Raw genomic sequence first — 42673 nt, forward strand, 5'->3', positions numbered from 1 at the left:
ATGTGCCAAACTGAGTGCATGACAGATACATCCATCCAACCCACGCTGGAGTTCAAGACCGTCGACTACGAGCCTGACGCTGTGTCATGGACGTCGGCGGTCTTGCGCATGCTTGCGGCCGGTGCCAGCGCGGCGGTGGTGACGTTGGCGGTGTGGTACGTGCTGCACTCCACGTCGCTGCCTGCGTTTAATACCTCGATGGTGACGCGCGCTCTATCCACGGGCGGCTCTTTCGTTGTGATTGTGTGCGCGGCGTTGGCGTGCTGGGCGTGGGTGCGGAAGCGCCTGTCGCGCCCGGTGCGCGTGCTGTGCCAGGCTGTCTGCGGGCTGGCCCCGGCTGGTCTGGTGATTACGGCGTTGGGGATCCCGCTGGCGTCGACACGCCTGTGGCTGGACGGCATCCAGGTGGATCAGGGGTTCCGTACCCAGTTCTTGAGCCGGATGACCGAGGTGGCCACCAACCAGGACATGAACTACCTGGACCTGCCTACCTTCTACCCGATTGGGTGGTTCTGGCTTGGCGGGCGCCTCGCGCACCTGCTGGGCATGGAAGGCTGGGAGGTATACCAGCCGTGGGCGCTGGTATCGCTGGCTGCCGCGGCGTGCGCGCTGGTGCCGATTTGGCGGAAGCTGTGCGGCTCCCTGCCGGTGTCGACGCTGATCGCGCTCGTATCGACGGGCATCGTGCTCACCGAGACTCCTGACGAGCCCTACGCGGCGATCGTCGCCCTCTTCGCCCCCGCGGCCGCTGTCACCGCGTACAAGGCGCTGACGGGCTCCTGGCAGGCCACGGTGGTGCTGGCGCTCTACCTGGGCGTTTCCGCCATGTTCTACACCCTGTTTACTGCGATCGCCGCGCTGACCGTTGTGGTGATCGCGGTGCTGTTGTGGTTCCGCCGCAAGTTCGCGCGCGGCCCCGTCGTGCACCTTTTGGCTTCCGGGGTGGGTGCGCTGTGCATCGCGGCGATTGGTTGGGCGCCGTACCTGTACGAGTCGGCCTTCGGCGGTTTCGACGTGCGCCACACCGCGAACCACTTCCTGCCCGCCCAGGGCACGGTGATCCCGCTGCCGTTCTTCTCCCTGTCCATCATCGGCGTGCTGTCGGTGTTGGGCCTGATCTTCATGGTTGGTCGCCTGCATGTGCCTGAGGTGGCGTCGTTAACTGTGATGGTGGTGGTCTGCTACACCTGGGTGATCGTCTCGATGTTTGCGTCGCTGCTGGGCACGTCCCTGCTGGGCTTCCGCATCGAGGTGCTGCTGATGCTGCTGTTTTCCACCGTGGGTATCTTCGCGGTGGCGGACTTGCGCACTGCTGGCGTCGATTATTACTACCCTGGCCACTTCAAGGAGCGCACGCAGCGCGTGATCACCGCGGTGCTCATCATCGTGGTGGCTGCGGGCACGCTCTCGTTCGTGCAGCGCATCCCGGCGGTCAACGAGGCGCACATTGACCAGGCGTACTCGGATACGGACGGCTTCGGCGAGCGCGCCGACCGCTTCCCGCCGGACCCGGGCCGCTACTACGGCGAGATCGACGAGTTCATCCAGTCGCACGGCTACACCCCTGGGGAGACCGTGGTGTACACGGATGAAATCAACTTCATGGCGTTCAAGCCCTACCACGGCTTCAACGCGTTCACCAGCCATTACGCTAACCCGCTTGGGGAGTTCCACCTGCGCAACGAGGCACTTTCGCAGTGGGCGAAGCTCTCCTTCGACGCCCCCGAGAAGCTCGACGCAGCGATGCAGGAGGCGAAGTGGACGGCGCCGCAGGCGTTCATTTTCCGCGGAACCATGAGCGATGACCCGCGCGAGGACGCCACCGAGAACCGGGATGCGGCGTGGAAGACGCACATCGGCCACGACATCTTCCCGAGCGAGCCGAACGTGCGCTACGAAGGCCTGTTCTTTAACCCGAAGGCGTTCCCCCGCGAGACGTGGGACGCGAAGCAGATTGGTCCGTTTGTCGTGGTGGTTCGCAATGCCGCCACGCCTGAGAAGTAGAGTATGCCCCTGTGACAACTGAGACATCCGTGAATCCCGTGAACCCTGCGAACCCACAGAGCGCGGCGAGCACGCCCGGCGCGCAACAACCTCGGCGCGCCCCGCGCCAGCTGGTGACTGCGACCGTCGTGTCCGGCTTCATCGCCTTCGTGTTGCTGCTGCTGACGCCACTGCTGCCTGTGACGCAGGTGCAGTCGTCAGTGCAGTGGCCGCAAGGCGGCTCGGTGGGGTCGGTGAATGCCCCGCTGATTTCGCTGGCGCCGCAGGAGATTGACATGACGGTGCCGCTGGAGGCGACGCGTCACCTACGTGAGGGCCAGAGCATCATTGTGTCGACGCTGCCTGCGTCCTCGGAGGAGGCGACCGACCGTGGCATGTTTGTGTCCGCGCCGGATGGCGGGTTGGTGGTCAGCTCGATTAATAAGGTGCTCTTCGAGCTGAGCCCCGGCGAGCTGGCGGGCCTTGGCCCGGATAAGCAGCTGCGGGTGCACATCACGGATGAGCAGGCGGAAATTTCGGTGCCGGGCACCAGCTTCGAGGAGGTCCTCGAGGATGACTACCGTCCGCAGCTCAGTGGGTTGTACTCGGAGTTGAAGGAGGAGTCGTCGGCGCAGCTTATCGACGCCGGGCTCGCCGCCAACATCGAGATCAACTCTCGCTTTACGTCCAGCCCGACCCTGGTGAAGTCGCTGGCGATGTGGCTGGGGCTGGCCGCGATGGCGGTGAGCCTGTGGGGGCTGTGGCGCCTGGATCAGCTGGATGGGCGTCGTATCCCGCTGTTCAACCGGCGCTGGCGCACGTTCAAGCCGCTGGACGCGGTGGTGCTGGCGGTGCTGGGGTTCTGGCACGTGTTCGGCGCGAACACCTCGGATGACGGCTTCTTGCTGACGATGGCGCGGGTCTCGAACGACTCGGACTACATGGCGAACTATTACCGCTGGTACGGCGTGCCCGAGGCGCCGTTCGGTTCCCCGTTCTATGACGTGTTGGCGTTGTTGGCGAAGGTGACCACGGCGTCGATGTGGATGCGCCTGCCGACGCTGCTGGCCGCCATTTTGGTGTGGTGGCTGATTTCCCGCGAGCTGCTGCCGCGCTTCGGCGCGGTGATTGCTGACCGCCGGATGGCGTACTGGACTGCGGCGTTTGTGTTCCTGGCGTTCTGGCTGCCGTACAACAACGGCACCCGCCCGGAGCCGATTATCGCGATGGGGTTGACGCTGACGTGGGCGCTGTTTGAGCGCACAATCGCGACGAAGCGGCTGGCCCCGGCGGCGCTGGGCACGGTGGTGGCGGCGTTCACGCTGGCCTGCGGCCCGACGGGTCTGGCGGCGGTGGGCGTGTTCCTGATCTGCCTGCCTGAGGTGTTCCGCATCATGAACAAGCGACGCGCGATTGCCCCGGGCATCGCGTACATAGCGGCGTTTCTGGCGGCGGGCTTCGCCGTGATGGTGCCGGTGTTCAAGGACCAGACCCTGGCGACCGTATTGGAGGCCACCAAGGTGCGCGGCGAGGTCGGCCCGGCGCTGTCCTGGTACTCGGAGTGGGTGCGCTACGGCACGCTGTTCCAGGAAGCTGTCGACGGCTCGCTGTCGCGCCGCTTCCCGATGCTGGTCTTCGCCTTCTGCGTAGTCCTCATCCTGTTTTCGATGGCACGCCACGGCGCGATCCCAGGCACGCCTGCGAAGCCGACGCAGCGCCTGATGCTGATCATCGGGCTGTCCACGTTCTTCCTGATGTTCACCCCGACGAAGTGGACGCACCACTTCGGTATCTATGCGGGTATCGGCGGTGTGGTCGCAGCACTCGGCGCGGTGGTGCTGTCTCACTTTGCGCTGCAGTCGGCGCGCAACCGTTCGTTCGCGATCGCAGCGGTGCTCTTCCTTGTCTCCCTGAGCCTGGCGGGCTGGAACGCGTGGTGGTACGTGTCCTCCTTCGGCGTGCCGTGGTGGGACAAGAACCCGCAGGTCAAGGGCATTGAGGCGAACACTGTTTTGCTCGGAATTACGCTGGTGATTGCCCTGGTGGGCGTCGTCCAGTGGCTGCGGCCGCGCCCTGATTCTGTGCGGGAGCGCGCGGCGGCGTCGCGCTGGGCGGGCGTGATGGCCGCGCCGATCGCCGTCGCCGCGGTACTCATGGTGGCGTTTTCCTGCCTCACCTTCGTGAAGGCGTTTGCGGAGCAGACCCCGAACTACTCGGTGGGCATGGGCAACGTGAAGACGTTCAAGGGTGACATCTGCGCCCTCGGCAGCGAGATCTTGCTGGAGACCGACACGAACGACTCCTTCCTCACCCCCGTCGACGGGGTGCCGCTGGGCCGCTCGCTGGACTCCGGCGTGAACCGCGCGTTCCACCCGGACGGCGTGCCTGCCACGATCGCGGACGACAACGCCGACACCACGGATACGAAATCGGGCGACGACACCGCCATCGAGACCGTCCAGTCCGATGCAAACGAGGAGCCTGAGCTCTCCTCGGATGCACGCAGCGTCGAGGGCAACCGCCCGTTCACGCTGCGCGGTGTCAACGGGTCGACGGTGCGCCTGCCGTTCAACCTGGACTTCAACCGCATCCCGCTGCTGGGCACATACGACGAGCGCGCGACGCGCACGGCCTACCTGGAAACCACCTGGTTCGAACTGCCACAGAAGCGTGACGACGCCCCCCTGCTGGTCACGTCCGTGGCTGGCAAGATCGCGCACCACGACATTAATGGCGTCGAAAAGGAAGGTGCCGAGCTGGTGCTGGAGTACGGCGTGCGCAGCGACGACGGCTCAATAAAGACCCTGGGCGAGGCAGAAATGCTGGACCAGGGGCCGACGCCGAAGTGGCGCAACCTGCGCTACCCCATCGCGGACCTGCCCGAGGAGGCAAACGTGGTGCGCCTCGTCGCCGAGGACGCCTCCCTTGCGGAAGACGACTGGATGGCCGTCACCCCGCTGCGCAACCCGACGCTGCAGCCGCTGAACAAGATGTTCGACTCGGACACCCCGGGCCTGCTCGACTGGTCGGTGGCCTTCCAGTACCCGTGCCAGCGCACGTTCAACCACTTCGCTGGCGTGACCGAGATCCCGGAGTTCCGCATCATGCCTGACGCACCGGGTAAGCAGCAGCTGTCCGGCTTCATGGACTTCCTGGGCGGCGGTGCGCTGTCCACCGCGGAGGCCGTGAACTACTCCTACCAGGTGCCGGGGTACATGAAGGGCGACTGGCAGCGCGACTGGGGTTCCCTGTCCCGCTACCAGCTGCGCACGAACTCCATCGGTGAGGTACCAGCGCTTGCTGAGATCCAGCTCGAAGAGTTCACCCGTTCAGGGTGGTGGACCCCAGGCCCGATGAAGATTCGGGAGGTCTAACAGCTAAGATGAGGCGCCATGCGCGCTTTCTCATCCCTCCGCTCCGTTTTTGTTGCCGCCGCTACCGCCGCCCTTGTCGCGGTCGGTGCGGCGGCACCTGCATCTGCGCAACAGCTGCAGCTGCCGGCGCCGATCTCGCCGTCGTTCCGTCTGCCGAGCCTGCTGAAGTCACAGGGCTGCAAGTCGGAGTACCTGATTGCGGTGCCGGGTGGCGTCAATACGATGCCGGGGCTGCCGCGCAACCTGCCGCACGGCGGGAACGTGTGGCTCACGGGCGTGCTTACCCAGCTGTATACGGGTGGACAGATTCAGCCGTTGTGGATCGCGTACGACGCCGCGCCGTTCGCCACCACGCAGTACCGGACGGCGTCGAATCGTGGCTACGCGGAGACGAAGAAGGCCGTCGCGGGCATCGCGAACGCCTGCCCGAACGCGCGCTTCAGTTTCACCGGCTACTCCCTCGGCGCGGATATTGTGTCACGGATGCTGAATAACATTGCGCATGACCGTGGCCCTATCGCGAAGGAGCGCGTCACCTCGGCTGCCCTGTTTTCCAGCCCCTACCAGGGCGGGAACGGTGCGGTGATGTCTGCGGGAACGTCGCCACACGTGCGGGGATCACTCGGCGAGCTTGAGGGTGGCTACGGCGAGTTGGGCGAGCGCGTGCTGGAGATCTGCAACACCGGCGACATCGTGTGTTCCCCGTCGGAGGAGCAGCGCGAGATCGTCGACCCTGCGATGGACGTCAACCTGAGCAGCGGCGGGATGCCCCGCTGGGTGCTTGACATCGCGCGCGCGAACGACGGCCGCACGAGCAGTATCATCCACTCGATTGGCACACACGGGTCCTACACGCTGGCGCAGCAGCATGAGGCTGCGAACTGGATCGCCAACCACCGCTAGTCCCGCCGACGCGCATGTCCGGTGCACACGTTAGAGTTGTGGGCATGCATGATCTTTTTCATCACGTAAACGGCGAGTGGGTTGACTCCCACGAGATCCCGGCGGATCGCGGCATCGATGGCTCCTTCTACGCCCTGCGCGACAAGGCGGAGGAGGACGTCCACGCGATCGTCTCAGAGACCAGCGACCTGTTCGCCTCCTTCATGGACACCGACGCCATTAACGCTGCGGGCACCGCGCCCCTGCAGCCGGACTTGGACCTCATCGCGGTGAAAGACATCGAGGAGTTCGCCCATAACCTGGGCGTGCTCGACCGCACGGGCGTCGGCTCCCCACTCGCGTTCTGGGTTGAGAAAGACTCCCAGGGCGAGGACAGCGTGCCCTACCTGGTGCAGTCCGGCCTTGGCCTGCCGGATGAGGCTTACTACCGGGAGGACGCCCACGCGGAGACCCGCGCCACCTACCAGAAGCACGTGGCCCGCATGCTGGCGTTTTTGGACCCGGCGTACCTGCTGGGGCTTACGCCTGAGGTGGCGGCGCAGCGCATCATGAACCTGGAGACCCAGGTGGCGGCCAGCCACTGGGATGTGGTGCGCAGCCGGGACGCGATGGCTACCTACAACCCGGTGGAGTTGGCGGAGTTGCCGTCGATAATTGTGACGATGCTGCGCGGCGCCGGGCTTCGCGACGGCCGCGTGATCAACATGATGCCCTCCTTCACCGAGGACTTAGCGACGATGCTTCGCCCCGAAACCCTCGCCGACTGGCAACTGTGGGCGGCGTGGACCGTGCTGCGTTCCCGCGCGAGCGTGCTCACCGAGGAGATCGGGCGCGCAAACTTCGAGTTTTACGGCACGGTGCTCTCCGGCGCGACGCAGCAGCGTGACCGCTGGAAGCGCGGCGTGGGGCTGGTGGAGTCGCTGGTTGGCGAGGAGATCGGCAAGGAGTATGTGGCGCGCCACTTCCCTACCGAGTCGAAGGAGCAGATGCTCGCGCTGGTGGACTACCTGGTGCGGGCCTACGAGCAGCGCATCAGCGACCTGCCGTGGATGACGCCGGCGACGCGTGAGCGCGCCCTGGAGAAGCTGCGCCTGTTCCAGGCGAAGATCGGCTACCCGGAAACCTGGCGCAGCTACGAGGGCCTGACCTTTGACCCTTCCGGCGAGCAGCTAGTGGCCAACGTGCGCCGCGGCGCCGCCTTCGAGCACGACTACCAGCTGGGCAAGATCGGCAAGCCCTCGGACCGTTCCGAGTGGGTGACCACCCCGCAGACCGTCAACGCGTTCTACAACCCAGTGGTCAACGACATCACCTTCCCTGCCGCGATCCTGCAGCCGCCGTTCTTCGACCCGGAGGCGGACCCGGCGCGCAACTTCGGCGCGATCGGCGCGGTGATTGGCCACGAGATCGGCCACGGTTTCGACGACCAAGGCTCGCGTTACGACGGCCACGGCAACCTCAACTCCTGGTGGACCGATGAGGACCGCACCCACTTCGAGGAACGCACCGCGAAGCTGGTGGAGCAGTTCCAGGGTCTGGTGCCTTCTGTGCTGGAGGGCCAGGACGTCGCAGGTGTCAACGGCGAGTTCACGCTCGGCGAGAACATCGGCGACCTGGGTGGCCTTGGTATCGCGGTGGTGGCGTACCAGCTGTACTGCGCCGACAACAACGTCGAGCCGAACCTGAAGGAGCTCTTCCTGGCGTGGGCCCGCGTGTGGCGCTCGAAGGCGCGACCGGAGATGGCGGCGCAGCTGCTGGCGATCGACCCGCACTCGCCCAACGAGTTCCGCTGCAACGTCATCGCCTCCAACGTTGACGAGTTTTACGAGGCCTTCGACGTGGAGCCCGGCTCCCCGATGTGGATCGCCCCGGAGGAAAGGGTCAAAATATGGTAGAGGAATCGTCGCTACAGCCCGGCGCGGAGGGCGCGCACTACCCGCTCAACGAGCAAGGTTCCGAGGAGTTCCAGGTCGGTGGCGTGGAGCGCACCCTGCCGGAGTCCGAGCAGCTCGCGCAGCTGGTGTCCTACATCGAGGCGTCCTACGAGGACTCCTCGCAGTACCTGGCGCTGCTTCCGGACCGGATTACGCACGCCGCGATGCTAATGCTGGGCTCCGCGGTGGACCACCAGATGCCGGGCGTGGCGTTGACCGGGGACGTCTCCGTCGAGGACGCTCCGCTGGGCCAGGTGTTCACCTCATCGAAGGCGCCCGCCAAAGGTGGCGTGTGGGTGGTGTCCTGCTACGACGGGCCAGCGGATGCCCGCGAGTTCTCCTGGCGCCCCGAGGTTGCCGCCTGCGCTGAGCAGGCCGGTGCCCGCGCCTACGACGTGGACGACCCGGCCGGCGTCGCCTCCGCCGTGCATGCCGCGCGCCAGGAAGGCGCGGACGTGGTCGCGGTGTGGGGCACCGGCTCCTCCTGCGGGTTGCTGCCTGCGGGCGCGGACGCCTACGTGCTCACCTTCCCCGCCGAATCCGCCGAAGCCGCTGGGGCCCTCACAACGGCTGACGCGAAGGTGCTGCTGCAACGCGCCTCCGACGCCGCGTGGGAGCAGCCCTCAGTCGAGGGGGCGGAAGTGAAAGAGTACGTCTCCACCGGGGTGATCGCTACCCCGGCCCAGCACCGGCGCAAGGTCCTGGATGCCGCGGAGTTTCTTGCCGGACTTGCTGTGGCCGAAGGCTGACGCGGGCGTGGCGTCGTGGCGCTGGACAATGCCACGGCGTACGTCGACGGTGTTGTGGTAGGCGCTGCCGTTCGTCAGCGCCGCCACCGCCCACGTCTCATCCAGCGTGGTGCCCCAGGAGACAGAGGCGGTCGCTGTGGTGGCCTCGTTGGCCCAGCCCATCTTGGAGCCCTGCACGCCACGCAGACGCGCGGTGCCGAACTGCTGACCAAACCCGTCAGAGGCCACCAGCGACTGCCGGCGCATCCCGTCCAACAGCGGCTCAGCAACCGGGTCCCGCAGGATGGCCGCGATGAAGGTGGCTACGTCTCTCGCCGAAGTCAACGTGGTACCCCACGCCCCGACGCGCTGCGTGCGCTCCAGCTCGAAGTCGGCGGCAATCTCGTCGATGGCCTGCGGGTAGCGGGCGTCGAGCGCCTCGGCGATCGCGTCGTTGGAGACGCGCACCATCTCCTCAACCTGCGCCTTCTCCTCCTTCGTGCCGTTATAGAGCACCCAGTAGCCCAGGTAGAGCTTGGCCAGGGACAGCGCGGCGCGTGGCTCCTCGCCCGCCGGGGAGATCGACACCCGGCCGTCCGGGTGCACCACCGCCAGCGCAGTGCGCTCCCGCGTGTAGCCGGGGTTCACGTGAAACCCCTGCAGCGCGGGCATCAGCGCGCACACCAGCAGCGCAGCAATCCACTTCTTCAACACAGTGCTTCCGCTTCGTTTCGCGCCCTAGAGGTCCAGGATGGAGTCTGCTTCGCTGACGTCCTCGCTGACCGGCTCCGGCACCTCGCACAGGTACACGTTGGCGCCGGTGGCGTCCTTCGCCCCAAGCATCGGGCCGAACGGGCTGAGCGTCGGACCAGCCAACACCTGGCCGCCACCCATGCGCACCGCATGGGACGCCGCATCAACGTCCTTGACGCCGAAGTAGGAGTGCCAGACCGCCGCAAGGCCGTGCTGCTGCAGTCGCGGGTCCAGACGCAGGCCCAAGAACGCCGCGCCCTCCTGCAGCGCAATGTAGTAGCCGCTTTCCTTGCGCAGCTCCCAATCGAACAGCTCCCCGTAGAAGTCCACGGTGGCCTCATCCGGCGCCACGCACTCGTACCACACCGGAACACCCGGCTCACCAGCGGCAACGAAGGCATCCTCCCCCGCCGGGCGCATCAAGCCGAACAAGCCACCGGACGGGTCCGCGCACACCGTCATCACGCCGAAGTCCACCTCCTGGGAGCTCAGCACCTTGCCGCCCAGCGACTCCACGCGTGACTCAATCGAGCCGTCCGCGTCCATGAAGTACGTCACCCACAGGTCCCGCTCCTGCTTCGACGGCACAAACCCCGCCACCGGCAGCCCGTCCTTCCGGGCAACCCGGTACGTCTCGCCCGTCACTTCCCAGCCGAGCACCTTCGAGTAGAAGTACGCTGACTTCTGCACGTCCTTGGTCAAGCAGTCCTGCCAGTACGGCATCCCTGGTGTTCCCTGAAACGCAGGCATTTACATGTTCCTCCACTTTTCCGGATCGAAATCGTCGTTCGCGGTGCGCTCATCGAAGTAGTCGCCGTCATCCCCGCCGGTGCTCACGGTTGCCGTTTGGGTGCCGACGGTGACGGAGTCGGCATCGAAAAGCAGGTGCCCGCGCGCACGCACCACCTCCCCATTGACGCTGACCTCGCCGGCGTTGATGAGCTCCTTGGCGTGCCCGCCGGACTCCACAAGGTTGGCCACCTTCAAAAACTGACCGAGCTTAATGCTCTCCCCCGAAATCACCACATCAAACGCCATGATTACACCACCGGCGGAGCAAGCTTGACCGCAGTGCCCACCGCGGACACCAACATCATGCCGCCGTCAGCGCCCATGGACTCATAGTCCACCTTCACGCCAACCACCGCGTCAGCCCCCATCTCCGCGGCGCGATGCCACAGCTCGTTCAGGGCCTCCTCGCGGGCGCGCACGACCTCGGCCTCCCACGCGGCGGCGCGGCCACCCACAATGTTGCGGATCCCGGCCGCGAAATCCTTGAACACATTCATGCCGACGATCGCCTCGCCGCCCACAATGCGCATGTACTCAGCGATGGTGCCCCCATCGACGGAATTAGTAGTGCTTAGAATCATGCAGCCAGTCTAAGCCACGCTCCCGACACTTAGCGTTCAGCCTGGTCAGTCGGCATAATCGACAAGGTATCGATGTTCACGTGCGGCGGCAAACTCGCCACCCAACGCACCGCCTCCGCAATGTCCTCCGCGGTCAAGTTCAGCTTGCCCTCGTACACCGCGTCCGCACGCTCGGCGTCGCCCGCGAAACGGTTCAGGGAGAAGTCCGTCTTCACCCGGCCAGGGTCAATCTCCGTGACGCGGATGTTGTTCTCCGCCTCCTCCCGACGCAGCGCCCGCGTGATCCCACGCAGCCCGTACTTCGCCGCGTTATAGCCGCTACCGCCCTTGTACGCGTCAGTCGCCGCCACGGACCCAATGTTCACCACCAGACCGGACGCCTCCAGCAGGTGCGGGTACAGGGCCTTCGTCACCCGCATCGTGCCGAGCACGTTCGTCTCGTACATCCACTGCCAGTCGTCGGGGTTGGCGTCGCGAAGCAGGTCGAGGCCCTTGGCACCGCCCGCATTATTCACCAGCAGCCCCACCGGCCCCTCAATTATCGACGCCAACTCTGCCACACTCGCCTCATCCGTCACATCAAGGCGCACCGCCACGCCCCCGATCTCCTCCGCGATGGCCTGGCAGCGCTCCACCCGGCGCGCCGCCACGTACACCTTCCAACCGTCCGCGGCGAGCGCCCGCGCACACGCCTCCCCGATCCCGGCGGAGCCACCCGTCACGACGGCCACTTTCGTTGTCTCTGTCATGGTTGGCAGTGTAGTGCTCGTGCGGGCTCGGCGTGCCTGGGCGTTTGGGTGATCGTCCTGCTTTTTCAAATCTCAGGGTTATACTCTCACCCGCAGTGCGTACCCATTCATGTGAGTACTTCACTGTCCGCAGGAGTTTATTCACCTGCGCCTCTCCGTGGGATTTCGTCCCTCACCTGCGGAAGGACCCTATGGGGCGGCGCCTGATAAGGAGGAATCCTATGGGTTGCTTCATGCTCCAAATTGAGAGACACAGAAAAACTAAAGAGAAAGGGATGCGAAGATGGAAATTCAATCTTCGCATCCCGTGGGTGTGGTTACTTGCGCTAACCGTTGGATTCACCCGCGCTTCTGAAGCAGTTTGGCCGCTCCTTCAGAATGCTCTCATGTAGTGTGTCCCTCGCCACCCTCCAGGTCCTCAAACACCCTGGAGGATGGTTCTATTTTGCAACACAACAACACATCACAACACCATGTTTTGTGTTGTACTCATTGTCCCCCTGACATGTCCCCCTGTCAACCGAAACCCCTCAATGCTCTGTCCCTTCTCGGCTCGCACCGATACTCTTTGAAAAAGTTCCCGCGCTCGGGAACCATTTTGGATTTCGAGCCCACTCCGGTCGACCGACGCTGCCGTTTCCCCAGTTCGCGACGCCTGTCCATGAAGATCGTTCCCCGCATCACGGTTCTCGCGGGAACTTTTTCGACGGGCGGGGGCGGTAAGCCGAGCGGCAGGCGGGGCCGTAGGGGCTACACACCCCGGTACCCTGGCTGGTATGTATTCGATGGAGCAGATGCGATCAGGTCAGTGGTACCTCCCCGGCGGCGAGGAGGCCGACGCCCAACACGCCCGGACGTGGGAGTTGATGGGCCAGGTCAACGCCTTGGGCAACACCGATCAGCCGCGGGCGGAGGAGCTGTTGCGGCAGGTGTTTTCCAACAGTGCGCACGTGCCGGGCCTGTTCGCGCCGCTGCATGTGGAGTTCGGGGTGAACACGCGCTTCGGCAAGGGGTGCTTCATGAACTTCAACTGCGTCATCCTCGATATTGCGGAGGTGACCATCGGGGACGGGTCGATGTTCGGGCCAGGCTGTCAGCTGATTACGGTGGGTCACCCGGTGGAAGATGCGGTGAAGCGGGCTGAGGGGTGGGAGATCGCGAAGCCGGTTCGGATTGGGAAGGACTGCTGGTTCGGGGCGGGTGCGATGGTGATGCCTGGCGTGACGGTGGGTGATCGTTGCGTGGTGGCCGCCGGCACGGTGGTGACGAAGGACGTGCCGGATGACTGTTTGGTGGCGGGGGTGCCGGGCGTCGTGAAGCGAAAGTTTGCGCAGGATGCCTGAGCGGGAGTTTGACCTGGGGCGGATTGGGGAGGGGCTGCCCGTCGCGAAGGTGATTGGGGAGCTGCCGCGCACCGGGCCGCTGGTGGTGGAGGCGCCGCCGGGGACGGGTAAGACGACGTTGGTGCCGCCAGCGGTTGCGAATATTTGCGGGAAGACGCTGGTGACGGCGCCGCGGCGTGTGGCAGTGCGTTCGGCGGCGAAGCGGCTGGCGGACCTGGATGGGTCGCGGCTTGGGCAGCGGGTGGGCTACTCCATTCGTGGTGAACACCAGGACGGTTCGCTGGTGGAGTTCGTGACGCCGGGTGTGCTGCTGAACCGCCTGCTGCAGGACCCGGGCCTGGAGGGCGTCAACGCGGTGATCATCGACGAGGTGCACGAGCGCGGCCTGGACACCGACCTGGTGCTGGCCATGTGCATGGAGACTGCCCTGCTGCGCGATGACCTGTACCTGTGCGCGATGTCGGCGACGCTGGACGCGCGCCGCTTCGCCGACCACATGGGCGCCGAGGTGCTGTCCACGGAGGCGGCGACCTACCCCGTCGAGGTCGCCTATGCGCCGCACGCTGGGCGGATGCAGGGTTCGCGCGAGTTCTACCGGCATGTGGCCACCCTCGCGGAGGCGCCGGAGCGCACCCTGGTGTTCGTGCCGGGGGTGCGGGAGGTGGAGCTCGTCGCCAGCTTTCTTGACGACGCCACTCCGCTCCACGGCCGCTTGTCCTCCGCGGAGCAGGACGCCGCGCTCTACGGGGATGCTGCGGTGGTGGTGTCGACGAACGTTGCGGAGTCCTCGGTGACGGTGCCGGGTGTGCGCCGCGTCGTGGATGCCGGGCTTGCCCGGGTGCCGCGGCGGGATGCCCGCGGGATGACGGGCTTGGTGACGGTCTCTGCCGCGAAAAGCAGTGCGGACCAGCGGGCGGGCCGCGCGGGCCGCCTGGGGCCTGGCACGGTGGTGCGGGCCTACTCGGAGGCGGACTACCAGCACTTTCAGCCGGATGTGGCCCCGGAGATTGCGACGAGTGACCTCACGCAGGCGGCGCTGCAGTTGGCGGCGTGGGCGTCGCCAGACTTGCCGCTGCTGGACCCTCCCCCGGCGCACCACTTGGCCGCTGCGCAGGAGACGCTGCGGCTCATTGGCGCGCTGGACGATCAGCACCGCATCACCGCCCTCGGCGAGAAGCTGGTGCGCATGCCGGTGGATCCGCGGCTGGGGGCCGCGTTGGTGAAGTTCGGTTCGGGCGCGGCGGACACTGTAGCCAAGCTTGCCGACCAGCCCGCGAAACGCCTGGCCAGGCTGGTGCACAAGTCAGCGCCGGTGCCACCGGGCGACGTGATCGCGGCGGCGTACCCCCAGTGGGTGGCCAAGCGCGACGGGGGCGAGTACCTGCTTGCCTCAGGAACGAGGGCGCGGCTGGACGTGCCGATCGGCGCCCCGGAGTGGATCGCGGCCGCAGAGGTGCAGCGCACTGCGCGGGGTGCGGTGATCCGCGCGGCGGAACCGCTTGCGATGCCGCAGGAGCGCGTCGAGGAGCACGTGCGCGCATCACTGGTGGACGGGAAAGTGCGCGCACGCAGGGTCAAAGCCATCGGCGCCATCGAACTGAGCGCCACCCCGATCCGCCCCGAGCCCCACGAGGTGGAAGAGGCACTGCGCGACATCAGCTTCGAAGATTTCGCGCTTGATAGCGCCGCCCTGGCGCTTAAGCAGCGCCTCGACTTCCTGCACGCCACCATCGGCGAGCCGTGGCCGGACGTTACGAAGGGCGACTACTCGCTGGAGGTGGCGCAGTTGGCCAGGGGGGCGTCGATAAGAGAGCTGGACATGCGGCAGGCGCTGATGCGGCAACTGCCGTGGCCGGAGGCCTCAAAGCTCGACGAGCTGGCGCCGACGCGCATCGCGCAAGGCAAACTCGACTACTCGACGGGCCGACCCGTCGTGCGGCTGAAACTGCAGCTGGCGTTCGGGCTGGCGGACTCGCCAGTGATTGGCGGGCAGCGGGTGCTGTTCCACCTACTCTCCCCCGCGGGGCGCGAGCTGGCGGTCACTGACGACCTGCGCAGTTTTTGGAACGGACCCTACCAGGACGTGCGTAAGGAGATGCGTGGGCGCTACCCGAAGCACCCGTGGCCGGAGGACCCGTGGACGGCGACGCCTACTGCTCGGACGAAGCGCACGCTGAATAAATGATGCCACCGCCGACTAGGCCAGCGACCGTCAGCACCGACGCGATGCCGAGGTCCGCATTGCGGCGGTTGTACTGGCGCGGTTTGAGGTGAATCTTGACTGGCTGTGGCAGGTTCGTGATCTGCAAGTTGATGCTGTCCTGCACCGCAACGATTGGTAGCCCCATTTGGGTGGCAAAGCCGAGCGGGATCAGTGCCAGCAGCGGAATGCCCACTGCCAAGGAAGTCTTGGAACACTTCGGCGTGATCTGCTCAAAACCGAGCGGCTTCAGGAAGTCCGGCGCCACGCCTTCATCCGTTCCCGGGTTCGCCACAGCGACTCGGACCGGGATGATTTCCGTGGATTCGTCGCCGTAGTGGGCAACGACTGGCCACTGGTAATCACCAGGATCGACGCCAACAGATGGCGTCAGCTCGATGGAGCCATCGGCTTCAGAAAGGTGCGCCCAGCTGGGGATACTCGTGCCGCTGTACCAGGCTTGGCCCCTCGGCAGCGGTGGGGGTAGTGTTTCCGTACTACCGATAGTTACGGTTGTAACGGGGTAATTGCCCTGCACGATCGCCTGTCCGTGCGCAGTTTCTACCGCCACGGCGTGTGGGGAGGTGCAGGCAAGCATGACTGCACACGCAGCTGCTGTAATCCGGCCACGCATGACCGACCTCCTTCGACGCTTCACGGCTCTCATCATAAGGTAACTTATTCTCCATGACTAATGCCCAATCACACACGGTGACCATGTGGACCCTGGTGTCGCTCATTATTGGCTCCACCATTGGCTCCGGCATCTTCGCCTTGCCGCAAAATATTGGCTCCGTGGCGAGCCCCGGCGCAATGCTCATCGGCTGGGTTATCGCCGGAGTGGGCATGCTCTCCATCGCGTTCGTGTTCCAGATCCTGGCGCGGCGCAAACCGCACCTGGACTCGGGCGTATACTCCTACGTGCGCGCTGGCCTCGGCGACTTCATCGGGTTCACCTCTGGCCTGGGCTACTGGTTGGGTTCCGTGATGGCGCAGGTGGGCTACGCCACCCTGTTCTTCTCCACGGTGGCCTACTACTTCGCCCCGCTGAATAACCGGTGGGTGTTGGCCGCGGCGGTATCCGTGATGACGTGGGGCATCTTCATCATGCTGACCCGCGGCGTGAAGCAGGCTGCCGTGATGAACGTGGTCACCACGGTGGCCAAGCTGGTGCCGATCCTCTGCTTCATCGTCCTGGTCGCCTTCCTCGGCTTCTCCTGGGACAAGTTCACCTTGGACTTCTGGGGAGAGGGCTCGACGATCCCGTTCTCGCAGCAGCTGCAGGGCATCATGCTCTACACGGTGTGGGTGTTCATCGGTATCGAGGGCGCCTCCGTGTACTCGAAGCAGGCGAAGACCCGCAAGGACGTGGGCCGCGCGACCATCATCGGCTTCCTGTCGGTGCTGTTGCTGCTGGTCTTAGTGTCCACGCTGTCCTACGGCGTGCTCACTCAGGAGGAGCTGGCGGCGCTGCCGGAGAACTCGATGGGTGCCGTGCTTGAGGCGGTCGTCGGCCCGTGGGGCGGCGTGTTCATCTCTATCGGCCTGTGCCTGTCGGTGCTGGGCGCGTACGTGTCCTGGCAGATGCTGTGCGCCGAGCCGATCGTGCTCATGGCGAACGACGGCCTGCTACCGCAGTCGCTCGGCGTGGCCAACAAGGCGGGCTCCCCGTTCCGCGCGCAGCTGATCTCCACTGTGGTGATCCAGCTGTTCGTGATCATCTTCTTCGCCAACGAGACGTCCTATAACGCGATGGTGCAGCTGGCGACCATCATGTACCTGCTGCCGTATATCTTCTCCTCGCTGTACCTCATCCTGCTCGCGGTGCGCGGCAAGGGGCTTAACCACCCGAACGCGGGCGTGCGTTTCGACGACTCCGGTCCTGAGGTCAGCCGCAGCGACAACCAGCGCCACCTCATCGTCGGCGCGGTCGGTTTCGTGTACTCGATGTGGCTGATCTACGCCGCCGACCCGGTCTACGTGCTCTTCGGCGCGCTCGCCGTGGTCCCGGGCATCATCCCGTACGTGTGGACGCGCATCGCGAACAAGGAGCGCCTCTTCAACAGCTTCGAGTGGGTTGTGGTGGCGATCGTGATCGCGGGCGCTATCGCAGCCGTGGTCGGCCTGGCCAACGGCTCTCTGCAGCTCTAATCGTTTCGGCGGTCCGGGTCCACAGCTAGCTGTGGCCACAGGACCGTCGCGGTGTTTTCGGCGTGCCGCTCGGCGGAGGCCTCACTGAACGCCTGGCGCATAACAATGCCACCGAGCAGCATGCCCACGAAGGCGTACGGGTTGATGTTCGGGTTGTACAGGCCCTCGTCCATCCCCTTGCGGATCCCCTCCACCATCCGCTCGAGGATTTCGGTTTCAAGGCGCAGACGCCACTGCGACACGAAGGGCTCGGCGCTGGCAATGATGGAGCCGATCAGCCGCACACCCAGCGTCTCGTCGAGGTAGCGCTGCAGGTCAATCATGTATTTTACGAACTCAGCGCGCGTGGTGGGGAGGTAGATCGGGATCTGGAGCGCGATTGAGTCCAGCGCCGCGGTGATCATCTCGCGGCGGTCAGCGTAGCGGCGGTAGATCGTCGTCTTTGCGACGCCACAATCCGCCACAACCTCGTCGATCGTTACAGAGTGCAATCCGCGATCGCGGGCGATGCTGAGCACCGACGCGAAAATCTTCTGCTCGGTTGCTGCCCTACGAGCCGGCCTAAGAATCTTCTGCTGCTTTTCCACGCCGCCATTATTGCATGAATTCTTGCCACCCAAGCCGCGCGCACAGAACAACTACGAGCGTCAATAAGGCGATTCGGACCAACTTGGACCCGCCCTGCAGCACGGTGCGCGCGCCGAGCTGCGCGCCGATCACGTTCGCGATGGCGAGCGCGATTGCCAGCGACCAGTCCACGTAGCCCCCGGCGATGAACACGCCGAGCGCGCCGATGTTCGTCGCGGTGTTGACGACCTTTGCCATCGCCGCGGATTCCAGGAAGGTCTGAGAGAACACGGCAGTAAACGCCATGATGAGGAACATGCCGGTGCCGGGGCCGAAGACGCCGTCGTACCCACCGACGAGCAGGGCCACCGCGACGCCGAGCGCCACCCGGCGCGGCGTGATGATGCGGTTGCCCTCCGACCCAAACGAGGGCTTACACACCACGAAGATGCCCACTGCCAGCAGTAACACAATGATGAGTGGGCGTATCACGGAGTCGCTGACGAGCGCGACGGCCAGCGCACCGCCCGCGGAGGCGGACATCGCGGCGAGCGCGAAGCCCCACGTGCAGCGCGGAACCCCGACCTTGCGCACCATGGTGACCGCGGCGGAGGAGGTGCCGGTAAACGCCGCGAACTTATTCGTCGCCAGGACGGCGGCGGCAGGCATGCCGGTGGTAGACATCAGCACGGGGATGAGCACCAGTCCACCGCCGCCGATGACGGCGTCGATCCAGCCGGCGGTCAGTGATGCAATCAGCAGGACGACAATCATGCGCTAAAGAGTAGTATCAACAGCCATGCTTCGTTGGTGTGTGGTCGTCCCGGTGTCAATTGCTCTCGGTTGGGCGTTCAGCGCGCTGCACCTTCCGGCCGCGTGGATCCTCGGGGCAATCGTCGCATCGGGCGCGGTGGCGCTGCGCAGCGGGCGCGACCTCCCCATCAACGAGCTCTTGTTCACATGCACCCGCGGCGTGATCGGCGTGCTGGCGGCGCTGCCGCTGGTGGGCATCCCGCCGAAGACGCTGTTGCCGTTCCTGCTGCCTGGCCTGCTGGCTGCGGCGAGCATGATCGGGCTGGCGTACGTGGGCGGCGCGGTGCTCGCGCGCAAGGGAATCTCGCAGGAAACCGGGGTGTTGTCGCTGCTCGCGGGCGGTGCGTCGCTCATGCCGGTCATCGCGAAGGAGATTGGTGCCGACGTCCGCTACGTCGCCCTCACGCAGTACCTGCGCCTGCTGGTCGTGTCGATGACGCTACCTGTGGTGGCGGGGCTGCTCACTACCAAGCACGCCTCCGCCACGGAGCACCTGGAGCCCTACTGGTGGATGTGGCTGCTGGTGCCGGCGCTGGTGGCGGTTGGACAGCCGATCGCGAAGGTGCTGCACATCCCGAACCCATCGATTTTCGGCCCGATGATCGTCACCGCGGTGGTCGGCTCCTTCATGGACGTGGTCATCGTGCCGCCAGAACCGCTGAACATCGCGGCGTTCTTGTGCATTGGCTGGGCGTGCGGCGGCGGCTTGTCCGTACCTGCCCTGAAGCAGTTCTCCCGCCTGCTGCCGATCACCATCGTCTACATCGCCGCCCTCATGGCAGCCTGCGCGGGACTGGGTTGGCTACTGGCGGTGTGGCTGAATATCAGCTTCTACGAAGGCTACCTGGCCACCACGCCAGGCGCACTCGAGACGGTGCTGGCACTCACCGCGGAGGGCGGGGTGGGCCCGGCGGTAGTGGCGGTCCAGCTAATCCGCCTGATCTGCATCCTGCTGTTCGCGGGTTACCTGCCGAAGTTGGTCAGTTGGCAGAATCGCAAACGCGACGGCTAGCAGGCTAGTCGTGGTGGTTGAGCACCTCGTGGGCCAGCATGTCCATCGGCATCGACCCGAGCTTGAGCGCCTTGTCGTGGAACTGGCGCAGCGTCATCCCCTGCTCCAGGGCGCTGTCGCGCAGTGAGCACCAGTCGCGGTAGCCGATGGCGTAGCTCGGTGCCTGGCCCGGCCAGCCCAGGTAGCGGTCGAGTTCGAAGGCGATGTGGGACTCCGGCATAGCGGAATTGTCGCGCAGGAACGCCTTGGCGTAGGCGGCGTCCCACACGCCGGTGCCGTCCGGGGTGGCCTTCTTGAGGTGGACGCCGATGTCGATCATGACGCGGGCGAGGCGGAGCCGGCGGGCGTCGAGAAGCCCCATGCGGAAGCCTGGGTCGTCGAAGTGGCCGTGCTCCCCCATGAGCTCCTCAGCGTAGAACGCCCAGCCCTCGCCGTGTGCGGAGTTCCAGCACGCGGTGCGACGCCACAGGTTGAGGTCGTTGCGCTGCATGAGTGCGGTGCCAATCTGCAGGTGGTGGCCCGGGATGCCCTCGTGGAAGACGGTGGTGAGCTCCTGCCAGGTGTGGAACACCTCCTGGCCCTCCGGCACTGACCACCACATGGTGCCGGGGCGGATCAGGTCGTCGGACGGCGGGGTGTAGAAGATGCCGCCGGAACCGGCGTGGTCAATCGCGCACTCCACCTTGTGCAGGCCCTCCGGGATGGTGACGTCGACGCCGTCGAGGTCCCGCATGACCTGCTCGTTGACGGAGTTCATCCACTCCAGCAGGGCGTCGGTGCCGCGCAGGGTGTAGCGCTCCTCCTCGTTGAGGCGCTTGTACGCGCCCAGGATGGTGGCGTCCGGGCCGTAGAGCTTCTGCGCGAGCGCGCGCTGCTCAGCGACGGTTTCCTTCAGCTGCTCCTTGGCCCAGGTGTAGGCCTCGTCGAGGTTGATGTCGCGGCCCAAGAAGAACTCGGAGAAGAGTTCGTAGCGGTCGCGGCCGACGGCGTCATCATGGCGGCCGTGCGGCGCGAGCTCGGTGGACAGCCAGGTGGCCATCTCGTCGAAGGCAGCCTTCGCCTTCTCGACGACGGCCGAGTCCTCCGGCAAGCCCAGCTGGTCGAAGACGCTGTCGCCATCGGCGAGGTCGCCGCACTGCTTGATCACGGCTTCGATCTGGCGGTACGCAGACACATTGCCTGCCGACGCCGCCTCCGAAAGCGACGCGCGATAGCCCGCGAGCGCCGCCGGCACCTTGGACAGGCGCGCCTCGATGTGCTCGAAGTCCTCTTTGCTCACCTTCGGCATCAGCGCGAAGGAGTCGCGGATGGTCTGCACCGGCGAATCGATGTTGTTGAGCTGGCGCAGGTCCTCGCCCTGGTGGTGCAGCTCCAGCTTGAATGCCATCCGGTCGCGCAGCAGCGAAGCGGTGAGGTTGTCGACGTCGTCGAAGTCGTCTTCGTCGTCGGAGGCGTCCGTGGAGTCGTTGAGCGCGTCGACATCGGCGACGACGTCACGGATGCGGTCGGCGACTTCGCCGTAGTACTCGGGGCTGAAGTCCTGCAGGTCGCAGTCGTGGCCTTCGAGGCCGATCTCCGTTGCCAGGGTAGGGATCAGCTCGGCGAGGTCGTAGAGAAAGTCTTCGCAGGTGGCGTCGAGTAGCGAAGGCTCGCGTTCTGACTCGGACGCGTGCTCCTCAAGCAAAGGATTGGTCATGGGTAGGCAGTGTAACCGAGGGACACGCTGAACGTGCACCTCTACACCCCATACAAACCGCATTGTCTACTGAAACGGCCCACTCTAGCTCGATAACTGGACAAAGCGGTCTACTACCGGTACATATATTCACATGCCTGCGACACGGACAGCGTTCCATCACCCAACAACCCCCGCCGCCAAGTGCCTGCACCTCATTCGCCTGCAGGAACAGTGCGTGCGACGCGACCTGATCGCAGCCACCGGCCTCTCGCAGCCCACCATCACTCGCGCCGTCACCGCGCTGGCAAACTCCGGCTACATCGTGGAACGCGGCGACCTGTCCGAGTCCACCGGCCGGGGCAGGCCCACCATGCCACTCGAGCTCGGGGAACCGAACTCGCTGTACGCCGGGGTGGCCGTCGGCACCTTGAGCACCTACATCGCGCTGTTCGACCTCAAGGGGCGCACCCTGCGCAGCATCGATGTGGACATCCCCGTCGCGCACATGAGCCCGGATGACTTCGTGCAGCACATCATGGCCGGGCTACACCGCCTCAGCGCCGGAATGGGCCGCCCGCTCGCAACCGTCGGCGTGACCACCTCGGGCACCGTCAACGAGGACGGCGAGGTCACCGCGGCAAACCTCGGCTGGCACGGGGTACCGATCCGCCAGCAGATGCGGGAGCAGTTCGGCGTGCCCGTCGAGGTGGTCTCCATCAGCCAGGCGATCGTCGGCTCGGAAATGCAGTCGAGCCTGGACATCGACACCCCGCCGGTGATGGCGCTGTTCGCCGACGACTCGCTGGCCTGCGCAATGTCCACCCCGACCGGCGTGATGGCCATCGACGTCGCCAGCGATCACCTGACCACGCAGGGGCTCCTCAACGCCATCGGACAGTCGGCAGTACAGTCACTGCAGGAGGTCGTCGCGCTCGCGGAGCAGCAGTCGGCCACGCGCCAGGCGCTCGACCAGCGCGCACGCGGCCTCGGCTCACTCGTGGCCACGCTTGCCGACGCCCACACCCCCAGCACCGTCGTCGTCGCCGGCAGCGCCTTCATCGACGACCCGCAGGCGCCCGCCACGTTCGCGCGCACGGTGGTCAGCGAGGCCGAGCGCGCCCCGAAGCTGCGCATGATCCCTTCGCACCGCGAGATCGTGCGGGACATCGCGCGCGCGGTTGCACTGGATAAAGTGCTACGTGAACCGCTCTGTCTAGTTTAGATTTGACGCGTTTCTAGAGGATAGGTGTAGAATTTAGCTTCGTTTAATACCGATTAGTCTATAAATCTACACCTGGAGAGCTTCATGCACCTTCCAAAGTGGATGACCGGGTTCGGCGCCCAAGTGATCGCCGGCCTGATCATCGGCCTCATCCTCGGGCTCATCGCCGCGGCCAACGACATCACCTGGCTCAGCGAGACGCTCAGCTGGGTCGGCAGCGCCTATGTGCAGCTGCTGAAGCTACTCATCCCGCCACTCGTGTTCACCGCGGTGGTCACCTCTATCGCGAACCTGCGCAAGGTCACCAACGCCGCGCGCCTTGCCTGGCAGACCCTGCTGTGGTTCGCCATCACCGCGTTCTTCTCGGTGATCATCGGCATCATCGTCGGCACCGTCATGCAGCCCGGCGCGAACTCGTCTGTCGACGCCTCCTCCGCCGCCGAACCAAGCGGCTCCGGCTCCTGGCTCGGCTTCCTGAACACCGTCATCCCGTCGAACTTCTTCGGGCTTGGTGTCAAGGTCTCGGAGACGAGCGCCTCGGTGAACTTCAACGTGCTGCAGATCCTGGTGATCTCTCTGCTCATCGGCGTGGCCGCCATCAAGGCGGGCAAGGCCGCGGAGCCGTTCCTGCAGTTCTCCGCCTCTTTCCTGGAGGTCATCCAGGTGGTGCTGTGGTGGATCATCCGCCTTGCCCCAATCGGTTCGGCGGCGCTCATCGGTAAGGCCGTGGCCACCTACGGTTGGGAGGCTCTGGGCAATCTCGGCCAGTTCGTGCTGGCGATCTACGTGGGCCTCGCGCTCGTGATCTTCGTGCTGTACCCGGCGGTACTGGCCGTCAATAAGGTGCCGGTCGGTGGCTTCTTCCGCCGCGTGTGGCCGGTGACCACCCTCGGCTTCGTCACCCGCTCCTCCATGGGCGTGATGCCGGTGAACCAGCGCACCGTCGAGGAGTCGATGGGCGTGCCGCGCGAGTACGCGGCCTTCGCCATGCCGCTCGGCGCGACCACAAAGATGGACGGCTGCGCCTCCATCTACCCGGCGATCGCGGCCCTGTTCGTCGCGCAGTTCTACGGCCTCGACCTGGGCGCGACGGACTACCTGCTCATCGTGATCGTGGCCGTGCTCGGCTCCGCGGCGACCGCGGGCACCACCGGCGCGACCGTCATGCTCACGCTGACGCTGTCCACCCTGGGCCTTCCGCTGGCTGGCGTGGGCCTGCTGCTGGCCATCGAGCCGATCATCGACATGGGACGTACCGCCGTCAACGTCACCGGCCAGGCCGTCGTCGCCGCCATCGTGGCGAAGCGCGAAGGCATCCTGGACGAAAAAATTTGGGACGCCGCAGAAGACGGCGCCCCAGCTCCCCAGCGAGGATAGCGATGCTACTGCTCGTCCGCTGCCCCACCACTGGTGGCGCGCAGCGCGCCGATCACGAGATCTAATGCCGCGCGAACGTTTTCTACGCGTTGCGCGGTTTCTTCATGCTCGCGGTCGCGCAGCATGCCGTCGATCAGGATGTCCTGTGTTCCGGCAGCCATGAAGCGGGCCGTGTCGCGCAGCGTTTCCTCCGTCAGAGCAATTTCTTCGCCTGACTCGATCTGGGTGTAGATCTTCTTCAGGTAGGCGTCCGCCAGAATGTTGCAGATCTTGTCGTTGAGATGGCCGTGCACCGAGGAGTTGATCAGATGCTTGACCGCCTTGTCGTAGCGCTCGAGGTGCTTCACCAGCCGCGCCACCTGGTCCGGGTACGTTTCGTCGATCACGATGTCATTGACGAAAGACTCGTAGGCAGGGAGGCAAATGTCGCACCCCGCAGCCAGGATGAGCGCGTCCTTGTCGTGAAAGTGCTCGTAGCAGGCCTGGCGGCTGACCTGCGCGTACTTCACAATCTGGGACAACGAAAGCTCATCCACCCGGTAATGGAGCAGCAGTTCCTTCGTTGCGTTCAGTAACGCCGTGCGCGTACGAACCGCGCGCGGGTCCATACTAAGTTCACGTGGTGTCATGAATGCAGGATACCTCACTGAGGCAAGCTCATTGCCCTACCGAACACTCCGAACACGCTCATTGCGCGTTTGACGGCTTCCTCGTAATTCTCGGACTCAGTCGCCGACTTCATAAAGATCGAAAACGCGCCGGAGCACAGGTAAGAAGCCACGTCGGCAGCTTCCTCGTCGGTCATCGGGACGACCTCGGCGCGCATCGCCGTCACCATGTCGTGCAGCATTGGCATCTCGGGCGTTGTAAAGCAAGCCATCAGCGTGGCGTGGGCCGGGCCGTTAATCACGTGGCTCAAGAGGCAACGAACCTCGGCGAGCTGCGAGAACAGCGCCTCCAGCGCAGGAGGCATCTCGCCGGTCTTCTTATACGTCTCGATGTAATCGTTCACCGCCGGGGCCAGCGCGCGCTGGATTGCTGCCTTGACGGCGGCGTCGCGGTCCTTGAAGTGCTCGTAGAAAACCTGGCGGCTCATCCCTGCCGCGTTCACAATCTGGGACACCGTGATGTCCTCAACCCGGTGCTCATTCAACAACTCGGTAGTTGTCTTGATGATCGCGTTCCGCGTTTTCACAGCGCGGGGGTCCTGGCTGAGTTCTCTTCGAGCCATACGACACCAACTCCTCTCTGGATGCCCACAAAAGCACCTAATATGCCAGACATGAACCTACATAGCGCAACAGTGGATCTCTTACGAACCCTTATCCAAAATACGTGTGTCAACGACCTTACCCCAACTTCGGGGGGAGAATACCGCAACGCGGCCACGCTCGAATCGTTTTTCGACGGCGCTCCCGTGCGCATCCAAAAGTATGAACCCACAGATGGGAGGGTGTCTATCGCGTTTACCATCGAGGGTACCGACCCCTCCGCGGAGCCCCTCACGCTGCTCGGCCACACGGACGTAGTGCCCGTCGATAAGGAGCAGTGGACGCACGACCCCTTCGGCGCCGAAATTATCGACGGCCGACTCTACGGCCGCGGCGCCACCGACATGCTGTACATCACCGCCGCGATGGCCGCCGCCACCCGCGACGTGGCCCTGAGCGGCAAACGCCCGCGCGGCACACTGACTTTCGTGGGCGTGGCGGACGAGGAGGCGCGCGGCGGGCTCGGCGCCGGCTACCTCTCGCAGCTCGACCCGGAGCCGTTCAGCTGGAAGAACTGCCTCTCCGAGGAGGGCGGCTCCCACCTGCCGGTGCGCGACGGCTCGGACGCGATCGTCGTGGTGATTGGTGAGAAGGGCGCGGCCCAGCGCCGCCTCGTGGTGCGCGGGGACGCCGGCCACGGCTCCGCCCCTCACGACCGCGACATGGCCGTCACCAAGATTGGTGAGGTTGCTCGCCGTATCGCGTCGGTGCAGCCCTCCGTGACCACCGAGCAGCCGTGGCCGGACTACATCCGCGCCTGGAAATTCGACCCCGAGACCGAGGCCGCCCTGCTGCGCGGCGAAGGCTACGAGGCGCTCGGCGACCTGGCGCGCTACTCGCACGCCATGAGCCACCTGAGCATCGCACCGACGGTGCTGCGCGCGGGCGAGGCCATCAACGTACTGCCGTCCATGGCCTACATGGAGCTGGACATCCGCCCGCTGCCCGGCCAGAGCCAGGAGTGGATCGACGAGCAGCTGCGCACGGCGCTCGGCGACCTGGCCAGCGAGGTGGAGATCCAGCACCTCATCACCGAGGACGCCACCATCTCCCCCACCGACTCGCCGCTCTATCAGGCGATCTGCGAGACCTACGCCGAGTTCTTCCCCGACGCCGTGGTGGTCCCAACTATCGCCGCCGGCGGCTCGGACCTGCGCTTCGCGCGCCGCAAGGGCGGGGTGGGCTACGGATTTGCGATGCACGCCCGTGAGCGTCACCTGGGTCAGGTGCTGGATTTGCTGCATGGCCACGACGAATACGTGGATATCGAGGACGTTCACCTCACCGTGGACGCCTACCGCAGCCTGATTCGGCGCTTCCTCGACGCCTAACCGGGTGTGACAGATGGGGCTGATGTGACATACTGGCGGCTATGAAAATTCGCACAGCTGCACTCACCGCACTCATGGCCGCCACCGTTTCTACCGGCGTGGCCTCCGCTGACGCCATCGACGACGCCCTGGCAAAGCTTCCCGCAGGCCAGATCTCCTGCGATCAGGCATCCCGCTACTGGACCAACGACGCCGACTTCAACGCCAAGAAGCGCCAGGCCCAGACCATCGCAGCCTTCGACCGCCGCGGCCCGCAGATCCAGGCCGCGCTCGGCCGCGTGGAGGAAGCCGCCAACCGCTGCGGCCTGCGCGGCACCACGGGCGCGCCTGCAAATAAGCAGCAGCCTGCCCAGCAGAACGCGCAGCCAGCGCAGCCTGCCCAGCAGAATGCCCAGCCGGCCCCCGCACCCGCACCGCAGGGCACACCTGTGATCACGCTGGCACCCGCCAACGTGCCCACCTTCGACATGCCGGTCGCGGGCGCGGTCACGCTGCGCCTGCCGGACCTGTCCGTCATTGCCCGGGAGCTGCTGGCCAAGTACGCACCGGGTTCCTCCCTGCCGTTCTAGGCCGTTCTAGCGGTTAGACAGCAGACCACTCGTAGCAGGTCTCGCCCCCGGACGTGATGCGCACGCCCGGCGCGGGGTCGAGCCAGGCGGTCACCGTCGCGCGCTCCGAACCGGATTCGAGCGCCACGGTGATCGCCTCATTTGTTTTGTCGGTCACCTCGAGGGTGGCGGTTTCGAGCCAGCGGTGGCGGCGTCGAAAAGCGATGAGCTTCTTGTGCTCCTCGAAGATCCACTGCCCCAGACTCGAAAGCTCCGCGGGGCTGGCTGGCAGCGGCGGGCGCACGGGGTCGTCGGCGGCGAAGCCCTCCCCGCGCAGGCCCTCGAAGCCCTGCTCATCGCCGTAGTAGATGCTGGGCATGCCGGGCAGCGCCATGAGCAGCGCCGTGGCCACAAGCGCGCCGTCCTGCCCCACCTTCGAAGCAATCCGGTCCACGTCGTGGTTGCCGACGAACGTGTTGGGCACCATGTGCTCGCACAGGTCGCGGTGGCGGCCCAGCGCGTGGTCAAGCTCCCAGAAGTTCACGTCCTTGATGGAGGACCACAGGGCCTTCCACAGCTCGTATTGAGTGACGGTGTCCAGGGTGCCCGCCGCGGCGATCTCGGCGTAGTCGCCGTGGATGACCTCGCCCAGGAAGAGCGCGTCCGGGAAGCGCTCGCGCACGCGCGCCAGCACGGTGCGCCAGAACTCCGGCGGCACCGAGTACGCCACGTCCAGGCGCCAGCCCGTGATGCCGCGTTCGAGCCAGTAGCACATGACGTCGGTGACCAGGTCCGCCACGCGCGGGTCCTCGTGGTGGAGGGTGGCCAGCTCGCCGTGGCCTTCCCAGTCCGTGTCGCCGGCCAGGCCCTGCGCCACCAGCGGGTGGGTGCGCGCGACGTGGTTGAACACGCCATCGAGCATCACGTGGATGCCGCGCTCGCGGCAGGCGGCCATCAGGTGGTCGAAGTCCTCGTTGGTGCCCAGGCGGGGGTCGATCTGGAAGTGGTCCAGCGTGTCATAGCCGTGGGACACCGATTTGAAAATCGGGCCGAGCAGCAGCCCGTTGCAGCCGAGCTCGATCAGGTAGTCCAACCAGGGCTCGAGCTGCCGCAGGCGCGGCGCTTCGTCGTGCTCCTCGCGGATCGGTGCGCCCGTGGCGCCCAGCGGGTAGACGTGCCACCAGATAATGTCTGACGTGGACAAGTTCCTCACACTTTCTATTGAGCAAAGCTCAGTACTGTAGGGTGGTGTCCATGACACAACCACGACGGAGGCTCAGCGTCGAGCAACGCCAGGAAGAAATCCTCGCCGCTGCCACGGACATCTTCTCCACCACACCTTACGTGGAAGTCTCCACCCAGGACATCGCCGACGCCTGCGGTGTGTCCCAAGGCCTCCTCTTCCACTACTTCGAATCCAAGGCAGGGCTCTACACCGCTTTCCTCAAGGCACACACCCAGCCGCTTTTCGACGACCACCTCGACCCCAACACCGACACCCACGAGGCTCTGCGCAGCACCCTGGAGCGCTACCTCAACCACGTCGCCGAGCACCCGTTCGTGTGGCTGGCCGGTCGCCGCGGCGGCGCCGAACCCACCGAGGCAATCAACCTGCGCATTGAGATGCGCGACGCCTCCGTCGAAACGCTGTGCTCCCTGCTGGGCCGCGACGACGAGCACGCCGCACGCGCCGCATCCGGGATGCTCGGCTTCCTCGACGCCGTCTGCATCGACTGGGTCGACGAAAGCTGCCCCGCCCCCGAACGCGACGACATCATCGACACCGCCATCGGCGCACTCACGGGGGCACTCGCCGCTACACAGAAGTAGCACTTCGAGAGGTCTATCCCCTAAACTTTGCGCATGCACAAGTTGACCTCCGGCGCCCTCGTTGTCGCCCTGACCGGCACCGCCGTCACCGTCCCCGCCACCATCAACCCCACCGCCCACTACGCCGAAGCGCAAGGCCTCCTCGGCCTCGGCGGGCAGGCGTTGCAGGGGCTCGTCGAAAAGGGCGAAGCCAAAGTCGCCGAACTCGAATCCCAGCTATGGAAAGCCGACCTGGCGCTCAAGGGCGCGCAGGCTGTCCTCGAGATGAAGCGCTGGGGCGTCGTCCTCGCCATCGGCGAGGAGAACAAGAAGGCCAAGCAAGCCGAGTACGACCAGCAGAAACTGCTCGTCGACTCCGCCGAACTCCTCGTCCGCACCACCAAGACCTCCCTCGACGCCGCACGCAAAACACTCGCCGTGACCAAGAAGCAGCTCGAGGACTTCAACGGCAAAGACCCATCCGCCTACGAAGACGCCCCCGAACCCGACATCAAACCCGTCGCCCTGCCCACCAACCTGCGCGAAGCCCTTGAGAGCATCACCGCGCAGCAGGAGGCAGTGGCCAAGCGCCAAGCACTTTTCGACGAAGCCGACTCCGCCTACACCAAACACAAAAAAGAAGTCGACTCCAGCTGGTTCAGCTGGCTCGCCCCCTCCAACACCAAGGAGCTCGAGGGCCTGAAGAACCGTCGCGACGCCCGCAAAGCCAAACTCGACCTCGAACAAGCCCGCCTGGACAACATCACCCGCTCCATCGAACTCTTCGAAGCCATCGAAGCGGAAACCCCTGCACATGACGGCCACGGCGCCGACCGCTACGACGCCACCACCCCCACCAACATCGACGACGCTTCTCGACAGCTCGAGTTCGCCAACAGCACCCTCGAAGCCGCCACCCACCGCAAGGCCAACATCGAAGCCAACCTCGCCGCACTCACCGGATGGCAAGAGCGCAACCCATTCACCGGCTTCTGGCACAACGCCGACAAGTGGACCCTCGAACGCGCCCTCCGCGCCGTGGACAACGAAATCACCGACGCCACCAAACGCATCGCCGACAAAGCCGCCGCGCTGGAGGAACTGAAGAACGCGCCCGCGGAGACAGAGGCTTCTGAGACCGAGGCTGCCGAGCCTTCTGCAACGGTAGAGCCTTCTGCGGCTGCCGAGCCGACCGAGGAGTCCGCCCCGCGGACACCGGAACCGTCGGAATCTGAAGCAGCTCCGGAACCGTCGGAATCCGAAGCTCATGCTGAGCCCGAATCCCCCGAGACTTCTTCGGAGGAGTCCGCGGCAACCTCAACACCAGCGACAACGTCTACTTCAGCTCCGGAAGAGTCCGCCCCGCGGACACCCGAAGCTTCCGAAAGCGTTGAACCTGCAGACACTTCCGCCGAACCCGAAGATCAAATCGATATCGACGAGCTCACCCACAACCTCGACGAGGCAAAGAAACTCGAGCAGGACATGCTCGATCTGCAGAAGCTGCTGCAGCAGTACATCAACAAGCCTGAAGCCGAGACAACCAAGCCGTCCGAGTCGCCCCAGGATGAGGCATCCGAGGCTGAAGCACCCGAGGCTGAGGTCTCACCAACGACCGTGACCGAGGTGTCCGCGGCAACCACAGCACCAGCAACAACGGCTGCCCCAACCTCGGAGGTGTCCGCCGCGCGGACAACGGAGGAGACAGAGCCGGCCGCTGAAGATTCCGCCGCGCGGACAACCCCGACTGAAATCCCTTCGAGCCAGCAGTCCGCCCCGCGGACAACTGAAGCCGCAAAGCCAACCACCGAGGTGTCCGCAGCAACCTCGGTACCTGCGACGAGGCCGGGAAGTTCCGCGCCGCGGACAACTAGCCAGGCGCCGGAAACTACGCAGCAGGCCAAACCAACGCAGCAGACGGAAGGGGCTGCGAGTGGGGCGAAGGGGTCGTCGGCAAGTAGTTGGCTGTGGCTGATCCTGCCGCTGCTGCTGGCGCTTGGGTTCGGCGGTGCGGCGTACGCGGACCTGATTCCGGGCGTGCGGCTGCCGAGGATGTAGCGCGCGCACCAGATTCCTTGTTTTCCCTTAGTGCCAGGATGGTTGTGAACGTCAATCCATAGGAGGTTTTGTTCATGACCGACCCACAGTTACCTGAGTTGGTGCCGTCAGCGTTGACGTCACCACCGACCGTTGCAACCCCGGTAAGGACCCACGGGGGCAAGACTAATCTGGTTCATCCACGCCGGACGCTCGATTGCGAGCTGCGGCATCGCCTGGTTGAACTGCTTGACCACGGCGTTGAACTGGTCCTCGTAGATGACCAGGCTGCCCGCCATCGCGCCGACCAGCAGGCCGAGCGGGATGAGGTACATCGCTGGGTTCGATGCAGACGAGGTCTCGGTAATGCAGCGTCCAAGGGAGCTGCCTTCCTTCGGAACTTCCGCCTTCACCAGCTGGATGCTGAGGTCCGTCGGCTGTTCTGCTTCGACCTCGAACAGCTTGGTGGTGATCTTCCCACCCTTGGCTGCCTTCTCGGACGGGATGCCGTACTCGCCAGCGATCTTCATGACGTCCTCGGACGGGTTGGTCACGCGCAGCTTGTACTTGCCTGGCGTGACGTTGCCGTAGGCAAACTTTCCGTTACCGTCGACGGTTGCGCTCAGGGAGGTCTTGTTGTCCTCCGAGATGAGCTCAACCTTCGCCTCCGTGAGCAGGCCAGCCGGCAGGCCGCTGAGCACACCATCGATGTAGCCCTTCGGGGTCTTGCCCTCAGACACAATCACGTGTGCGTTACCCCACGAGTTCTTGTTCGGGGTAACCGTCAGGATTGACGGTGGGTCCTCCTCGTAGATGCCCTTCTCTTCCTCAATACCCGGGCTACGACGCGGCTGGTCAAGGTCGGCCTTCACCAGCGCCTTGTTGTGGTGACGGGTGCCTGGCTTCAGCGGTGGCAGCGCAGCGGTGAGGAAGACGCGCTCGCCTGGCAGCAGGGTGCGGTTCCAGTCGCTCGGCAGGTCGATTTCCATCGGCTTGCAGTCGTTGGAATCGTCTTCGCTCGTACCTTCCTTCCACTCACAGACCTCGTCGGTCAGGGTGACGTTGTACATCGGTGCGGCGCCACGGTTCATGATCTCGTAGGTGAAGTACATGTCTTCATCCACATCGAGGGACACTGGCTTGTTCTTATCCACACCGAACCGTGCGTTGACCTTCTTCTCCACAGAGGCAGAACCAATTCTTGCCACTGCGTTATCAGGTGTCGACGCCACCATCTGCCCCTTGCTGCCCGTACCGCGGGCCGTCGCGATGTTGTTCACAACGGACATGTCCTTCTGCGGCGGAATCTTCGCGGAGGCAAACACGTGCTCGCCCGGCTCCAAGGAGCGATTCTCTGGCTTCTCCCAGCCCTCAGGCCAGGTGATCTTGGCATCTCCCAGGAATGGGTCATCCAGGGTGATGTTCTTGATGATCTCGTCGGTCTCGTTGGTGATCACGAAGCCGTAGATCAGGTCCCAGTCCTCAGGGAGGATCGGGGCGCTGTCCATATCGTCGGCATCGTACCCGCGGACACGCTTGCTCAGCTTGAGCTGCTTCTCCGTCAGGTGGACGCCCGGGATTGCAACGTCCTGACCAGGCTTGACCGGAACGTACATTGGGTCGACGTTCTGGATACCCTGCGGGGTGAACACCTCGATGGTGGAGGTACCCGGCAGCGCCTTGTCAAAGACGAACTTGCCGTCCTTGTCGGTCGCGACCGCGCTGGTCTGACCACGCGGGTCGGTCGCGGTCACGATGACGCCCTCGACTGGGTTGCCGGAGCCGTCGTCAACAACGCCTTCGACGTTGCTTCGCGGTGCCTTGATGCTGACAAGGCCAAGCTCGATCGCCTTGTCCTCAGTGACAGTAACCTTCTTCGGCCAGCCCTTCGGCTTTGGCCAGCCATCTGGGACGTCGAGCTCAATGGTGTACTCACCTGGCTCAAGGCGATCCGTGGTGAAGTAGCCGTCCTTGCCAATCTTCACCGCTGGAAGTGTCTCGATAGGCTTGCCGTCCTCGTCAAGGCGTGGGCTGCCGTCCTTGTTCTTTGCGGTGCCCTTGATGCGAACCGTGCCGCCCTTGATTGGGTAGTTGCCGTCATCAAGGAGCCAGCCGCTGATCGTGCCTGGTGCTGCACCCGGCTTCGGGTTCGGCGTCGGCTTGCGCTCGAGGTAGACCCGCAAGTCGCCGTTCGTCTTGCCAGCCTCGACAACGACACGCTCGTAGCGCGGCGTATTGAAGCCCTCCGGTGCCTCCACCTGGACGACGTACTCGCCCGGCTCGAGACCGGAAGCGGTGAAGATACCGGAATCGTTCGTGGTGACCTGCGTAGATCCACCACCGAGGCGGAGGATGTTCACCTTCGCGCCAGCAATCTGCTCGACTGGATTGCCCTCGCTGACGCCGAGCACGTTGCCCTGCAGGGTACCTGTGGTCGGGGTGTTCTCAATTGGGATCTTCTCCAGCTTGATGTCCTGGGCGTAGTTGTCCAGTCCAGTCTCGATGACAACGGTAATGTCCGCGCGCTCGAGGTAGCCCTCCGGCTGCGCGATCTTCAACTGGTAGTTACCGGTTGGGATGCCGTTGCGGCGGAACGAACCGTCAGCGTTAATAGCCACCGGGTAGCGTCCAGCGTCGCCAACAAGGACCAGGCCGGTCTGCGGCAGCGGAGCATTCGTCGCCTTGTCGTAGACACCACCGATGAAGTTACCGGTTTCGGCCTCCACCTCGCTCTTCTTCAGCGTGATGGTCGGGACGACACGCTCCTTACCTGCGTCGACCTTGACCGGGATGTTGTCCACCGGTTCGTAGCCAACAGGCTGGGTCACCTTGAGGCTGTAGGAGCCAGCTGGGATGGTGGCGTCGTCAAATGTGCCGTCTTCGGCGACCTTGACGTCGATGGTGTTGCCCTTGCCGGAGGTCGGCTCGAGCGAGATACCAACGTTCGCGACCGGTTCACCGGCTTCGTCCTCAACGTTGCCCTTGATGGTGCCCTTCGTCGGCTTCGTCTCGAGGGTGATGTCAAGAGCCGTTTCCTCTGCAGGCTTCACCGTGGCGGTCAGACCGCGAACCGACTTGAACTTCGCCGGCTGCACAACGTCAACCGTGTAATCGCCCACCGGGACCTTGGTGAAGGAGAACGTGCCGTCTTCGGCAGATTCAGATTCGATCGGCTGCTGGCCTGCGCGCTGCAGCTTGATCTTGACCTTGCCAACAGGCTCGCCGTTCTCGTCACGGACAGTGCCTGCAACGTCGCCGATCTCGGCGATGAATTTAATCACGCCCAAGTCAGCTTCCTTGCCTGGGTAGACCGTCAGTGGCGGAACGCTTACGCGCTTGTAGTTGTCCGGGGACTTGACCTCAACATCGTACGTACCTGCTGGCAGCTCTGGCACGGCAATGTTGCCTTCGTTGTTGAATTCCAGATCGATTGGATCGCCGGACTCCGGTACCAGTCGGATCTCGGCGCCGTCGACAACCTTGTTGTTCGAGAATTCGACCTTGCCCTTCATGCTGCCTGGCTTGCGCTGCAAGGAGACCTGGACAGGATCCGTACCCTGGCCAAGCACGACCTCGAAGCTTTCGCTCTCACCAGCGAGGTGGGTGTCAGTCTCATCGACCTTCACCGTGTAGGTACCCGGCTCCATCTTGTCGAATGCAAAGCTACCGGACTTATCGGTGGTCTGAGTCTTTACTACCTCACCGTTCTGGATCAACTGTGCTTCGACGCCTTCGATGGCATTGCCGCCGTCGTCAAGCACGGAGCCGTTGAGGCGCTTAAGGTCTCGGGTGACCTCGATGGTGATCTCTTTCTGATCACCTGGCAGCAGACCGTTCACGGTGAGGTTGTTACCGGTGTACTCGCCAGTCTTCGGGACCTCAAAGGTTGCGTTGCCTTCGCTGAGTCCCTCGACGACGAACTTGCCGTCCTTGTCAGTCGTGACTTCTTGCGTGCCTTCGTTCGTCACCTTGACGGTGGCGCCAGCAACTGGCTGCTTGTTTTCGTCGACGACGGTACCGATCACCGTCGCGGACTCGTTGGTCACCCTGACGAATTCCTTGTTATCAGCTGCTGTGGTGCCAGGCTTGATGGTGACGCCGGACTTCGATCCGCCCTTGTGGCGATCCGTCGGCTCAACCTCAATCGTGTAAGTACCTGGGCGCAGCTCGTTGAACTCGACCTTGCCGTTCACGTCACCGGTGCCCTTGGTCTCTGCACCGTTTTCATCAATCAGCTTGATGACTGGTGACGCGATAGCACGGCTCTTCTCATCCATGACGTGGACCGTCATGGATGCATCTTTACGACGCAGCTTCACATCGCGAACGACGTTGCCCGCTGCATCGACCTTGAGTTCAATAGCCTGGGCCTCGTCGTATGCTGCAGAGTCGTCAATGGTGACCTTGTAGGTACCGACTGGAACCTTATCGAAAGCGACCTTGCCGTTTGCGGTGGTCAAGTCCTTGTTGATTTGCGTCTTGTAAGCGTCAGACTGTGTGCCCTTAAGCCGCACCTTCACACCGTTTACTGGCTGCCCTGCATCGTCAGTGACGTTAATCGTGACGGTGCCCGGGTTACGGGTGACGGTGTAGTTAGCACGGCCACCTGCAGCCCACCTCACTGTGACCTTACCGTGTGTGGAACCATGAATGTCGTTTGCCTCAACCTGGACGATGTACTCACCAGCAGGCAGGTTGCCTGAGGTATACACGCCGCGCTCGCCTTCGGTCCAGGTAGTGTCGACGCCCTTGAGGGTCAGCTTAGCGCCACTGACTGGCTCACCGGCCTCATTACGGACGGTCGCGACAATTGGAGCGCGATTTTCCTTGAGGTCGAACTCAACCTTTGCAGGCTCTCCAGGCTTGACGGTGACAGACTTGGTCGTCTCGTCGAAGCGACCATCACCCGAGTTTCGGACCGTGACCTCGTACTTACCTGGCAGCAGCTTCGCGGAACCGGTATTTGCAAAGGAGAACTTACCGCTCGAGTCAACGCCACCGAAGTCGACGTACGCGCCGTTCTGGCCCTTTGCTTCCACCGAGACACCACCCGAAGCAGGCTTCCCGTCGATGCGGACGGTGCCTTCGATGCGTGAGGTTGCTCGGTCTACCTTGATGTCTTCGACAGTCTTCCTCTCCGCTGGCTTGAGCGCCGAGAACTTCTGCGATGCCTCTGCGTAGGTGCCATCGCTCGCGGCAGCGACGGTTACCAAATCAGCCCCGGCCGCAACCTTGTTAAAGGTGTAGTAGCCGTTCCAGTTCGTACGAACCGTCTCATTGCCAACTCGAACTTCGGCATTCACCACTGGCTTGCCATCGTCGTAAATGACGCGACCGTTGATCTCGCCTGGGTTCTTCTTCAGCGTGATCTCCTGGACTTGCATGCCATCCTTGGGATCAATCGTGACGGTTCGAGGAGCATTTTCGAACGTGTACTTGTCGCCCAGGTCGCCCTTCGGAGAAGTCAGCTTGAGATCGTAGGTGCCTGGGTACAGCACCTGCTGGACAAAGCCGTTCTTATCAGTGACGCCCTTACGTCCTTCAGCCCCGTTTGCCTTCTTATGGTTCGGGCTCGGAGCGACTTCCCACGTCACGCCCGCAGCGCCCTCTTCACCGCCGAGGAACTGGAGAAGGAGTTCCTTCGTCATAAAGTTCGGCTTCAGCGGGTCAGGAAGATCGTAGGTTTTGCCGCCTTCAGTCTTATTGACAGGCACTGACGTATTCAGTTCGTAGGTGTAGTTATCAATTGCATCGACCTTGACCTGAACTGTCGCAGTGGGCTTCACGCCTGCAACAACGAACTGGCCGCGACCGTCCGTCTTCACGCTCTTGCCGTTTACAGAGACCGTGGCACCAGAAATTGGCTTATCGAACTGGTCAAGCACCACGCCCTGGTAGGAAGCCAGCGTCTTGGACACTGTGGCGCGCACAATCTTAGTTTCGCCTGGAAGCACGAACTCATAACCGCTGCCTACGACCTTTCCGTTCCGGTCGATCAGCTGGACGGATACCTCACCTGGGTTGACAACACCGAGGTCGTATCCTGCTTGATTCTTGTATGGGTAGTCACCCCAAGTCTGATTGTTGTATTTCAGGCGAATCTTTCCGCCATCAAAGTTCTCGTTGCTTGGGACCTGGATCTCTACCTTAGCGCGGGCCTCTTTCAACGTTGGTCGGAAGTCAACTCCGTCGATCGTACGGTTACTAATATTCACCGTTCGTGAAACGGTATTGATGTAGTCACCAGAGAGCTGGAAGCGGTAGCTTCCATTGTCCAGACCCTGAATCTTGTAATCCCCAGAGTCCAGGAGAGATACCTTCCGGACCTCGCGTTTGTTTTGGTCAAACACTGTGAGGGTAAGCCCCTGCGCAGCATTGAACGAGTAACCAGACGGCAGGTAAACCCTACCGCTTACCTCCTTGCGCTGCAGGTAGAACCTGATTTCACTTGGCCGGTTCCCTGGGATTTTGAACGACTGTGCTGATGTAGGGAAGTACTCATCCGAGCCGCTGTACCAAATTTGGTAGTCGCCGTAGCTTCCGGTTAGTTCAGTCGACGACCAATTCCCATGACCAATTGAAGCTCCGTTACTCGGGCCAAGGTCGGTACGTTTGATCTGCAGGCTACCTCCCGTGTTCCACAGCGGGTAGCCATGACGATCGTGCATATGGACCAAAACGGTCCCCTTGCGCTCCTCAAGTTTGATATTGAGGTAGGACTGCTGGTCAGCACTGATTGTAACGCTACCGCTTGACGTTGAAGTCTTATCGTTCAGGCGAGCTTCCCAGCCGTACGTCCCAGCATTGAACTTCTCGCTCACAAACCAGCCGTTGCCACCAACTTGAACTGGGCGCCCATCAATCTTCAGGTCAACATCGGAGGCCGAGTAGCCATTCGGTACCTGTACAAGGCCCGCTACCCAACCTTGTTTGGGGGCTTCTGGTTTCTTTTCCTCAGCTTCACGGTGCCCAAAGCCTCCCTGAAGGCGACCTTGCTCGAAGCTTCCCAAGAGCTTTCGATCGAGATCGTTCGCAGACTCAATCCACAATGAGTGGACGTCAGACTGTGGGAGGTAACAAGGCGAAGAGGTGGTGCACTTGGAGGAGAGATCAAGCTTATAGGACTTCCCGTCAGAGGTGATCGGAAAATCAAACTCGCCTAGAGTCTCAACAACTTCAGCACCCTGCTTGATCTGGACTTTTACCTTACCGATCGGCACGATCGGCTTTTTGGACTCCAGCCAAGGAGTGATTGTAAAAAACCCGGAGATAGGGATTGGATATCGCGCCGACCCTACAGACTGTATCGCCCACGAAATTTTTCGCTGCCCCTTTTTAGTCACTTTTGCCTGCTGAATGGGCAAATCAGTGATAACAGTTGCCGACGCCGACGGCAGCGCCACCTCGGCGGCGTGGTCGCTCACCGCCGGGACGGCCATCCCACCGATAGCTAAAGAGAAAGCGGTCGCCGTAGCAACGGCCGCTTTGCGAATGCTGGAAAACAGCCCGCGTCCGGACTTACCGTTTCCGGTCATTATGGTCTCCTGATTCGTACGTTATTGAGAGAAATTCGAAGCCTAGGAGCAAGCGCACAGACTTCTCCTAAGTAATCTGTACAAATATACGTCGTTTACCACCGTCAACTCAAGCTAAGAGCTACATATATGCAGCGCAAGAATCGCAAATCCCCTCTTCGCACCGCTCCAATTATCAACGCCCCCTCCGACCTGCGCCCTTAGTCCAAATCAATCAGGCACCCCCAACACACGCCGGGCAAACCTTGCAAAAAGCTGAGAGCAGCGGGGTCCCCCTTTGTTTCCACATTTCGCTGATTGCCGATGAGGGAATGAGTGCCAAGAGACGCAATTCGAGAAAACGTGACCAATATACACACAGGTCAGCAAAGGCCTAGATTTCAAGGGGTGCGTCTTTTGGCACCGCCTCAAAGAATAAAGCAGAAACCCCAGCCCACACGCGGTGGACTGGGGTTTTATTTGGTGCGCCCGGAGGGATTCGAACCCCCAACCTTCTGATCCGTAGTCAGATGCTCTATCCGTTGAGCCACGGGCGCGGTGTTTTGCTGCCTTGTAAGCAACGAAAGAGACTCTACACCGAAACTGCGAGTGCAGCAAAACGCCTGTTAGATGCCCAGAACCGCCTTCGCAATAAAGAAGTAGATAATCAGACCGGTGGCATCACAGAACGTAGAGATGAACGGGTTGGAGAACACGGCTGGGTCGGCGCCAATGGTCTTAGCGATGATTGGCATCACGCCGCCCACGGTTGCGGCCATCGTGCAGACCAGCAGCAGCGTCAACCCAATGACAATGCCCACCGACTGCCCGAACACCAGCCCTGCCAGTACAAACCCCAACGTGCCAAGCACGGCACCGAGCAGCATACCCACCCGCATTTCGCGCCACGCCACCTTAGCCACGTCGCGATTACGGACGTCATTGAGCGCGAGCGCGCGGGTCACGGTGGTGGCGGCCTGGTTGCCGGTGTTACCGCCGGTACCCGTCAGCAGCGGGATAAATAAGGACAACACGACGGCCTTCTCAAGCGTGTCCTCGAAGATACCGAGCACCTGCACGGTCAGAATCGCGGAGACCGCAAGCACCAGCAACCAGACGATACGGCTCTTGACCAGGGCCTGCACCGGCGTTGAGAGGTACGGGCGCTTCAGGGACTCGGACGCACCCAGGCGGGCGGTGTCCTCGCTGTCTGCTTCCTCGACGATGTCGTGGGCCTCGTCGTATGTGAATATGCCCACCAGGTGGTGCTCATTATCGACGACCGGCAGCGCCAGCAAGTTTGACGACAGGAACCAGCGCGCGGTGTCCTCTGCCTCGTCGGAGGCGTAGGCGTACTGCGCTTCCCGCATGACCTCGGAAACGGGTTGGTTGGCGTGGGATTGGAAGAGGCGTCGTAAAGAAACGATGCCTACGAGCGTGCGGTGCGCATCCGTGACGGGGACGGTGTAGATCGTCTCCAGACTGTCGACGTTCTCGCGGAGATTATCGACGACCTCCTTGACCGTCATCTCTGGCGTGACCAGCGGCACCTCCGGCGACATGGTGCGGCCGACGGTGCCCTTCTCGTAGCCGAGGACGACGTTGGTGACGCGCTGGTCGTCCTCGTCGAGCTCGTGCATGAGGCGGGCGGCAACCTCGGGAGGAAGCTCGTCGAGGAGGGCCACGCGGTCCTCGGCGCCGAGGGCGTCGAAGAAGCCGACGACGGCTTCGTCGCCAAGTGCGGTGACCATGTCTGCCTGGTGCGCCGGGTCCAGCACGTCGAAGACGACCGCAGAGCGCTCCGGCGACAGCAGGCGCAGAATCTTCGCACCGTTTGTGACATCGGTGCGCTCAATCATCGCGATGATGTCTTTGAGGCGGACGTGCTTCAGCTGCTCCTGAAGTTCCGACAGCTCCTCTATCTCAGGGTCGTGGTCCTCCAGCCGCCGCTCGAGCTCGTAGAGCTGCTCGGGGTCATTGATCTTCATCTCCACGTCCTTTCACCTCACCGCTTCCTGCCAAGTCAAGCATTGCAAGCGTAGCCGCACTTACCCCCGGAGGTGGAATAGCGCACCTTTTTGTTCAGCGAACTACCTGCATGTTTTGCCTATCCCTTTACGTTCCTCGCCTTGGGCGGGGGTGAGAATGTTAAGTTTTACTGGACAGAAACGATATCAATCTGTGACATACCTGTACTGCAGGTCCAGTGCAGCGTTTTCGCTCTTGAGCAAAGGACAAGTTTATGGCATACAGCACGCGCACAAAGCGCATCTCCATCGCTGCCGGTGCGCTTTCCATCGCGCTGGTCGCCCCATTCGTCAGCGTTTCGACGTCCGACCTCCCCGCAGCCCACGCCCAGACAGTGGCGACGCAGGCATCCGACTTCGACACGCCAGAAGAGGTCAACTTCTGGGACGTTGATTCGGTCAAGCTCAAAGACATCGCCCTGAACCCTGGCGACAAGGTAGAGACCTACTACAGCTGGACGACGATCGGCACGTACCGGTGGAAGGTGACCTTCGACGACCTCGGCGTCCTGACCGTGGGGCGCCCGGACGACGGCTTGGCGTTCAGCAGCAAGGTCGGAAAGACTATCGAGATCCCGATCAAGGTCACTCCGATCACCGGCGAGCCGTACGAAGCCACGCTGAAGATCACCGTCAAGGACGAGAAGCCAGCGGAGGAAACCACCACGCCGGAGACGACCTCGGCAGAAACCACCACGCCGGAAACCACCACGGCTGAGTCCGAGGCACCAGCAGAGTCCTCCGAGCCGGAGGCGCCATCCGAGTCTTCCGAACCGGAAGCACCAGCCGAGTCGGAGGGGCCGTCGACAAGCGAAGAAGCTCCAGCCCCTGAGGCGCCGAAGTTTGACTTCGACAAGACCTACGAGGCCGAGAACTTCTGGAACAAAGAAACAGTGCCTGTGCCGGACGCCAAGCTCGAGCCCGGCGACAAGATCGCGTCGACCTACTGGGACAGCACCACGCGCTGGCCGGTGACCGTCGATGCGGAGGGCAACCTGACCATCGGGAAGCCGTGGAACAAGATCACCTTCAACAACGCCATCAAGGCTGGTAGCGCGGATATTCCGGTCACCATCACGCCGAAGAAAGGCGAGCCGTACTCCGGCACCCTGAAGGTCAAGCTCACCGACACCATGCCTCCCGCCGAGTGGGAAGGCGACCTGCCGGACTTCAGCAAGATCTACTCCGTCGACTTCGAGAAGCAGCGCGTGAAGCCGGTTCCGGGCCTCACCCTGCCGGAGAACGTCACGATTGAGCGCAGCGGCGCGAAGTACCCGCTCTGGTCCTTCACCAACCTCAACGGTGAAGTGCAGGTCAACGCACCTGCTACCTTCACCCCGGGCGTGTTCGACCTGCCAGTCAAAATTAGCGACGGCACCTCCACCGTCGAGCGCACCATCCGCATCAACGCCACCAACCCGCAGACCACTGGCGGGGAAATCGCGAAGGGTATCGGTGGCGTCCTCGGCCCAATCCTGGGTGGCCTGATCGGCGGCGGCACCGGTGGCATCGGCGGCGCTATCGGTAACTTGCTCGGCGGCCTCCTCGGCGGCGGTGGCTCCGGCGGCTCTGGCGAGGACGGCAAGGGCGGCTCGGGCGGCGGGCTGCTCGGCAGCCTGAAGGGCGCGCTCGAGGGCATCGTCAAGGTTGAAGACGGCGCGATCCGCATCGAAAACAACGGCAACAACAACGGCCATGTCACCGTCACCGGCAACGCCAACCCGACCGTCAACATCTCCGACAACGGTTCCAACAACGGCAACCCGCAGGTCAGCGTCGTTGTCACGGATAACGCCAAGGTCCACGACAACGGCAACGTCACCATCACGGGCAACGCGAACCCGACCGTGAACATTTCCGACAACGGCAACAACAACGGCAACCCGAACGTTGTTGTGACCAACAACGCGAACCCGACGGTCAACATCACCGATAACGCGAACAACAACGCGTCGAACAACGGCAACCCGGACATC

28 protein-coding genes, 1 tRNA gene and 1 pseudogene are annotated in these 42673 nt (G+C 63.6%); 16 read left to right on the forward strand and 14 right to left on the reverse strand.

The window, feature by feature from the left end:
* The first annotated feature begins 18 nt into the window (after positions 1 to 18).
* From ACXIUA_RS00355 to ACXIUA_RS00375, 5 genes are read left to right on the forward strand one after another with little or no spacing between them, the layout of a single operon-like run.
* Positions 19 to 2004, forward strand: coding sequence for a galactan 5-O-arabinofuranosyltransferase (locus tag ACXIUA_RS00355; RefSeq protein ID WP_457975874.1), 1986 nt, complete (start codon positions 19 to 21; stop codon positions 2002 to 2004).
* A gap of 11 nt (positions 2005 to 2015) precedes the next feature.
* Complete coding sequence (locus tag ACXIUA_RS00360; protein WP_457975875.1) at positions 2016 to 5357, forward strand: arabinosyltransferase domain-containing protein; 3342 nt, start codon at positions 2016 to 2018, stop codon at positions 5355 to 5357.
* A gap of 18 nt (positions 5358 to 5375) precedes the next feature.
* The gene (locus tag ACXIUA_RS00365; RefSeq protein ID WP_457975876.1) at positions 5376 to 6260 is read left to right on the forward strand and encodes a cutinase family protein; all 885 of its coding nucleotides are present in this window, start codon (positions 5376 to 5378) and stop codon (positions 6258 to 6260) included.
* Between the two features lie 44 nt (positions 6261 to 6304).
* A complete protein-coding gene (locus ACXIUA_RS00370; protein WP_457975877.1) occupies positions 6305 to 8155 on the forward strand; it encodes a M13 family metallopeptidase in 1851 nt (616 codons plus the stop codon).
* Positions 8149 to 8943, forward strand: coding sequence for an alpha/beta hydrolase (locus tag ACXIUA_RS00375; RefSeq protein WP_457975878.1), 795 nt, complete (start codon positions 8149 to 8151; stop codon positions 8941 to 8943). Before ACXIUA_RS00370 ends, ACXIUA_RS00375 begins: the two co-directional genes overlap by 7 nt.
* 717 nt (positions 8944 to 9660) lie before the next feature.
* Here ACXIUA_RS00375 and ACXIUA_RS00380 read toward each other — a convergent pair.
* Genes ACXIUA_RS00380 through ACXIUA_RS00395 form a run of 4 tightly spaced genes read right to left on the reverse strand, consistent with a single transcriptional unit; the run spans position 9661 to position 11797 of the window.
* Positions 9661 to 10425, reverse strand: a complete 765-nt coding sequence (locus ACXIUA_RS00380; RefSeq protein WP_256000623.1) for a VOC family protein — start codon at positions 10423 to 10425, stop codon at positions 9661 to 9663.
* Positions 10426 to 10713, reverse strand: a complete 288-nt coding sequence (locus ACXIUA_RS00385) for an RNA-binding S4 domain-containing protein (RefSeq protein ID WP_070477226.1) — start codon at positions 10711 to 10713, stop codon at positions 10426 to 10428.
* A 2-nt stretch (positions 10714 to 10715) separates the two neighbouring features.
* Positions 10716 to 11048 (reverse strand): heavy metal-binding domain-containing protein, encoded by a 333-nt coding sequence (locus tag ACXIUA_RS00390; RefSeq protein ID WP_071567988.1) that lies wholly within the window; start codon positions 11046 to 11048, stop codon positions 10716 to 10718.
* Between the two features lie 29 nt (positions 11049 to 11077).
* A complete protein-coding gene (locus ACXIUA_RS00395) occupies positions 11078 to 11797 on the reverse strand; it encodes an SDR family oxidoreductase (RefSeq protein WP_256008258.1) in 720 nt (239 codons plus the stop codon).
* 776 nt (positions 11798 to 12573) lie between these two features.
* On the opposite strand from ACXIUA_RS00395, the gene ACXIUA_RS00400 reads away from it, so the two are divergent.
* Both ACXIUA_RS00400 and ACXIUA_RS00405 read left to right on the forward strand, forming a co-directional pair.
* The gene (locus ACXIUA_RS00400) at positions 12574 to 13140 is read left to right on the forward strand and encodes a sugar O-acetyltransferase (protein WP_457975881.1); all 567 of its coding nucleotides are present in this window, start codon (positions 12574 to 12576) and stop codon (positions 13138 to 13140) included.
* Positions 13133 to 15325, forward strand: a complete 2193-nt coding sequence (locus ACXIUA_RS00405) for an ATP-dependent RNA helicase (RefSeq protein ID WP_457975883.1) — start codon at positions 13133 to 13135, stop codon at positions 15323 to 15325. Before ACXIUA_RS00400 ends, ACXIUA_RS00405 begins: the two co-directional genes overlap by 8 nt.
* Here the strand turns inward: ACXIUA_RS00405 and ACXIUA_RS00410 are convergent.
* Positions 15291 to 15974: a Rib/alpha-like domain-containing protein gene (locus ACXIUA_RS00410; protein WP_070363312.1), complete on the reverse strand. Its 684-nt coding sequence runs from the start codon at positions 15972 to 15974 to the stop codon at positions 15291 to 15293. The genes ACXIUA_RS00405 and ACXIUA_RS00410 overlap by 35 nt on opposite strands.
* Positions 15975 to 16027: 53 nt before the next feature.
* Here ACXIUA_RS00410 and ACXIUA_RS00415 point away from each other — a divergent pair, with 53 nt between their 5' ends.
* Positions 16028 to 17491: a basic amino acid/polyamine antiporter gene (locus ACXIUA_RS00415; protein ID WP_256000614.1), complete on the forward strand. Its 1464-nt coding sequence runs from the start codon at positions 16028 to 16030 to the stop codon at positions 17489 to 17491.
* Here ACXIUA_RS00415 and ACXIUA_RS00420 read toward each other — a convergent pair.
* Together ACXIUA_RS00420 and ACXIUA_RS00425 are read right to left on the reverse strand one after the other, a co-directional pair.
* The gene (locus ACXIUA_RS00420; RefSeq protein ID WP_168156206.1) at positions 17488 to 18078 is read right to left on the reverse strand and encodes a TetR/AcrR family transcriptional regulator; all 591 of its coding nucleotides are present in this window, start codon (positions 18076 to 18078) and stop codon (positions 17488 to 17490) included. The genes ACXIUA_RS00415 and ACXIUA_RS00420 overlap by 4 nt on opposite strands.
* Positions 18079 to 18085: 7 nt before the next feature.
* Positions 18086 to 18832 carry a TSUP family transporter gene (locus tag ACXIUA_RS00425; RefSeq protein WP_457975885.1) on the reverse strand — a complete coding sequence of 249 codons (747 nt, stop codon included), beginning with the start codon at positions 18830 to 18832 and terminating at the stop codon, positions 18086 to 18088.
* Between the two features lie 25 nt (positions 18833 to 18857).
* Here ACXIUA_RS00425 and ACXIUA_RS00430 point away from each other — a divergent pair, with 25 nt between their 5' ends.
* A complete protein-coding gene (locus ACXIUA_RS00430; RefSeq protein ID WP_457975886.1) occupies positions 18858 to 19883 on the forward strand; it encodes an AbrB family transcriptional regulator in 1026 nt (341 codons plus the stop codon).
* A 4-nt stretch (positions 19884 to 19887) separates the two neighbouring features.
* Here ACXIUA_RS00430 and ACXIUA_RS00435 read toward each other — a convergent pair whose 3' ends face one another.
* Positions 19888 to 21579 carry a DUF885 domain-containing protein gene (locus ACXIUA_RS00435; RefSeq protein WP_457975887.1) on the reverse strand — a complete coding sequence of 564 codons (1692 nt, stop codon included), beginning with the start codon at positions 21577 to 21579 and terminating at the stop codon, positions 19888 to 19890.
* A 133-nt stretch (positions 21580 to 21712) separates the two neighbouring features.
* Between ACXIUA_RS00435 and ACXIUA_RS00440 the strand changes: the two genes are divergently transcribed.
* Both ACXIUA_RS00440 and ACXIUA_RS00445 read left to right on the forward strand, forming a co-directional pair.
* On the forward strand, positions 21713 to 22783 hold the full coding sequence (locus ACXIUA_RS00440; protein WP_070363317.1) for an ROK family protein: 1071 nt from the start codon (positions 21713 to 21715) through the stop codon (positions 22781 to 22783).
* An 84-nt stretch (positions 22784 to 22867) separates the two neighbouring features.
* A complete protein-coding gene (locus ACXIUA_RS00445) occupies positions 22868 to 24160 on the forward strand; it encodes a dicarboxylate/amino acid:cation symporter (protein ID WP_070363318.1) in 1293 nt (430 codons plus the stop codon).
* A gap of 5 nt (positions 24161 to 24165) precedes the next feature.
* Here the strand turns inward: ACXIUA_RS00445 and ACXIUA_RS00450 are convergent, their stop codons facing one another.
* On the reverse strand, positions 24166 to 24789 hold the full coding sequence (locus tag ACXIUA_RS00450) for a TetR/AcrR family transcriptional regulator (RefSeq protein WP_083290935.1): 624 nt from the start codon (positions 24787 to 24789) through the stop codon (positions 24166 to 24168).
* Between the two features lie 14 nt (positions 24790 to 24803).
* A complete protein-coding gene (locus ACXIUA_RS00455) occupies positions 24804 to 25391 on the reverse strand; it encodes a TetR/AcrR family transcriptional regulator (RefSeq protein WP_070479015.1) in 588 nt (195 codons plus the stop codon).
* A gap of 51 nt (positions 25392 to 25442) precedes the next feature.
* Between ACXIUA_RS00455 and ACXIUA_RS00460 the strand changes: the two genes are divergently transcribed.
* Positions 25443 to 26762: a M20/M25/M40 family metallo-hydrolase gene (locus tag ACXIUA_RS00460; protein WP_070363628.1), complete on the forward strand. Its 1320-nt coding sequence runs from the start codon at positions 25443 to 25445 to the stop codon at positions 26760 to 26762.
* 41 nt (positions 26763 to 26803) lie between these two features.
* On the forward strand, positions 26804 to 27331 hold the full coding sequence (locus tag ACXIUA_RS00465) for a hypothetical protein (RefSeq protein WP_070363321.1): 528 nt from the start codon (positions 26804 to 26806) through the stop codon (positions 27329 to 27331).
* Positions 27332 to 27344: 13 nt separating this feature from the next.
* Here ACXIUA_RS00465 and ACXIUA_RS00470 read toward each other — a convergent pair whose 3' ends face one another.
* Entirely contained in the window at positions 27345 to 28514 is a 1170-nt protein-coding gene (locus tag ACXIUA_RS00470; RefSeq protein WP_070363322.1) for an alpha-amylase family protein, read from the reverse strand.
* Between the two features lie 50 nt (positions 28515 to 28564).
* Between ACXIUA_RS00470 and ACXIUA_RS00475 the strand changes: the two genes are divergently transcribed.
* Both ACXIUA_RS00475 and ACXIUA_RS00480 read left to right on the forward strand, forming a co-directional pair.
* On the forward strand, positions 28565 to 29140 hold the full coding sequence (locus ACXIUA_RS00475) for a TetR/AcrR family transcriptional regulator (protein WP_070479017.1): 576 nt from the start codon (positions 28565 to 28567) through the stop codon (positions 29138 to 29140).
* A 33-nt stretch (positions 29141 to 29173) separates the two neighbouring features.
* Positions 29174 to 31177 carry a hypothetical protein gene (locus ACXIUA_RS00480; RefSeq protein WP_457975888.1) on the forward strand — a complete coding sequence of 668 codons (2004 nt, stop codon included), beginning with the start codon at positions 29174 to 29176 and terminating at the stop codon, positions 31175 to 31177.
* Between the two features lie 119 nt (positions 31178 to 31296).
* Here the strand turns inward: ACXIUA_RS00480 and ACXIUA_RS00485 are convergent, their stop codons facing one another.
* The 3 genes from ACXIUA_RS00485 to mgtE form a co-directional block, all read right to left on the reverse strand.
* On the reverse strand, positions 31297 to 38691 hold the full coding sequence (locus tag ACXIUA_RS00485; protein WP_457975889.1) for a carboxypeptidase regulatory-like domain-containing protein: 7395 nt from the start codon (positions 38689 to 38691) through the stop codon (positions 31297 to 31299).
* A 460-nt stretch (positions 38692 to 39151) separates the two neighbouring features.
* Positions 39152 to 39227, reverse strand: a tRNA-Arg gene (locus ACXIUA_RS00490).
* A gap of 69 nt (positions 39228 to 39296) precedes the next feature.
* On the reverse strand, positions 39297 to 40658 hold the full coding sequence (mgtE, locus tag ACXIUA_RS00495; RefSeq protein ID WP_070363292.1) for a magnesium transporter: 1362 nt from the start codon (positions 40656 to 40658) through the stop codon (positions 39297 to 39299).
* Between the two features lie 254 nt (positions 40659 to 40912).
* On the opposite strand from mgtE, the pseudogene ACXIUA_RS00500 reads away from it, so the two are divergent.
* Positions 40913 to 42673 (forward strand): annotated as a pseudogene (locus ACXIUA_RS00500) (hypothetical protein); the annotation flags it as partial.

This window comes from Corynebacterium sp. UMB8791 (assembly GCF_054166365.1).

Excerpts from the sequence above, each read along its gene's own strand:
- ACXIUA_RS00415 (WP_256000614.1), top strand. The coding sequence starts at position 16,028 with ATGACTAATGCCCAATCACACACGGTGACCATGTGGACCCTGGTGTCG.
- ACXIUA_RS00400 (WP_457975881.1), top strand. The coding sequence starts at position 12,574 with ATGTATTCGATGGAGCAGATGCGATCAGGTCAGTGGTACCTCCCCGGC.
- ACXIUA_RS00450 (WP_083290935.1), bottom strand. The coding sequence starts at position 24,789 with ATGACACCACGTGAACTTAGTATGGACCCGCGCGCGGTTCGTACGCGC.
- ACXIUA_RS00440 (WP_070363317.1), top strand. The coding sequence starts at position 21,713 with ATGCCTGCGACACGGACAGCGTTCCATCACCCAACAACCCCCGCCGCC.
- ACXIUA_RS00465 (WP_070363321.1), top strand. The coding sequence starts at position 26,804 with ATGAAAATTCGCACAGCTGCACTCACCGCACTCATGGCCGCCACCGTT.
- ACXIUA_RS00435 (WP_457975887.1), bottom strand. The coding sequence starts at position 21,579 with ATGACCAATCCTTTGCTTGAGGAGCACGCGTCCGAGTCAGAACGCGAG.
- ACXIUA_RS00395 (WP_256008258.1), bottom strand. The coding sequence starts at position 11,797 with ATGACAGAGACAACGAAAGTGGCCGTCGTGACGGGTGGCTCCGCCGGG.
- ACXIUA_RS00430 (WP_457975886.1), top strand. The coding sequence starts at position 18,858 with ATGCTTCGTTGGTGTGTGGTCGTCCCGGTGTCAATTGCTCTCGGTTGG.
- ACXIUA_RS00460 (WP_070363628.1), top strand. The coding sequence starts at position 25,443 with ATGAACCTACATAGCGCAACAGTGGATCTCTTACGAACCCTTATCCAA.
- ACXIUA_RS00365 (WP_457975876.1), top strand. The coding sequence starts at position 5,376 with ATGCGCGCTTTCTCATCCCTCCGCTCCGTTTTTGTTGCCGCCGCTACC.
- ACXIUA_RS00410 (WP_070363312.1), bottom strand. The coding sequence starts at position 15,974 with ATGCGTGGCCGGATTACAGCAGCTGCGTGTGCAGTCATGCTTGCCTGC.
- ACXIUA_RS00405 (WP_457975883.1), top strand. The coding sequence starts at position 13,133 with ATGCCTGAGCGGGAGTTTGACCTGGGGCGGATTGGGGAGGGGCTGCCC.
- ACXIUA_RS00385 (WP_070477226.1), bottom strand. The coding sequence starts at position 10,713 with ATGGCGTTTGATGTGGTGATTTCGGGGGAGAGCATTAAGCTCGGTCAG.
- ACXIUA_RS00425 (WP_457975885.1), bottom strand. The coding sequence starts at position 18,832 with ATGATTGTCGTCCTGCTGATTGCATCACTGACCGCCGGCTGGATCGAC.
- ACXIUA_RS00390 (WP_071567988.1), bottom strand. The coding sequence starts at position 11,048 with ATGATTCTAAGCACTACTAATTCCGTCGATGGGGGCACCATCGCTGAG.
- ACXIUA_RS00445 (WP_070363318.1), top strand. The coding sequence starts at position 22,868 with ATGCACCTTCCAAAGTGGATGACCGGGTTCGGCGCCCAAGTGATCGCC.
- mgtE (WP_070363292.1), bottom strand. The coding sequence starts at position 40,658 with ATGAAGATCAATGACCCCGAGCAGCTCTACGAGCTCGAGCGGCGGCTG.
- ACXIUA_RS00485 (WP_457975889.1), bottom strand. The coding sequence starts at position 38,691 with ATGACCGGAAACGGTAAGTCCGGACGCGGGCTGTTTTCCAGCATTCGC.
- ACXIUA_RS00480 (WP_457975888.1), top strand. The coding sequence starts at position 29,174 with ATGCACAAGTTGACCTCCGGCGCCCTCGTTGTCGCCCTGACCGGCACC.
- ACXIUA_RS00370 (WP_457975877.1), top strand. The coding sequence starts at position 6,305 with ATGCATGATCTTTTTCATCACGTAAACGGCGAGTGGGTTGACTCCCAC.
- ACXIUA_RS00380 (WP_256000623.1), bottom strand. The coding sequence starts at position 10,425 with ATGCCTGCGTTTCAGGGAACACCAGGGATGCCGTACTGGCAGGACTGC.
- ACXIUA_RS00475 (WP_070479017.1), top strand. The coding sequence starts at position 28,565 with ATGACACAACCACGACGGAGGCTCAGCGTCGAGCAACGCCAGGAAGAA.
- ACXIUA_RS00375 (WP_457975878.1), top strand. The coding sequence starts at position 8,149 with ATGGTAGAGGAATCGTCGCTACAGCCCGGCGCGGAGGGCGCGCACTAC.
- ACXIUA_RS00355 (WP_457975874.1), top strand. The coding sequence starts at position 19 with ATGACAGATACATCCATCCAACCCACGCTGGAGTTCAAGACCGTCGAC.
- ACXIUA_RS00455 (WP_070479015.1), bottom strand. The coding sequence starts at position 25,391 with ATGGCTCGAAGAGAACTCAGCCAGGACCCCCGCGCTGTGAAAACGCGG.